This is a genomic window from Legionella bononiensis (genome assembly GCF_016786215.1).
Lineage (GTDB): Bacteria > Pseudomonadota > Gammaproteobacteria > Legionellales > Legionellaceae > Legionella > Legionella bononiensis.
Genome location: NZ_JADOBG010000002.1, coordinates 172,152 through 229,822, shown reverse-complemented (window position 1 = coordinate 229,822; position 57,671 = coordinate 172,152). Strand labels below are relative to the sequence as shown.

Below are 57,671 nucleotides of genomic sequence, written 5' to 3'. Positions count from 1 at the left end.
CATACGGTGTGGTGGTTACGACGTGTAGATTCAATTAAAGCATTAATCAAAAAATTGTGTAGCCATCCCTACTTTACAAATTTCATTTTAGTCGATGCCTCTGGTTCAGATGCAACTAAGCAAGAGTATGATCGAATCATTGCACGTGATAAAACCAAGGTCGAGGAAGCTATTATAAGTGTAAAAGAAGACCCCACGAAGTTGGGAACCATTACATTAACCTGCGGAAGATTTTTAACAGGAGTAACCATTAAAGAATGGGAAAGTATCCTAATTCTCAATGATACGCAATCCGCTGAATCTTACTTTCAAGCGATATTTAGAGTTCAGTCTAGATGGGTTGATGAAAAAAGAATGGAATCACTCAAGCCTACGGCATGGGTTTTTGATTTTGCTATTACGCGATGTCTTTCAGTTACTTATGATTGCGCTAATAATATTGCGGATCAATTGGATCAGCACGAAAGTAGTGAGGGCAAGATAAGCGTAAATAATCTGGATATGGTGGCACAAAAATTATGCGAAACATTGGATATCAAGCGATTTTACGAAGGTGATTTAGTCAGTAAGCCTACTACAGCTAAAGATATATTTGAGGCATTCAACCATGAGGGATCAAAAATTGCCTTGGCAAGGAGAATTACTTCCAATTTATTAGTGAATTTTGCTCAGTTAAAATTAGTAGATGAGAGATTAAAGGATATTCTGGGAAAAATAAAAGGATACCGGACACAGAATGTAGCTGACATTAGTACGGAAAAATTGATTCAAATTGGGATTGATGCTGAGATATTAAATAATCTTAAATCTGATCCTAGTCAAAGCGATGAAGAGAAAGAGGCTCTATTAGAAGAATTTTGCGAAAAAGAACAAGATAAAGAGCGCAAATCATATAAGCAATGGTATGCCACTCAAATAAAACGACTCGCCATCTGCATGGCAGATTTTATATATATGACTTATGAGCGTGAAATGAATATTGAAGATGTCATTGAAACCAAATCACCACATTTTTTTGAAGTGATGACGGGTATCACGAAAGAAGATTTTTCTGAGCTTTGTACAAAGGGTTTTATAAAAAAATCGCCTCTTAATAGAATAGTCAGAGAATTCAAAGATCAGGAAATGACTTCGCTTAATCCAGATGAGTATATTTTTTCCAATATTGTTCAGCAATGGCGATATATTAATTAAGGAATAGCGCAGCAAGTTATAAAAATACTAAAAAATTGCAATCTTTAATAAATTCTTTTGCTGAGTTTATTTAGACCTGTCATTAAATGTTATAAGCCTACTATCTATTCCAATAATCAAATGAATTAAATTGATTATTGGAATGCATACTGCTAAAGCTGGAATGATTATTAATATGATGATGCATGGAGTGATTGAAATTAAAACCAAATGGGCTCCCTCCCGCATCATACGAGCCAATCATGGGCAAACCAGTAACAGGATTTACTCTAAAAGTATTATGAGGATTATTATTAATTAACTGCTGGTGGTTAATAGAAAGATGCTCACTCTGATTTAATATACCATGTCCTTTAATCATATTAGGTAAAATATGTCGTTTAAAGAATTCATTTTCCATGTAATTAAAATTAGCATCTTTGGATGTAATGGCTTTTTGATATTCGAGATAGCCTGGCGGTGGTTCTAATACAAAATCCTTAATTCGAATAAGCAATTGTATTAGTTTTTTTATATGATCAATTAACGCATCCTTTTGAAAAAATAGTTTCATTTTTTTATTCCACTTTATAATTAATCCCTTCACAAATGCGCAAAGGTATGCGCTCTTTATTTATTCTCTAGTCCAATATTCTAACTATACTAATAGTAGTACTTCATAAGGATTGTGCCTAGTTGTATTTTCTGAATCTACACACACCACGCAATGTGATTGCTTTAAAAAGCTTGCACATAACCATATGATTTATATATAAATAATTCAATAACCTTAAAAAACGAGTAATTTAAAGTAAAACCCTCATGTATACAATTGTATACATAGACCCCTTGTAAATCAATGGATATCAACTTAAAAATACAGTTGTATACATAAATAATACTATTGTATACTTGTATTGATTCAATAAATGAGCCCTCTATGAAAGAAAATGATGTCATTACCCTGCGTATCTCAGAATATGAACGGGAGTACTTAAATAAAATTGCACATCAATTTGATTTACAAAAACGAGGCTCATCAGACACTTCACCAGCAAAAGCATTAAAATTTCTTTTAGAATTTTGCTTACATAATGAGATTTCACCGCAGAGAAAAAATGAAAATCCATTACAAGATATAAGAAAAATGATTGAACAAATTCATGCATCCATACCTCATTTGATGTATCACAATCATTATCAAAGTTTAGTCATTTCATCCAATATTAATGACGATTCTTTGAAAGAAATAAAACAAAAAACCATCGAATATTTAAACGATAATTTTTCAGGATTTCAGAATAATTCTTATAAAGAAGTTCGATTTAAAATAAACGGAATTGGCCTTAAAACAGTACCTATAGAAGAGGGTGAATCGTTATGGAAGTAACTATTGATATTGGCGCAGATACTCTTCATTCGTTGAATAAAATAGCAAAAATGAATAACAACGAATTAATTGTAACTGCAGCAGAGATGCTGTCATTTGGCGCACGTATTTATCTGCAATCTTTAGAAAAAAAAACAGATGAATCAACCCAGTTATTGCTCGAAAATAGTGTTCGCTCGATACAAATTATTACTGAAATTTTATACAGCGTATACAATAAAGACTTGTCTAAAATGGGTGCTTATGATGCGGAGACGGCATTAGCTATGATTGAACGAATGATTCCAAATATATTAAAAGGGGTTTCTTAAATCGCTCTCTTCATTTCATAATTCCATGGATATTTTTGGGTGGAAAAAGCGAATTTATTTCCCCTTTCAAAGAAATAACTGACCTGTTTTATGATTAAACCAAATCACTTTGAATGAACATCTTTGTAAGATAACATGTCGAATAATTGTTCTTCTTTTTCAGGAATAAAGCCACAGGTTTTGCTCCATTCCTTGGGGTTTTCGTAGGTACCAAATAACATATCCCACCATACAATATCCCCATAATTATTTTTATGCCGATTGAATTGATGGTGAATTCTGTGCATCTCTGGACGCTGAAATACATACCCTATCCACTGAGGTGTTTTAACATTGGTATGGTAGAAAAACTCACCTATCGCGGTACAAGCGGTATAAACCATACCCGCCTCAATTGATAGACCAAGAACTGTATATACAAGTAGGCTGCCGATGATAGAGTTCACAATCATTTCGCCAGGATGTTTGTAAAACGACGTGATGACCTCGAGCCTTTGTGGACTATGATGGATCTGATGAAACCCAACCCATAAAAAATCAAATTCATGACGTGCTCTATGCCACCAATAGAACACAAAAGTTGCGATAAAATAGGCAATAAAACCACCAGCGTAAGGAGGTAAATAATGTGACAGATGAAAAATAGACCAAGCAGAAAACCATAATTCCCATGTATAACCTGCCAATGTAACAACTCCAATTTGCACTAGATTAAGCAATACCACCCTAATAGGCCATGTTTTAACATGAGGTAACTTCCAACCAGGAACTAATCGCTCGATCACAAAGCAGATTAAAAACAGTGCGAATACAATTTTTAGCATAATAAACTCCGTTAAGCATAAATAGGTTGCATAGAAATACCCTAATGAAAAAATAGTGCAGAACATGTATGATTCAATTCTTACTATTTATTTTTAAAGCTCACGCTCCATTTCTCGATTAGGCTGTGATTTATTAAAAGTACGATTACGTTCTACAAGTTCTCTGTGATGCACACGTTCTTTAATTCCATTAATTAACCCTTGATTGAGCCGTATAAACTCATTGTCATTTTGTGTATTCAGTTTGCGATCTTGCTTTATCAACGATTGAATTTGTTTATCTTGATTTATTTTTTTGAGCTCCGGTTCCTTGTTTTCTAAGGCACATTGTTTTTTAAATTCCTCTAAACTCATGAGCCGGTTTAATTGTTTTTTTAGCTCGTCCTTTCCTTCCTTAACAAGCACATCATTTAAATCGGTATTTTCTTTTTTAGGGATCATAATGGATATGTGAATACCAGAATCGTGTAATTTCTGAGCGGCTTTTATAATCGTATTGGTTTGTTCATTTTTTGCATATTTATAGGTGTCTTTTCCATCATTGTCCAAGCAAATAACCACTTGTTTGGGTATATCTTTTGGATCAATATTTGAAAAATTTGCTTTTCCCAATACAGCATACACACGCGCATGTTCATTGGCTTGAAGTATACTTAATCCTGTCTCAACCCCTTCGGTAAAATAAACCAGATTGCCTTTACCCTTCTGATTTAAGTTGACAAAATAATTGCTGATTGAACCAAACGTTTGTTTCACCGGAACACACGACTTATCTTTATTAGCCGAGTGAGGGTCTAGTTTGGTAACCTGAACATGGTGTATGTTACCTTGTTCATCTTTACTAAAAGCCAATAGTGCGGGAACATGCTTTTGCCCATCTTGGGTCTTGGTGTATACCGAACTACAATACCGTAGATCAGCATGCTCATAATGAGCCAATCCGCGATGAATGATTAAGTATTTTTCAGCGATGGTACCTTTAATAGGCTGTGATTTTTGAAATAATGTTTGGGCCAATTGTCGCTTCCCTTCATTCATTGGTTTTTCTTTTCGTTCACTCGATTTTTGTGGTTCCTTACGATCGTGCTCAGGGATGTAATGGATAAATCGCGCAGCATATTCCAAGGTTTCTTTAAAGTCGGACAGTACTTGTTCTCTTTCAATTAAATGGAACAGATTGCCAGATTCTTCCGTTTCGAAGTTATGCCATAAACCCGAATTAAGCTCTATTTTAAGACTTCCTAGAGATCCATACCGATATACATTTTTAGTAGAGAGTTTAGGATTTGGTTCTCCTAAAAGGCTTTTAACTAAAGAATCAGATACGTTCAACAAGCCATTATATAGCTCTTCTGCATTAATGGACGGATTTTGAGCAGACTCATATTTTTTTGTGGGTCGAGAATCGTTTCTCTGTTCCTTAGATTCTTCCCGAATGTGTTCTTGAGCTCGATCCATTAACTGAGTACTGATTCTTTGCTGTTTCTGTTGCTTCAAGCGATAAGCCTCTTCGGTCAATACAGCAGAGGTTTTATCCGCATCGCGTTGTTCCAAGGAATCTTCAAGTCTTTTGACTAACCCCTCAAAATTATCGGTATAAAATGTTGCTTGATGGCTGGCGCGAGTTGCATCAATTTCATGAGATCTATGGGTGGTTACAACAAGACGGTCCTCCAATTCCAAGGCAATCATGAACTTAGATGTAGCACCCTGACTGGAATAAGCCGTATTCGTATAGGAATAGTCCCAATGAAGATCTGATTGTTTTTTTAAGTTAAGTGTGACCTGATTTTTATTGTTGCTTAAGCCTACTGTTTCACCAAAAACCTGTGTGACCGTATATTCTTCATTGGCAATAATGCCCCGAGCGTCATCATTTCGTTTTAATCGAATCCGATCCCCTGAGGCTAAAGGCCGTTCATGCAATTTATAGAAGGAAGGCATTGTTTTGGGTAAAATAGAAGCGCTGATTGTAAAAGCAACCTGTGACTCATCAACACAGAACAATTTATTTGATTCACTATTAATGGATTTGATGGTGAAATAGTCGTCCTTTTTAGCCACCGAATAGTTTTTACCAAACCGAATAACATCACCTGGTTCAAAAGAATGTGCTTGTACTTGATCCGCTTGATCCAAGCTGACTGGAAATAAGCGCTTACAAAGTACATCTTGACCGTGTAGTTGATGTTGTTGGTGCAACCCTTCACGTATTAACACTTCAATGGGTGTTCTGTCCTCATGAGCATGAGCAACTATTAGCGTATTTTTTTGACTCTCATGAGTCCGGCTGAGAAAGTCTTCAGCGATTGCACGATAAATGGATTTATAGTCCTTCTTTCCTTCCTCATCAATACAATTAATTTCAACCAGTGATGAATGATTCAACCCCTGTACCGGTGTCTTTCGCTGCACGTACTCTTCTGGATTAATGTTTTTTATGAGTTCAAAAGCCTTCCCAATTTCTCTACGTGATGCAAACTCCGCTGCTTTTTTTAATTCAGGATTCGGGTTCTGGCGCACAATCTCCGTCATAAACGCTGTTTTTTGCGATTGGCTTTTGATGGTAAGCTCATGAGGAATCCCTGAGGCCAGCGATTGCAACTGTGTAATATCCCCTGTAAACACCATTCGTGATTGGGTGTCAATACACTTTTGCTGTAAAGCATGGTACTTCTCATTATCAATCATGGAGCTCTCATCCACAATGACTAAGTGACTAGCACCTAACCCACTATCATTGCGTAAAAAACTATCCACGGTTTGCGCCTGGATGCCATTCGCGTTGAGCTCTTCTACGGCTTTATGCGTTGGAGCAAGTCCTAATACTTGAAATTGATTGTTTTGCGCAATATCTTTCACATGCCGCATCATCGTGGTCTTGCCCACACCAGCAAGCCCTTGAATGGATACAAACCGGTCGGAAGTGCTCACCACCAACGTGATGGCATCTTTTTGCCCCTGCGTTAAAGTTTCAGGTAAAGACAATAACTTTTGTGCAGACGGCTCAATGGGTTGTACCGTATTTTGCTCTTGGTAATTCGCCTTAAGTATTGCCTCTTCAATGTGTAACGCCTCTTTGGTCGTCCAATAGGTATCCAAATACACCAGAGAATCGGCCATTCGCGCTTTCAGTAATGGAGCGATGTCTTCGAAATCTGCTTCTCCTAATGCATGCATTAACGCATGGGTCATTAAATCACTGTGTTTAAAGGCTGCATTACGTTCGGTGCATTTAGCAAGCGCATACGTGAGCGCTGTAGCTGCAATGCCCTCTTTGTCTTCTGATTTAAGCTCAAGATGGTGAATTAACGAGTTGATTTCTCGCGACAAAGCCTTATTGGCATAGGCTATATCACGGTAGACTAAATCGGGCTTTTTTTGTTGCACCTCATAGGCAGTCCATTTCAATTGCTCACGCTCTAAAAAACGCTGCGCCTTTGGTTCGTCATCCGTAAATAAGAGCACCTGTTGCGCGTTTTCACCAATTTCTCCGATGAGGTTACGGTTGAGCTGGTACGGTTTTGCCGCCACAAGCACTTGAGTGGTTTCTGGTTTTATCTCATGCGGTTTTTTACAATAATCATAATTAAAATGGTGTTCGGATAGCACTGTATTAGTCAAAAATATGATGTTGGACTCATGGCGTACATAAATGCCCTCTTCAGTAATTTTTGACACAACAAACGAACTTTTGGGCGCATATTTAACGCGCTGATGGTATAAAGACTGTTCATTGATTAACCGTTCACCAACAGCGACTTCCAATACATTTTCTCGTGATACACGATAGTCTTCTTTGGTGTCATAAGCAAAGAAGCTTGTCTTGCCTTGGGCATTTTCTAACTGCAGCCCATTGGCACCAACACCACACACCTTATAATGTTTCGGTGTTCGCCCTTCGTTATAAAACGTAATGTTATCGCCCGCTTTATAAGAGTGGGCGTATCCTTTTTCCGTTTGAGTTAAGGAAACTGTCGCAAGAACCGCTACCTTTTTCATTTGCCTGGATAACTGCCCTTGTTGCACCAGCCCTTCTCGTATCTGGCGCGTTATGGTCTCTTTTTGTTTGCTATTCAAAACAACCAACGCACTTTTTTGTTGCTGTTCTGGCGACAATTGAAGCCAAGCGGCACTCATAGATTCATTGATTTGTTTTCCAACTGAGAGCTTCAGTTCTCCTTTGATAGGGGTTGATAACGATTGATACGAATGAATGCCCTGCTCTTTTAAAACCTTAATCGGATTTCCTGCACTAAAACCCAAGGTTCCTGCCGCGTTATTCAATAAAATGAGTTTACTTTGACTTGCTTGAGTCATATCGCTTAACGCAGATAAATCATCAAAAGAAAGTTTTTGTGCATCATGAACAATCACTAAATCTTGCTTTATTTTCGTAAACGGTGACGCTTTGATGCGTTTTCCATAATGATATTGAAACCCAGATACCGTGTGCACAATATCGTCTTTAAACAAATTTTTAATCCTGGAAATGAATCCTGTATCTAAATGTTTGATGTCTGCTCGAAGTTGCTGTGTTTTTAGGCTACCAGGATGCAACACATAGGAATTGAGTTGGTTGGCTTCTGCAAGATGCACCATGTCTTGAATCAGCTCTTTCTCGCACCGAAAACCGGCTACATCAATGATTTGAATGCGCTCGTTATTTTTAAATACCGAAGAGCTGAGCCCTTGATTGGGCACTGTAATCGAAAAACTTGCTTTTAATTCGTTGGTGGTTTTTGTAATAAAATTCTTTTCGCGAGCAAGAAGAGACGCCGTTGTATAATACTCCAAGGATTTCCCCTGGATAGTCTCTGTAGACAGCAGAGATTCAATTTCCTGTTCAATGTCCTCATGCCCCACAAGACCTGCTGAAAAAGTCATAGCCTGGCGCACCAAAGCCCCATGCTGGATTTGAGTGGAATATTCGGACAAATGAGCCAATGCGTCATTCACGGCTTTTTGTGCATCAGGGCTTAAAGGAGTAATGTGCGTGTTTTTAACCGCTCCTCGTCCAGTATTTAATTTGGAGTCCTGGATTATCCCCCTCAAATCAATACCAAGTTCTTTAATCTCGTCTACCCACTGTTGATGCAGCGCTTGGCTATCTATTTCAGTTTTGGGGTTACGGGTTGATAAATTGGATTTTTCAGCAGCCTTCGCACTTCTTGTGCCGCGTTCCTTCATATCATCAAGGATCTGTACGCGCCTTTTGGATGTAGCAGTAATAGCCTCTTCACTAATGCCTACCACCTCAAAGTTACCGTACCGGTCTTTAATGCGGATATCGTAGCCCAACTCCTTAACTTTTTTCGCTAAAGAGGACATGTACACCAATCCCAAATAATGCTGATTGGAATAAATTAATTCACGAAAACCATGATCCAGATGTTCTTTATCATTTTTTGCTCGCGAGGATAAAGAACGCCATAATCCATCCGAACGTTCGGTCATGTTGAGTATGGGTACATGCGTGTGCAAATCAGGATCTAATTCACGTGACGTTGTATGGACAAACATAGCTGCTACTAAATTACGGGTTTTTTCAAAGGTGGTTTCACCATTAAATGTAATGCGTGCTTCTGCGGCGAGTTGTTCAATGCGACCAAAGGTAATGTTCACAGATTCTTGATGGGCTTGAAGCAAGCGCTCGTCCTGTCCCACCAAGGCTAAAATGGATACGGACTTAGGTGCAGATAAAGTCACATCGGTCCCAGGACGATGCTGACGCTCGCCCTTATCGATAATACCCAGTAATTGCCCACTGGGTAATTGTCCGTCGAGTAATTCCAAAAATTGCGACGGCTCAATTTGACCGGACAACTGTAACTTTTGTGCGCCATTGCCAATCCATCGTGACAGACTATTAAGCGAATCTCGATCGCTTAAATAATAATTATCTTGTGTGGTGTAATAATGCACCGCGTCTTTGGCCGCACTTATTTTATTTAAGGTCAGCATCATACCTCCCTGGATGACTTAAAAAATTTCTTTTATAACAATGGATGCCTCACGCAACTCAATCGCATCGGTGTCGTTTTTATTCGCTGCAGATTGATCTTTGGGTTCCGCATACGGTGATTCAGGAGGCACTAAATCCTTATCCGATACCTCATGCGCCAGTGTTTCAAATTGATGAATTTTTTTAACGTCATCATTTCGTTGAGGATTATTTTGAACCATCAATGCACGGTGATTTACTTTTTCCAATGCATCAAAATTGATAGTTCGCTCAATAAGAGGTACGCAAATTTCTTTACGCTCAATGTATTGGTTTTTCAAACGTGTAATGGGATGATTGCCTACCAAACGAACATAGCACTCCATGTCATCAAGAGTCATAATATCGCCCTCTTCGACCGTATTTCGCTTGGTACGTTGCGAGCCCACCGTATTCCCATCACGAACAGAATCAGGACCATAAGACTGACTTTCTTTCATCTCGTTAATCACTTGTGGGCCTAAGTCTTCGGAAACCCACTTAGCGACTTTCGATTTTGGACTCCTAAAATAAATGGAAGTATTGAGTAGATCCGCAATGGCTCCGGCTTCATGGGCTCCATAGATAAAATCTAATTGCGCAATGGATTGAATGCCAATGGCAACACACCCACCAAATTTACGAATGTCTGCCAGAGTGTCTGAAATGGTTTCTAAACGATGCAAGCTCGCTAATTCATCCATGACCAGCCATATACGCCCCTTATTATTAGCCACCAAGGATTGCACTCCTTGCATAGCGAGTCCTAACCATAAAGAAATCAAAGGCTTTATTTCTTTATGATATTTGGAACGTGACGTAATAAATAACCACCCTTTATTGTATTTTTTAGGATCAGCTGTATTTTCAATCCACTCTTTAATCGAAAAGTCTTCTTTACCCGATTTCTCAAGTCCCTCAAGAAAACGCAGCGCCTTAGTATAGGTTGCCAACACGGACTTAATGGAAATGGCTGTTTTTTCAATTTCCTTACTCACCAGATTTTCAGATTCAGTCCCTTTGAGAATATTCCTGATTTCCTCCAAGGAAGTAGTAAGTAATAACTGCAGAAGAAACACGGGATCTTTTTCTGCATAATCCCTGATTTTCCATGCCATCGAGGTGAAAATGGTTCTTGCTGAGTCCACCCAAAACGGATCGCTGCCTTGAACTGATTTAGGAATTAAATACGTGGCAAAGGAGCCAAACTCCAACGGGTTGGCACATTCTCGCCACATTTTCCAATTGGCACATAAATTTGAAACGGGATTAAGCTCCACATCAATACGCTCATCAAAAAAATACGGTTTGATGGTGCATTCTTTATCATAAATGATTGCAGGCTCGCCCAGCGCCCTAATTTGCTCCAAAAGCATCATCATGGCTTGGGTTTTTCCAGCACCCGTTGTGCCATGAAACAACATCCCTTGCTTTTCAGAATACTTAGGCATAGGTAAGCGATTCAACAGTTTAATTTCTGAAGCACCACGTTGTGATTCGTTGACTGATTTGATGGTTTCTTTAGGCGAGTCAGCCAAGCGCGTACCGGAAACAAACTGATCTTTGGTGTATTTTTCACCTAATTTAATAAAGAAGCGAGAAAACAACAGCGTAATCAACAGATACACCGCCCCACCAAAAATTAAAGAAATTTGCGCTTTTCGCCAAAGAGCCTCTTGAGCCAGATGTACGGATGCTTGAATAAGAGGGCTTTTTTGATAAAAAAGCGCTGTAATTTTACTCCCATTGAGGTTAGTCCATAACACATACTCCCCATTATGGAATTTCACGAGAAACCTTGAAATGTGGTGAAGCGCCACCAGTTTTAATTCAGACGAGGCATAAAACACCATAATCAGCGAAAAAAGCACGACAAAACCTAAGACAGCCCAGTGAAAAATACGGTTACTCACCTGAATCATCATTTTGGTTTTATAGTCAAAAATCTGACCGCCACTCATAAATTGCCACATATTTTGCAAGGAACTTTGTTTCATGATTCTAAATCCGCCCTTCCTTAAACCCGCGATCATTGTCCACATAATCCTTTTTTTGTTGTGCTTGCCGATGTGCTAAATCCGCTTCAGATGCCTTAATCTCCTGTTGTGTACTGCTCTCTTGGTGTTGGTAGGCTTTTGATAAATCTTCTCTATTATCCATACGCAGATCGTGCGCTTGCTGGATGGTGTTATCTTGCACCTGGCTTAAATGCCGCTCTTGCGATTTATTTAAAACGCCTCCAGAACCCTCCTGATGAGCCTGGTTGATGAGTGTTTTTTGATGGGTATTCATCGAAGCACGTTGCGCTTCAAATTGGTTTTTCACGTGCTCAGGTGATGAGTGCATCATACGGCTTACTTGCTCTTTGACTGCCGATTGTCCTTGGGAAGAGCTCATAAATTGATCGGCCAATTGTTGTTGTGCGCTTAAGCTCGAAGCATCGGTCCCCATCAATGCTTTTTCTACCTGGACCCCATGATGCTGCACCGCCCAATCATGAAACGCCTGATCCAAGACTCTATCCATACCGTCGGAGTGCTCTTTCACACGGTTAGCCATATGTTGATAATGTTCACCCTTACTGTATTCAGTTGAGGCCATATCCGATAAAGCATGTCCTTGCGATAAGTTGGCTGCGATTTGTTCGGATTTTGACAAATTAAACGAATCATTGGCATCCAAGTGGTGCGTCTTGGCTGTAGACTCCATGTGGCTCAATGCGCTAGAGAATGATTGACCTTCACTGGAGTTAAAAAAGGCTTGAACCGAGTTAGAAGCAGACAAACCTGTTTTCAAACTCGTGCTCGCTTCTCCAGAAATACCCGTGACTGCATGGGCGAACGATCCAAATACCCCTTTGCGTGTATCAATTCTGGCCGAAACCGCCGCATCCCAAGACACTTGCCCTGATTTATCATGATGCTGATTGTATTGGTTAACCGCATCTTGCATTTGACGAATATCTTGATTTAGCGCATTACTGAGCGTTCTATTAATGCCCGTTCCTTCCCGTACCTCACTGGCATCGCTTTCATTAAATTGAGAAAGGCCACTCAACGCTTGTTGGTAATGAGAATCAGCACTGGTTCGATGCGACTGGGCATTTTGGAACGATTGGCTGGCACTGTCTTGTAATGAAGAGCTGATTCTTTCGGATGCGTGTAATCGCGTGGCCATCTGACTCATCGCAGACTGTGCGTTAATCACGCGTGACCCATCCATTCCTTGCGAAAGCAAGGCACCGTTATCCGCTTGAACAGTAGCCCGCCCTTCCATATGCTGATAATTGGTATCCCATTTATTCGCATGCGTATTGTTGTAGTTCATGTTCCAACCACTGTATGAGGCCATGGAAATATTGCCTTGGGTGGCTGATTGCGCTTCTCCTGTCGATAAGGATTGCGCCATGCCTCCCAGATGTTGAGACGCAGCACTTAATAAATTAGGTAATCCTTTGGCAATAAAAAGGGAAATCACAGGCACACTAATGGCCAAGCCCCCTGCCGTGTATGCAAAGCTGCTTTGAATACTGGCGATGGAATCAATGGTTGAAAAAGTAACCCCTCCATTTTTAGAACCAAATAAAGTCAGTGTGGTAGAAGACGCCAACGACACAAAGAAATGAATAATGATAAACATCGGAGGCCAAGACCATAAAAACACCTGAGTTTGCATGTAGATTAGGTATACCCCGTGCATAGCCGGCACCAGTGCTAATAACATCACTAAAGGGAAAATACACAGCGTCAGCATCCAAAAGACGGTCATATAATAAGGAAGCCGATAGCCTGCAAGCCAAAAACTATTCGCTTCAGCCACGTGCATTTTTTGCAGACTGGAGCTGTTGGTGTAATTCATCAGCTCCGCATCAGCGCCAGCAAAAGCAAAGGCATCAAGGGCGGATTCACGAGTGGCATTAATTAAAATATTTTGCGTAAGTACATTGGCTGCATCTTTGGACACATTCATAAAATAGGAATGCGCTGCCGCCAAACCATCACTAAACTTCTCTTTATCGCCCTTGGTCATAATATTCGACAAATGAACGAGTTGTTTTTCTATTCCCGTATTCAATTCTGGTTTTAAACGTGCTGCTGCATCAATACAGCTCAAATTGGATCCATCATGAAATAAGACACGATAAATAGGAGAAGGATGCTCAAAATACAGGCGAATTAAATCCGAGCTGTGCTTCATTTCATTGGGTGAAATTTGCTGACTTCCCAATAGTTTGGCTGCAAAAATGCATTGCCTGATGTAAGTGGACAAATCACGAGAGAGCTCAGGCGACAAAGACAAATTAGAACTGGTAGAGGCTAAGAACGTGCGTGAACCAAACAACATACCAGTTCGGGTGTAATCTAAATCCTGTGGCATATGAAACACATCACTAAACACTTGAGTAATCCCATACCCAATGCCACTAATAAGTGCTGCAGGTAGCCCTACTCCTAATGGCACATTATCTACAGTAAGTGCAGGCCCCGCTGAATCAGCCGTTTGCATATCAATAATGGCAACCGGGGTTTTGATGCCTAAAATACAAAACAAAAAGACAAACGTACACAGAACATAACGACTAATGGCTTGAATCCTTTTACCACTGACATATTGAAACCCAACCACCCCTACAGCAAGAATACTCACGATGTCCTGAGCCGATTGGTAGGTTGAGGTGCCAAGCAGCGTAACCATGGCATCCAGAACTGTTTTGAGATACTCTCCATTTTGTGGCGTATAAATGGTTAAAAGACTCATTGCGCGTCTCCATAATAGGCTGTTCTTAAAGTGGGTGTTAATGCACTTAATGCTTGTTTGACGTTGTTGCGAATTAATTCATTGGTTTGTAACGCTGCATTAAACCGCTCACGACTCTCCGTACTAAAACGTGCTACAAACTGTTGTGCTAGTTGCAGGTTTTTGTATAAACGCTCTTCATTGTGAGCGCCAAGCTCACGCCCTGAGAGCGAAGCGCGAATAATATCGAGGGAATTAGAAAGGTATTGTGCTAAAAGGTCCGTTGCCACACTTTGAGCCAGCTCATAACTGCCTTGAATACCCGTGTTTTGTTGTGCATTGGCAGAAATAAGATTAAAAACGGCAGGTTGTGTTAACTCAATCAGTCCCTTTTGCTTATCAGATAACTCTTTGCCCATTTTAATGTTGTCATAAATTCCCTGCAGTAATTCTTGTACCTGAGCTACTAAGGCTTTTTTAGCACTGATTTCTTGTGTGCTTGTGGCATCAATGGATAAACAATGTGACTGTGGCCCTGTGTCAGTGCAGTGGTAACTGGGTAACTTTCCTCCGTACAACAAGGCTTTAATAAAATCTTGATTGGTTGCAAGTGAGGGGTAAGTCATTAGCGCCCCTTTCGCGTTAAAGACAATGGTTCCCGAAATGGACATGTACACTTCTGCTAATTTGGGATCTTGAGCAATAAACTGATTAATTTGTAAGGAGTCCCAAACAATATTGGTATTGATTAACACGCGGTCCTTGTATTCAGGATTATTTTTAGCTTGAGCCAATATGGAATCGGCGTCACCACCTGTGGAACATTTTTGGCGTGCCATGGCCCAATCCGTAAAGGTTCCTTGGTGACGACCTAAATCTTCGCAAAGACGCTGTTGTGCTGCCCTATTTCGTGGCCACACCGCAGCACTTAAATTTTCACCCATTTCACAGGAGTTAAAATTAGTGCCATTAATTTCATTCGCCAGTTTTTGCATAAACTGCATCGCATGCGCAATTTCAGGAAGTTCCGTTTCTAAAGCCAGATTTAATGCATATCCTGCTCCTCCCGATAAGATATTTTGCATGAACTTCACAATCTGATCCGACTTGATGAAGGAAAAACCGCCTGCAAAGAGATCAATGCCGCCACAACCAGAGCGCATTCCAGGCACATCCACATGCGCAAGGCGGATGGTACGTACTTGATTACGGGCATACACCGAACCAAGAGCGGCATAACCCGCTGCTTGTGTTTGATAGGCATGCGAGCCCGTCACATTGGCATCAAACCCCAAATTATTAAAAAAATGGGATAAATCGGATTCTGCATTCGCAAAGAGCTGACTGGTCCCTAACAACAATAAGGCGGCAACAGTTTTTTTAAACAGTGTCTCTCGCAAGATAGTGAATCTATTCATCATGAAATTTTTCCTCCAAATGCGTCATAAGTTCATCCACGCGGTTTGCAAGTTGTGCAGGCTCTGCCTCACCAAACAACACGGCATACGCTTGATTCGTAGGACGATTCACAAGATACAGGGCAGGCACTACAGGCTTGTATTCGCCAGACACATATAAGGTTTGAAACAACTCAGGCGTTAAATTGGCTGAATCAAATCCATCTAAAGACTCGCCATCCAAACTATACGCCTCTACAGGGATATGAAAACTGGATGCAAAATCACGAAGTATTGGCGCAAATTGATGACAATGAGGGCAGGTGGAGCGGTATATAAAAATAAAGTAATGTTGCTCCGACAGCGCGCTAATTCTTTTGTTCTTGGTGCGCGCCAGTTCTTCTTGCTTTAAGAGTTGGGTTAATTCATCCAATGCCACATTAGCAAACGAATGCGTACTAAGAAGGAATAGTACAATTAAAAAGAATCTTTTTTTCATTCATTCACTCCTTCATAACTGAATCGTTTAAACTGAGTCATCACATCAAAAATGCGCTGTTTCAACTCTTCTAAAGATAAAAACCCATAAGACACAGGCGACATCTTATTGCTCTTTAAGTCCACGAAATAAAGCGCTGGCATGTACTTCGCCTCAAGTGCTACTTGTTTTTGAACCGTTTCCAGAGGGATTGATTTAGGATTAGGAAGCCCATCAATGAGTTGGCCATCCGTACTGACTGAAATCATGGAAAAACCATATTCTTTAATGAAGGGCAATAAATGCATGACCATTTTTTGTGAAATGGAGCTCGTGCCACGATAAAATAAGATAAAGCCATAGCGTGCACTGCTTTCATGAATCACTTTATTGATTAATACTTTTTGTGCATCATTACGTACCGCAATCGCTGAGTTGTCGGTTGGAAAATTCAGCGTGCTATCCAACTCAGGATGGACCAATAAGACTTGTTGCCAATAGCGCACAAATTGCTGATTATTTTTTGAATAATCCATTTGCGCTTTCATATACTCGTGCGTTGCACTAAAGGATGGCGCAATCAAAGCCTCTGCCAATTTATTCAGAGTCTCCTTACGCTTATCCATTAGGCGCTCATAGGGGGATTTCAGCACGGGCGCGGGTCGTGGCTGTGGGATTTTTTTTATCGGCTTGGGTTGCTCTTCAACGCTATACCAATGAAATCCTTTTGCATGCTCCTGCACAATATCCGCATGAAGCGACGTCACGACCAATCCCCATACCAACAGCATTAACAGGCGGCTCATAATTCACCTGCCTTTTTCTGCATTCTTCGTGTCACTTCATCAATGGACTTTTTAGGATCTTGAGATTTGATCTTTAGATCACCTGCAATCCCTGCCGATTTATTAGGTGTCCCATGACCAAAGGGATAGATAGGCGTTACAAAATCAACCCGCCCCAAATCCATTTTCTGCAGTTCTGCCACACTCATTCCTGCACAGGTTGGATGCTCTGCATCACCCAAACCACGGCCATTCACTTGTGTAAGACGGGCCTCTTGTATAATTCGGGCCATTTTGCTTGGAAAGACACAATAAGAGCGTTTATGTTCTAAACAAACCCCAGCCACTTTTTCACTACAATATTCGCCTAGATAATGAGCCACATAATTTAATTTAGCGCGCCCCAGCGCTTTGTCTTCCTCACGACAATGAAGCAAATCAATGTCTTTTCCCCATCCTTTATCATGGCAACAATCAATAAGATCCAAGGGCCATATTTTGCATTGCACGGCTTGTCCCCCAAAAAGAGACGCATTCGGTTGTTGGCTTAATTCATGCCCCGCTTCTCCTACAACTGCTAAAGAAGAAACGCTTTGCCCAAAATCACTGTTTTGAGTTTGGGAATGCTCCGTGCACTCACCATCAGCGCAAAATAAGTCTTTAATGCATTCGATAGGGGCTTCACACACATTTTCCTGGCAACTGTACGTCTGCTTATACAAAGCACAAGTTTGCTCATCAAAACGCGCACACTCTGATGCTGTTTGGAAACACCCTTTGTTTTTCTGTGCCAGGCATTCATCAGCGGCAGCACTGGAACAAGAATACGTCAATTCTTTTGCCCAACACGCACGAGATATGGGAAGACCATCAATTACTTTAGGGGACTGAGTATCCGTGCATTTTTCTTTTTTGATTCGACACAGCGACCCCTTATTTTCAAAGCTCGTACAATGATTATCCCAATACTCTTGGCTGATGTAGGGTTTGGAGTGTGCTGTGACCGTCAAGGCGACTTGAATGGGATAAACTCGTCCCCATCCTTTATTAATATAAAAGGTCAATAACCCATTATTCGCACACGTTGGAGTGCCAATTACCTGAACCCAATAAGCATTCGCACCATTATTTCGTATCGAATGAATGGTGGCACTCATGCCATCACAAGGATGCTTCATCCTAATGGGATAAGGAACTGAGCCGCCCACAGCATTAGTGATTGCGCCAGTCACCAAATTTACGGTAATCACTCCGGTCCATTTTTTAGCAACATAAAATGAAAAATCAGCGCGTTGCACTACTTTTTCAGAATCCACCAGGACCTTAAGGTTCTGGGAGCAGGTTTGATCGGGCAATGAACGAGAGCTGAAACATTGTTCTTCATGCGTCTTCATCGTGCAGATAGGCTTTTGATTCGAGCATTGAACGCGATCATTGGATTGTCCATGCGTAATCGCATAACTTTCAGCCTGAATCAATTGGGATTGAGCCAATACGGAATTGGCTTGATTGAGTTCAAATTTGTTTGTTCCAAAATGATCAATAATGGTTTGAGCACCAGGATCATTTTTAATCGCCGCATTAGCCTGACTTGATAAATCCGTTTGTTCCTTTTGAACCCCTTGATAATATCCTTCTTGTGCGGGATGCTCTGAATACTTTTCAAAAATCGCTTGAGGTTCAAACCCACGCATAGCCTCTTTGGGTTGGGCATTTAACGATTTAGCATACTTTTTAAAGCCATTAAAATCGGTCCCTGTTTGATTCGCAAAACAGCCCATAGAAAGTAGTGCCATCAACACACCCCACTTAAGCATTAGCATTCTCCAAAAGAGCCTGCGCCACCTCATTGGCACTATCCCCTTTCTGCGCTATAAGTTGTAAACTGTTTTTTATAGACGCATTGCCATACACCACATCATAAGTCTGTTCAGGACAAAGTAATTGCTGCCCACAAGAGCTAGGCCTTTTACTTACTACCAATGCAGGTACTGCAGTAATATGAAATTGTTCAAACCATAAAGGATCAACCGACACCCCATTAAATGCCCATTTGGATTCTTTTGCCTTAGCATGAAGCTTAGAAAAAGCCGTAATGGTTTTTTTAAAATCCCCCTCAATCAAACCATTAATCACTACTGGAATTTTATAAGAAGCTGCCTCATCGCTCAGTGAAAACAACAAGGATTCGGGCATGGAAAAAGACACAAATAATACGGCTCCATCAACGGTTTGGCCTTTTTGAGCAACAGGGGTGCTTTGGCGTGATTGCTCAATAATTTGATCAACCAAGGTCTTATTTTGGGCAATGGATTGATTGGATGCTACATTCCAATGCGCCAAAGTATCTTGGCTTACGGATTCGTGTGCTGTCTTCCCTATTGCCGATGCCTCATTAAGAAAATCATTCACATTGGCATGACTTGAGGTGACTAAAAACAGGCTACTTAAAAAAATTCCAAATGCATTCATGATTCATCCCCATCATTTAAAGAAAACAACAGTTTCTTTTCTTCCAAATCAAAAACCCAAAATTGTCTCCGTCACCTGGATAGGTGTGCCCTGCTTCCCAGCTAATCACCGATCGTCCAAAGGGATGGCATTGACGCGCTTCTGGTAAAGTGTTCACCAACTGATAGCGATAACGATCTTTAGGCATAATGCTTGATGCATAGGTATGACACACAGCAGGCCAATCTTGGCCTATTGAATCGCGAATCGCAGGGGTTGGAGGTCGATGCAATTTAAAATCAACGCGTTCGGCAAGTAAGGCTGCGGTACTTATGGGACTTGCCTGGTGTGCAACAAAACCCGTTAATGGATACGTAGAGCCTTGTGCACCCTGACACCAAAAAAGGCTGTTCACGGCGGTGCCTGCAAGTGCTTTACTCGCATCAAAGGCACAAGAAGCTCGTGCAGGAGGCGAGGTAAATAAAACAGCTTCAGGATTTAGAACAAAAGCCAGTTCGGAGTCATTCCAGGTAGGGTCTAACTCTGATGGATATAGGATGTCAAAATCTTCCGTTTCCATACACCCTAAGGACGTTAACACCTGCAGCCAATACACCAGAGGGTATTTGTACCAATGAACGTAATAGAATGCACCGCGCCCATCCACCTCTGGCATCTGGGAGCCGCCTAGCCCTTTTTTTGTAACATTCAGCTGCACACCTAAATTGACCATGCACCAGGGCTTGGGCGTCACATCAACCAAAGCAGCAGGCTCCCAATAACCAATAGTGACGCCTAAGCGCTCGCCAACGGGTGTGGGGCATAAACATAAAGGATTGCCTGGATTGTTTGTATCAGGATAACTGCTTTTAACCACATCACTGCTGCCAATGGTGAGTGGAAACAAACAATTCCAGCAGACATCCGTAATTGGATTAACAAAGTGTCCTTTGCACTGAGAGGCATAAACGAAGTTCAGCGAACTCAATAAAAAAAGCACTATAAATCGGGTAATCAACGTTTTTTTATTCATAGTACTTACTCCTATTTACGTAACTCGTGTTGTCCAATTTCTTGAATACGCCAAACCAAACCCTCTTGGCTGACCACAGAAGGCACGTACTTTAAGTGAAAATAACGACTCAAGCGCCCTTCCAAATCAAAATAAACTGAACCCAAAACTTCGGAAGCCGCCTTAACATCCCCTCCGGTTAAAATAAATTTCACCTGGTCAAAATGCGTGTAATGCGTTTTGACCCAAGCAAGTTGCTTCCGATCATCCGCATCGAAAAAAAACAGCGTTTTAGAAAAGGACACCCGCTCAAACGGATTAAGATGCGCCCCTTTCCTCGCAATCAACGTCCCATCATGAGCATAAAGCGTTTGATTCACGACAATACTTGGATCTAACTCATGCGTTTTAGGAGTCGTTGTCGTGGGTAAATGAAGAGGCTTAGGCCTTCTTACGTGATCTTCCACTCGCGCCACTATTTTTTGTTGATGCTGTTTCAAGGCGCCTGATTGTTCTAAGCGATGCAGCTTCGTCATGATGACCTCGCGGATGTCTTTCTCAACCACAGGAAAAAGTTGTCCGTAATTGCCTAAGTTTTTGGCATACACCGGAGCAACGTTCATTAAAATTGCCACAACCAACCCCGCTACGTTCTTCATAATGCACCCAGCTGGTCCAAGGTTGCGGCAATCACCTCATCCGTCACATCAAACCGTCCACTGGAAATCACTGTTGCAGTGATTAGGGTTACATGATGAGAAGCCCCATACTGTGATAAGACCTGAGGCAACAACGACGAATACTGCTTTAATATCTTTTTTTGTTCTTGTTCTGATAAGTTACTTTGACTCAATAAAACTGCAGGCTGATTGAGTAAGCGCTGCATATCCACGACAGCAATCAGTGTAGGCTTGTGCAAGCCCCATAACACCATGCCAGACAAGATTAGAACCGCTAGAATTAAGAGTTGAGCCTTATAATTACGCAGCATCGGCAAGCCCTCCTTCTACCAACACGTTTTTGGATAAATCATAATGTTTGTTAGCTACCAGCATCGCGGCATGAATGTATGAATACCCTTGCTCGATGTAATTCATTACTGCTTGATAATCACGTCCATCAGAAGACAATAAGACCTTCGTAAACGGATCAACAAAAAGCCGATGAAAGGAAGAAATGCCGTCTGCACGAACCAGAACTTGCGAAAATCCAGCATCCTTCGCTTTAGGAAAACCAGAAAGTAATTTAAATTCAAAATCAGAAAACGTGTTATGCTTCTGTTGGTGCTTGACGAGGGAGTCTCCATCTTGAAGAAAAATGAGTTTGATTGCCGAGTTTTCCCAAGCAGCACGTGCTTCAGGAAATGCGTAGTAATCATCAATACCTTGCGTGATTGTTACAAAGGACGCATTATGCCGCCGTCCAGTACGAAACCCTCGATTAATGAAATTCACTGCAATTTGATCACCAGAGAATAAAGACCAGGCCTCATCAATAATGCACATTTTTTGACGGCTGCGATCGGAATTAAACATCCGGCCTTGAAACTGAGACAAAATAGACAGCAATACCGGTGCACGAATGTGTTCATCGTCCTCAATTTCTTTTAAATCCACGACAATAATGCGGGCATCAGGCGCTAATTTAGAGGGTGCATTAAAAACAGTACCGTGCTCTGAATGAGTGCAATAGGGATCAAGATTTTTCGCCAGAATTTTCCCTGTAGGGTATTTTTCTCGGTCGTTTTGATGCAATTCCAAAAGCTTACTTTGAACGTTGTCAATTAACGTGGTTTGTTGATGTTCAGAAAACGCCTGCAGTATGGCCTCACGTAACGTCCCGCGATCATCATCACTGGCTCCATCCTTAGCACACGCTAATAATTGAAACAAGGAAAGAATATGCTGTATTTCTTTGCCAATATTCGTGACATGAGTAAAGGGATTCATTGCCAAATTGGAGTATTCCAAATACACGCCACCTAAAGCATGGCATAACTTCTTATAACTTCCTCCAACATCGACAATAAAGAGATCCCCTCCGTTGAACAGCACGTTGAGCATCAGCATTTGTATAAAAAAACTCTTTCCCCCGCCTGAGGTGCCGGTCACAGAAATGTTGTAGTTTGTGCCTAGCTTCCCTGAGAACGGATCAATACAAGAAAATTGATTACGTAATGTCGGCAATAAAATACCCGATCCCGTCCCTGACCAATCTGACAAAAGTGGCATGTATTGAGTCGCATTCCATGAGGAAATGGGCCACATCATCGTGGGTAGTTGAAATCCTTTTTGGAGATGGTTCGTAAATAAAAAAGGCAATGTTGCCAAAAAATAAGGGGTTTGCATCCTGCGGCTTAACGCAAGCTTAATACCGTTATAAGAAAAACAAGTACGGGCTGCCTCCACATCTCGGGCATATTCAGCACGTCTGGAAAACAACACGACGTTATAGAGCATCTTACAAGAACGCGTCTTTCCTGAAGCCAAATCATCGCGAAAATGACGCCATTCACGTGCTTTTTTTTCTGTCCCTGCCACATGCAACGCATAATCGCCCTTCGCTTTTTTATCCAAATCACTCGTTTTGCGATTCGCACGCCCTTGAGCTTTATTTTGTTCGTCAACCAGGTAGGTCACAGAAATAATGTGATTACAGGGAATGCTTTGCTCTGGATTAAAAATATTGGCGCTGTTATTAATATTATCCCAAAGATGGTATTCACCTGGTAAACCATCGATGGTCATCACGGAAGCCACCGTTTCAAAGGCCATTCCTTGATTATTAACCCCTTTAAAAAGTAAGCCTTCTTTGGCCACCTCTACATCAAAATCACGGCCAACCACCTGATGTTGAATGAGTGTTTTTGGATCATAAGAGGATATTTTTGGGTAAATATTATCGGGTTCATGAGCCAGATAAAAATGAAGTAAACGTAATAACTCTTCAGCATTACAGGTTCTAAAACCAATTTTGGCTGACATGAGCGAGGCTTCAAAGGCGATACGAAATTGAGCAAAGCAGGCTTTAACCTCTTCCTCATTTTTTCCCTTGATTTTATCGACAACGACATAACATTCGGTTTGTGTAATTCGAGGATTGACATTGGTATTGGTTTTAAATCCATGAACTGCCGCCTCACCATAAAACGAGCGCAGACTTTTACCCATCACACTTAATTGCTCAAAATCTGGATTCATGAACTGCTTTGAAAAAGCATCCAGCTCATGCCCCACTTGATTGTGTTTGACTAAGATGAGCTGCAAGGTAAATTCATCAGAAACCTTGGTTCTTAAAATTGAATCCAACTGCTCTGCAATTTTTTCATTCGCACCGGTTAACGGGGTAATGCGGTACAATAAGCCTGTATTCCAGCGATTAATAAATAAATGCGATTCCTCATCATAATACTGATAAGGAAGCTCCTTACAAAAAAGAGGATATTGGTGATCGCCTACATTTAAGGTATTTTGAGAAGACGATTCCTCTTCTCCATCCACCAAATAATCATCAATTGAATTCCTAAAACCCTGAACGTATTTTTTTAGTGTTGCGAACATAGTTAATCCTAAAAAAGTTTCCGTTTCATTTATTTTGAATAGGCGCTGCAGCCTACACATTGCTCTTGTTGCACGTATTGCCCATCCGGTGTAAATCGCCGCGCATCCACCATCCGATTGACCTGCTCCATGCTTTGGCACCCACCACGCTCGACAAAGGGACAGCGAACATCTTGATGATCAAAAATGGATCGAGAACATCCCGTAAGTGCCACTGCCGAACAACAGAACAAAATAAGCCATGCCTTAACCATGTACGTCTCCTGTAGGATTAACTGTTGAAAAGAGGGGTTGATTAGACATCCCATTCTGATTTAAAAATTGCTGCGCGGTTTGCGTATCGGATTGGAAGGTGGACTGTGGGGCTGAAGGCTCACCACTGCCACTCTCTCCTGCTTCACCGCCTGCTCGGCTAATGTTTGTGGTAATTGCAGCCTCATTTTGAGCCGATTGATTATCAATGGATTTACCCGATTCAAACGATTGGTGCGCCCTATCAATCCAAAAGCCTTTGGTAAACATGATGGATACACGCCGCCCTGCACGCGCCACCACCAAAGGATGATAAATATCAGCGATTTTCATGATGTAGTCGGAGATTTTATTGGCCGGATTACTCACCGCCCCTCCTGCTGCGGATTGCATCAACGTGGAAGCCTGACCATAAGTCGTAATGGTGCCTGCGCCTGGATTAATGGTCTGAGCCGTATTGAGGTTTTTAAGTCCATCCCCAAAACCTGCTAAAATCCCAGCAGCCGCACTGTATTCTAAAAGAGGTTTGGTTTTTAAAATGGACGTACCGCGTAAGTCTTGCATCGCATCCAAATCATACACAGCCCCATACACCTTTTGCTCAAAACTTAAATTAGGTTTTGCACACGAAAGGGTTTCAAGGTGCATCACTACGGCATCATCGGACAAATCTCCATAAGTAGAGACAATAGCCAGACAACCATTAAGACGTGAATGGCGGTTATTGGGCATAATGCCATTAGAATCCAGGCGAATGAGTGCCGTTCCCATATTTTTAGCACCATTAATCCCAGCATCCCCTTTAGCTCCGCTCAGTAAAATCCCTTCAGCATGGGTTCCTGCCCAAACGTAATTATCCGGTGTACGCTCCTCTTTTTGTTGACGGCGGTAATTAAAATGAACCGTTTCAAGACCCGCTTTGCCATAATAGGCTTTTTCATCCTGTATGCGTTGTTTATGACGCGCCTCGATTTCTTCACGTGTAGGGGGTCTTGCAGCCACTGCCGCTAAACTGGTTTGTGAGTTTTTAAGAAGGGCTACTTGTAGTTTTCCGTTGATTTCTTTATTTTCAAGCGCAAGCTTCTCTAATTGTTTTTGCATAGCGCTTAATAAGGCTTGGTTCTCCGAAACCAAATTGTCTGATTTATTAGGTGTGCTCTTTTTATTTTTTTCTACCACCGCTTTAAGTGCATCAATTTGGCGTTGTTGTTTTTCAAGTACCGCTTCATCACTTAATTTGCTAAAGGCACTGTCTAACACCCCATCAAACACCGGTTTTTTATTGGTAGGAAGTGTAGGTTGTGGCTTTGACGAATACAGATAGAATCCATAACACAATCCACCCAACAGCAAAAAAGCCACTCCATTACGAAGCTGCTCTATTTTGGCACTTTGATTCGGATTGGCTTTTTTATTTTTATTCATTAACTTTTTAAACGATTTCATCATGACACGCCTCCTTATTACCCCATGTTGGATTGTTCACGGTAAATGCCATAAAAATAGGCGGTTTGACTGGGCTGCAGCATTTTTTCGGACAACTCCATCGTCATTAATTTGGGGTGTTCGAATAATGTTGGTGTTAATTCCATGGGTTTATTGGATTGATTTTCAATGCGATACACATAGCCAGAAGACTCTTTGCCTCGGACTTGTTTCACCAGGGTTACTTTTAACTGCTTATGCAGCCGAAAGGTTGTGGGTTTTATGCCCACTTCTTGAAAACCGGAAGGTATAGTTCCCTCCATAAGCGCCGTCATTAAATCACTTTGTTGGTATTGGATCTGCTCTTGCGCCTTTGCATAATCAAACCCTTTTAATTTTTTAGATACTAATTTAATGGTTTTACCTAAATCATCAGTCGGAGAAACGGTGGCTGAAAAATGATGATTTAGATTGGTTGTGAAATAGACGGTTAACGGAATATGTGCTAAGGGCTTTAAAACCACAGCACCATCCAAATCATCCTCAGATTCTTTGCTTTGTTCTATGATAAAGGAGTGCTCAGGGAAGCTGACTTTAACAATGCGCTCCCCTTCTACATCAATGCGATTAAAATTAAGCGAAGACAAAGACAGCGTAAATCGCTCCCCTTCCTCAAATTTAAGTGTGTCTACTGTATTGCCAGCATGCAATGAGGTAGTAAACACGCTACTTAACACGAAGAGTCGAAGTGCGTTCATTGACGGATCTCCTTAATCGCTTTAGGCCACATCATCCCGTTTGAATGAGCAAACTGGACTAAATAAATTTTCTTTTGTGGTTTCACTTCAAGACCATGACTGGTTCGATTTAACGTTCCGTCTACCTTGGCTTGTAGGGTGGATTCATCAATGTGAATGTTCTTTTCATAAAATACGGAACTAATGTTTTTTTCTTTCACAACGGCTGACTCTGAGTCCAGAATGGTTTTGAATGCCTCTTGATGCGACGCAGGAATTAAATGGATTAGTGATGCAAATCGCGCAGCAACCGTGTCTGGGTTGTAGGTTAATCGTAATTGAATGACCTTCTTAGTCATGTCTTTAATGTAAGAAGGAGAAAAGGAAGAATTACTTAAGAAGTACCCGTCCTCGGTACAAATGGGCAACCAATGCGTTTCTTGATTATTAACGACATGAACACAAAGCCCGCCTAAAATGAATACAGCAAGGGTCGCAGTAACTGCCCAACCCAAGGTCAGATGAAGCAACACTTTATTTTTTGAAAGCACATTGTCACGAAATACACTGTTCATAAACTTACCCCACGTAGATTCGATGCGCAGAATTAGGGAAGGACCTAAAAATAAGCGTCGTCATGACATGAGGTAAGGACCAATAAATAATTCCTAACAAAACCCGTAAAGGCAGTCCCCCAAATTGAAAATGCATGATTAAACTTAAAGTGGCCCCAATCACAAAAAGCTGTGGTGCTAAACCTACGAGCAATCCAATACCTGTGAGCAAATAAACAGGTAATCCAGTAGTCAAAGGAATCCCTATAATGCGTGGTTCCTCTGACAACATAAATGTGGAATAGTTATGCGACATAACTTAAACCCCAATTGGTGAACATCATGAGTATCGGTAATCCTATAAATACCCAAGGACTCTTTTTTTGCCACCAGAGAACCCCAGCCCCCAAGGTTTCACCTAGATATATATAACCTGGCAAATCCGAATTCTTACCAAAGGTGGCACTGACACTCCCTTTTATCGGGCTTAAATAATTTTGACCTTCTGCATGACCTGTGCTGGTAAGGCATAAAACAACGACCCAGCTTAAGACCAACAAAGGCACTGACCACTGTATAAATTCATAAAGCTTGATACTGCTTTTTCTGATTACTACTCTGACATTCATAATGCTCCCCTTTAGTTTGATGAACGCTGATTGAGTGAATCCAATTCGTGAATTAAATGATTTATTTTTTTGTGCAAAAGACCGTGTCTTTTTTAATGAATCTCCGTTTTTTGGGTAAAAAAATCCCCTGAACCCCAATTTGTGCTCATTTTTTATTCTTTTTATTTAATAAATCGCAGTTTTAAAAAGAGTGCTTAAACATAAATATTTTAATTGCGTTCATTAAGAACTCCTCTTTATCGGCTTATTTTTATCTGTCAATGCACTGTTTCATTCTCGATCGGATACATTAAAAACAACTGCTGCCTTCTTAATAATGAATAAGCATATATTGCTGCTTGTGCATGTTTATCAAAATCAAAACCACCTATGTTTAGAGCTGCCTGCTGCAAACAGGAAATACAATTTTCCAAAATATCAAATACTTCTTGTTCTACATTCATAATGGATTATTTTGATAAGTGATAAGGTTATTGAACCATCATTTAAATGAAGGTGCATTCACCTAGGTGCAAGGATAAGAAAAAAGTGGAATTTTTTTCTTAGAATGAATAGGCTAATTAAAATAACTATTGAAATCGTAGGTAATTATCAAATATTTCATCAATTTTACATAGTCGGTAAAGAGTTGTTCTAGGTTAGACTCATGCAATCCCATGTCCTTTAACCAGTTAAAAAAATCCTCTCCCTTTAACAAGTTATGCTCCTCTCTAAATTGTTCGACTTGATATATAAGCTCGTATTCTGTAATTGTGTACGTTTGTTGATCAAGAAGAGACAGTAAGTATTGATAATTGAGCCTATTTTTTTTTGTTTCAGGAATGGATAATAATTTAAGAATATTTTCCGTCCTCTGTAGAGAAGGCGAACCCTCTGTCTGCTCGTACCTCGGAGCATGCAACCAAACAGGAGACAAAGTAGACTCAATTAATTTTTTTTCAAAAAGAGTAAACTCTCTTTTTTTTCTATTTAAATCAGAAACCGTAGAAAGAATGTGTTGTTGGTTTAAAGAAAGCAATAAGGACTTTGCATCCTCTTTTTTTGCGTCTATATAATTTGCTTTAATCAAATGATAGTGATCTTCTGACACGTGTTGGGCAATTTTCTCCCAAGTTCTTTCAGCATAAAAAATGGATCGGATTGAATTTAAAACAGTTCCGTTATTAATACTATTTAGTCGTTCAAGCGTTAGGCGGATATTGATTAAAGGAATAGTTTGCACGTTATTGAATTTAGAATAAGCAATTGCCACTTCATCGTCACCATCTACCTCTTCATTCTTGTACATCTCATATATACGCCCATGTCCCCGCATGCCAAAAGAATCCAGCTCGGCTGCTCTCAAAGCCCCCATTGAAGCTGCACCCCAAACCTCAATACCGTAGTCTAATGCTGTTAATATTTCTTTATGCCACACAGAAGGAACCCAGGAAAAATTTCCATCGATGATAACTATCCGTTTATACCCTGATTTTATTGCTTTAAGTACATCTCCTTTTTTGATTGAAGGTAAATAAGCTGCATGAGGAAGTAGATGCATCGCCTCTTGGTGGGTTAACGAAGTTTCTAAGAAAACTACGGTTTCATACATGACTTATCAAATCCATAGAAATTAGTTTTACTTTTAAAATGCATATTTCTTTGTCATAGTATTTATATACTAAAATATCCTGATTGTTTCCTTTAATCTTTTTAAATAGAGCCGAAAGTGCATCTTCTATTGTCTTTACCGAATAATTAGGCAACTCACAAAAATCCTTCTTATCTTTGACGACAGGAAACTCACTAGTTTGAAAATCATACTTTGTATGAATCAAGTCATCACGGGAACCTGCTATTGTAGTTACTCGCGATTGAATAGCCTCAGTCAGTGCACGATTTAAAGCTATTTGTTTATCGAGATGGCATCCACCGCCTTTAAATAGAATTTGATTTTCAAAAAGATTTTTTGATTTAATCCATACCTCAAACGAAGGAATTTCATAAATATTTTCCTGAAAGTAAATATGACAATCAAATTTTTTTGTTATATTTTTGGCCATTTCGCTATTAACAAAAGCAGTATTGGATATCTTTAGAGCATTTTGTCGTTCTATTACCTCTAAAATTCCGTGTAAAAGGGCCTCTTTAAAGTTATTTCCTCCAGCAAGTCCAGTGGTATCAGGAGAGTAAATCAATACTTCTGGCAAATAAGAATTTAGTGAGAACTCAGCAAAAGGCACAAGAATGGATTTTTCTGCAAATACCAATTCCGCTTGTACCCAATTCATTGGCCGTGATGAATCACTAAAGTGTACAGACTTTGAAAGATCGTTTAGTGGTATAAAAATACTTTTGTCTTGAGCTAGCTCAAGCTCTGACTTATTAGTCACTTGTGGGATTAATTCTTCTGCAAAATATACTTCAATGGACTCCATCAATGCCGAGCACTGAGCCGCCTCTTTTGTTAATCCTTTCCCCTGACTCGTGGTTAACGATTTTGCTCTAGGCCTTATTGCAGTATAGACAGGTAGAGCGGTGTAATCTAAATGGGTTAAATCGGCTAACCGTGTAATTCCTGCCTGTTTCTTGAAAGAAGTCAATACGCCTAGTGTTTCGCAGTAATTACGAACTCTTAAAGACGTTTCTTGGTGCTCAAAAATCATTTAGAAAGCCTTTCATTAAGATAATAGGCATCAACACCTAAGTTTCTCAGTTCTGATACAAACAATTTACTTCGATATCCTGATGCACAATAAAATACCAACTTCTTATCTTTATAGGATAAGAAAAATGAATAATCAGTATTCTCTTTAATAGGAAAAAATAGATCATCTTCTAACTTAGTAACCTCTCGTTCTTCTTTTTGCCTTATATCAACTAGAAAATGTTTTGTTCTATCAAGTTGCCCCAGAGAAATTCCATAATCAGCGCCTTGATTCTGCAGATAACTTAAGCTGATTTTTCTTTGTTTACATGCAAAACAGTTATTATTTTGCTTTATAGGCATGGAAGAGATGTTGAAGTTTTTCGCATCTATTATTCGTATCTGTGGTACATTCTCATTCTCTATCTTGAGTAAATAATTTAATGCCAGATTAGCAGCCATGGTTCCTGCCATTCCTGTCACGGTTCCTAACACGCCCGCTTCCGAACAATTAGGTATTACACCTATAGGTGGTGGATTGGGGTATAGACAACGATAACAAAGGTGCTTTGTATCAAATAAAGCAAGCTGAATGATATTGACCAAAATACTACAGCTGATAAATACTTTATTCTTTAAAACACAAATATCGTTAATAAGGTATCTTGTTTCAAAATTATCTGTTCCGTCAATAATCAAGTCGATATCAGATACTAAGGAATATCCTAAATCCACATCAAACCTTTTAGTGTGAGCCTCTATAACAATATTTTTATTAATTTTACTTAAAACATCCCTTGCCTTTTCTGCTTTATAGAATCCTATATCGCATTCATTAAATAAGATCTGTCTATGCAAATTAGAAAGGTCTACTTTATCATCGTCGACAAGAATTAACTTTCCAACACCAGCTGCGGCAAGATATTTAGCTACTGGACTGCCTATCCCGCCGAGTCCAACGATCATAATTGTTGCGTTATTTATTATTTTTTGACCTTGCTCTCCAATAACGGAAATTTGACGTTTGTATCTATCCACTCTCCTACCCTCCTGAAATAGAAGTCACAATACACACTTCATCATTTGGGTTAAGAATAATGTCTTTAATGGATGATATCTGTTCTGAGTTAACAAATACGGAAATGTATCCCTTTGAACAACCACAGTCGTCAAACATCTTTTCAAAATTTTCTTTATAAAATTCTGCTAATACTTGGTGCAAATTTGATTTACTGGAAACCAATTGGATTTGTTTTCTATCTGAATTAAACTCTATTAATTGATATTCATGCATTCTTATAACCTGTAGATTTTTGTATAAACGACATATATAATTTACTTATATTTTTAACAATTGTGACGAAAATATGAACGAACAACTGTTTAAAGACCTTACTAAAAACTCATCAGCAGCCAAAATGAGGCTATAATCGATTTTTAGAATTAATATATTTCTACAATATCTTGCTCTGCAAGAAAGCTACCTGTTTGATTTATTTCAGTAATAGAGTCATCCCAACAAATCACCATCGCTGACTTAGACATATGTGCCATTTGCTCACTAGTATCATCAGGCCTAACAAAAAGTATCCACTCGTTTTGTACAGAAAGCTCTGGCTTATGAATTCTTTTTATAACACCGTTCTTTCTAGGAAAATAACCACAAATGTAATGGCTTTTATTCTTTACCAAGCGAGGAGGCTCAACCTCACAAACAATACAACATAAAATTGTTTCAAGGCTTAAAGAGTATTTCTTTTGGTATAACTTATTTAGACCAATACCCGGAGGTCTAGCATTAGTTTCAATAAACTGAATACAACCATCCTCACTCATGAAAAACTCGGTGTGAAGCACCCCATTATTGAATTCTAATAACTGGCAAACCTTAACTGAAGCATCCGAAATTAATTGTCGCTGATGCTCATCTAAAATATTCAGACTAAATATAGGCAAATTTTTACTGACCATTAAATGGTTAGGATGCGTATATTTTCTGGCTTCTACAAATAATATATCCCCATCATATACTGCCAATTCTGAATGATATAATTCATCTGCAACATAAGCTTGAACGATATATTTTTCCTCACTCTCTTTTTTACTGATCAAAAAATCACAAAAATCCTTCTCGTTTTTAATATGATATGTCTCATAAGAACCTGATGAATTAATAGGTTTAATAAATATTTCTTGAACACCTATCCTTTCTTTGATTAATTTTAGGTTTGAAGATTCAATCAATGTAGTTGTTTTAGGATATAAAAATAAACCATCCAATTTTTGATACATAAGATCTTTATGACTTAATAGCATCGATGTATTCAACCCCATGCCTGCAATATTTAGTTTTTCCCTGACTTTTGCTACATCAACAAACATATCTTCCGAAAAACAGACTATATAATCAGGGCGAATCGAATTACAAATAGCGAGCAGATCTTCAAATGAAAACGAGCTTATTAATACATTTTCTCTGTCTTTAACAAACTTAGATTCATCTTTAATCAAAAAAATGGGGGAAATTCCTAGCTGAACGAGTAGATCACAATCAATTAGTTCATAATCCTGGAGGGGATCAATGCATAACAGTGTCTTTATTTTCATTGTATTTAATACCAAAACATCCTACTAAAAATGTTGTTTTCGAAGGGAACTGATCCACTGAATAACCAAGTTTCTCTGTTACTTCTAAAAACCGAGAATCGTAAGAAAAAATTGTCTCTCTAGGCAATTTAAATAGATTATTAGTCACTTGATTATTCTTTTCATGAAAAAGTGTTAAATCCAGATTAGTAGCACTTTCAAAAAACGGGGTACTCTTGAAATGACCTAACTTCCTTATATGATCCGCATATTGCAAATAAGTATCGTATATTAGTTCACAGCGTTGTGGTTTATTTGAAAATGATGTTGGTTTAAAAGCCATCTCTTCTTTGAGTATTGAATAAAAAACAGGATTGTTTTTATTTTTATTAAAATGCACTGGTTCCATAACAAAGGGAGTGTATTTGGATTTATATATATCGCGATATACCTCAACAATAAAATCTAAAGGTAACAAATCATCACCAACAGCTAATCCGTACCCAGGAACTTGTCCTGTCCCTATAGTAATTAATTGGCTAATCGCATTATTAGTGAATTCATTTTGAGATATTTCGGGACTATTTGCCCGAACATAGGCCATTAGATAATTATAAAAAGGCAGATTTGCGTAATATCCTGTCTGATTAGAATCAAACTCCATCACCAAACTCAAAAGAGTAGGTAATTTATTCTCTTTTATTAAGGTTACAATTTCAGAGGGAAATACCAATAACCTTGAACGCCAGTTACAATTAGCTGCATCGCATAAGCTTTTGAAGGTTAAATAATGATTTCCAAGATCATCTGGAACAGGAATATCCGCCTTAAAATATTTTTCTAAACTAGCATGAGGCCTTGCATCCGCTACAGGACAAAGTAAGAATGTATTCCTTGCGCCGGACGATATTTGCAATATATCTGTTGGATGATGAGTATTTGAAGCATCATAAAGTGAACTAACGCTTAAAAAATCTCCCTCTCTATAAACCTGATGCGTACTTGACTTCCCTTTAAACTCAATAAACATTTCAAGATTTTTTTCTAAAACCATTGAAAACGGAACTGAAGAAAGTTTGCCGCCAGTATTTGGTAAATAAAAGTGGTGTTCATCTGCTATGATCTGCCCATACTGATATTCAAGTACAGTAAAAAGCATATTTTGAATGCCGTCTATCGTTTCCAATACTTGATAGAGGCGTTTGTTAACCCGAGCGATGTCCGTTTTTACCTTATCCCAAGATAGTTCACTCATATGATGTCAATATAAAAGTCCTATTAATTAGCAGCATCATACAAGAGAACACGGGTATATTCAATGAAACTGCATTTCATGTAATAAAATTTATCGGTAAAAATTAATATTTTTATTGCATTAATGCATTTCAAGTTATAAATTATGTCACATGGAATGCGTTTATATAAAAACGGAGTTTTAATGACAATCGACCATGTGGATAATCAAATCATAAAAATGATAGTTAACGGCTGCCATGTGAATGACATTGCTGAAGATACAAAGAAGTCAAAAAGGTACATTCTTTATCGACTTAGTGACCTAAAAACAAGTTTTAATTGTAAAACCACGCCTCAGTTAATTTATATGCTGACCACATCGGGGTTAATTAAGTAATTTTTTTCACATGGATGTATTATGAATAATTCAATTTATTATTTAGGCTTTAATAAGCTTCTTTCATTAACAAAATGCCCTAAAGAAGCACTTCTCTTAGATAAAATAATCTTTCATCATCAAGGCACCCTTTTAAAGCGTGACAATAGATTATGGTTCACAAAAAAAATCCCTGAGCTTGCAGCAGAGCTTGGGTTTAGTGAAAGCAGAATATATATCTACCTAAAGAACTTAGAAGAAGAAGGCTTCATTATCAGAAAGCGATTTAAATATTACGGCGTACCTCGATCGTTTATAACCATTACAGAAACGCTTCAACGAAAATTACAATTAATACCCAAAGAGCCCCAAAACACTATAGAGATAAAAGAAAAAGAGCTCGTTACCGAGCCGGATATAAACGAGAGAATGGATTATCTTGTTTCAACAGATATCATTAATAAAGATAAAAATAGAGTAATTAATAATATTACTATTTCTCATTCAGATACTAAATTACCACTTAACGAGCTCAATATCGCTAAAGGGATGTTGTTGAATGTTCAAAGGCAACACGGAATAAAACTATCTTCACCACAAAAGGTCTTGGATGAGGTTGTATTTTCATTAAGCAACCAAGAACAATTCCAAAACATTGGCACTTTTCAACACAAAATTAATATCATTTCTCAACTTCTTCGCTCAAATCGCTGGAGAACCCCCAAAGGATTTGATAAACATTCTCCAGAAGGTAAACGTTACAAGGAAAAGCACGATCTGGAAAATGCTGTTCGACTGCAATTGAAGAAGGAAGAATGCACTTATTCTGGATTAGATGAGATCACTACAAATAAACATTTATCCAATGTTTATGAATTGGTTTATCCCTCATGTACTAACATGGAATTACAAAAGTCACTTCAAATTCAACAAAGCCTTATTAATGGTATTAAAAAAGATATTAAAACGATAAAAAACCCTAATATATTGGACAATTTTCTAAAAATACTAGCTCAAGAAGAAACAAAGCTATCCAAATTACGGGCTGACTTATCGGTATAATAGATTATGCCATTCCTTCGATCGCTTTGACCGAAGTTTTTTGTATACTTTTCTCAATTGTTTTAGAACAAAACCAGAGAATGAGTGCACCAAAGATGGCATAAAGACCTAGTTGGGTAAATGCGCTCAAATAATGTTCATTGCTAACAAGCGGATTTAAAGATTCCGATTGAGTCATTAAATTAGAAAAATAATTGGATAATGTGGCTGCTATTCCTGAAGCCATCATCCATATCCCCATCATAAGCCCTTGCAGTTTTTCTGGTGCAAGACTTCCTATCATCGCGTAACCAACTGGACCAATTAGCAACTCCCCTATCGCTTGAAGAAGATAATGCGCGATAATCCAAACCATGCCAGTCAATCCCTCAGTGCCACAAGTCATTATGCCAACAGTCAATATCAAAAACGACAATGCAATAAACACTAAGGAACACATAAATTGTTTTGATATCGAAATGGTGATTTGTTGCTTTCTTAGTTTATCAAATAGAGTGATTGCTATAGGTGAGCCAATAATTACAAAAATTGAGTTTAAATTCATTAACCATTGTGGAGGAATATAATAAGAACCTATATAAATATTCACGTTATACTTCAAGAATTGAGTCACACCCATAGGTCCTACAAAATAAAGCATCCAAAATACAATTGAACTTATCGTTAAAAATACAAAAGAATAAATTTTTTTTCGTGCATTTTGTGTACTTAAACTTCGTCCAAGTAATGTTATATAGAATAAAGCCGCAGCTCCAATAAAGAGTATGAGGCCATTTGCTAACCAAGAATAATAAAAACCTGCTAGAAGAATAGGTATAATAAATATGATTAATATCAGTCCTAGTCGACCCCTCTTTATCTCCTCCCTGGTATTTACTTTATTTTTTTCGAAATATCTCCACGATTTAATAATGAAAAACACCGTAATTAGATTAATCAAATTACTTACTTCAAATAAACGATCGTATCTATCGTGAATATCAATAAATCCGCTCATAACATAACCAGAGAGGAATCCTATATTCATAGCACTGTAATTATGAAAAAATGCTTTTTCTCTTAATTCATTTTCGTTACTTGTAAATTGTTGGGTAATAAGGCAGTTAATACATGTAGATCCTAATCCACACCCTATTAGAAACAAGCTTAACCCTAGATACACAAAAGAATCAGAAAAATTAAGCACTATTAACCCTAAAGTTTGTATGAGCGTTGAAATGGCAAATAGCAATCGATTACTTAAAAATCTATCCCCAATGTACCCCGCTACAAAATGTAAAATAAAATTTGATGCCAGAAAAAATCCTACGATTCCATTGGATTGCATTTGAGTTAAGCCAATGTTCTTTGTTAAATAAAGGGATAATGATGAAAATAAAATAGCAAAACTGAATGTAGTTATTGCATTTAGCCAATGTAGATAAACTATCCCTTTTCGATCACCCCTTACAGCATGCATTTCATTTCCTTATTAAAAACTTTTACTGTTACATCACACAATCAATTCTTCAGATTTTGCTAGGACTAAATCACTCAACAATTTTTTAGGTTCAACTTGCACGGAGGGAATAGCTGTTTGCTCAGCTGTTATAAATCCACTTTTATTACAATGCTCCATAAAACTAAATAGTTTTATAAAGTAATCATCAACGTTAAGAAAACCTATTTTTTTGTCCAGCTCTCCAATTTTTATTGCATTCCATGTTTCGACCGCTTCTTCTAATGTTCCTAAACCACCAGGCATAACGATAAATGCGTCAGCCAGATGTTGAAGCATTTTTTTTCTTTCTTGCATGGTGGAGACTATATGAAGTTCATCTAGAATGTCTAACGGTTTTTCTTTATCTAAAAGATGTGTGGTTGTAACCCCGATCGCTTTACCGCCCAATTCTTTTACCGTTTTTGCTAATAAACCCATCATACCTAAACGTGACCCACCATAAACTAGTGTAAGTTCATGAACCACTATTTCATGAGCAAGCTTAATAACAGCTTCTTTGAATGCCAGATTATTTCCAGAACTAGCACCAAGGTATACACAAATTGTTTTCATTACTAATTCTCTTCATCAATTTCTTTGTATCATACAAACTACGCTAGATATGAAATAGGCATAATAATTATGGCACTATCATTTCCTGTAAACGTCCCACCCAGCAATAAAACAATAGATCCCCGTAAATGTCCCATCCTTAAAGTTTATAGCTATTCTTAATTGCTATTGAACTAACTCAATATAATCTTCCATTGATATGATAGTACCTATTTCACTATGTCTATTTTCTTTAATGAAGCTATGAAAAGAGGCTTTGGTTGCAGGGTGATCTAGACCATGCTTTTTATACCAATTTTTGAGAATACTACTTTGTACCTTTATGAATTTCTCAAACTCATTATTTAAATCGCTTTTTTGATGCTCTGTTAATTTCTCTAGGTATGTGTTTATCTTTTTGTTTACATACTGTTTGTAGCGATCTGATTGCTCTTCCAATTTTTCTTTCTTTTCTTTTTCTTTAGCTTCTGAGATCTTGCGACGTTCATTAATTACAGCTTTACTTGATCTGCTAAGCTTATAATCTTTTTTTAATGCTTCAATCAAATACCCAGCTAAGCCTCTAATTTTCCCAGCAACAAAACTTTCTGATTGAGTAATAATTTCTACTTTCTCTCGAATGTACTCACTATCATACTTTGCATATGTCTCATCAATCATTTGAGTTGAAAATCCAAATGTATTAATCAATACTTGTTTTAATCCTTCGTCAATCGATAAGTCATTAAGTGGGATTGGAGATTCATCAAACTGTTTTTCTAGCTTGAATCGAACTCTAGTTACTTTCTGATTAACTCGTTCTATTTCAGGTAAAATACGAATAGGTGATACGGCATTTACTTCATTAACCCCAACATCAAGTACTCTTTTCTTAAAATCCTTAAATACTTGATATTTTCCATCAAATACGCCCATTAACTTTCTAAAAATCTCTATTGGAAACCATGGTGTCTGTGCAAGGCCTTTGTATCGAATACAGTTCTCGTATAGTGCTAAGCCATACCCTGATTTAAACTTTGAAATCAGATCAATATTTATTTGGCCATAAATCTCGGGTTGATACATAAGGTCTTTCATTACCTGGCTGTATTCATAGATACAAACCCCATTAGAAAGCTCCGCAGACGCCAATATTGAGCTGGCTTTCCACCTTTTTTCTTGCCCAGTTGTACAGTCAATAACGTTCCATTCAATAGCTATTGTTATTAATCCAAGTAAAGCTTCTTTTAGCTTTGCAGTATCTTTGCTATTGTAGCCAATCAGCTGATATAGATCTTTTCCTCTGATTTCGAATTGCTGTTTGTAAGGCAAATCTGGATACGCATTAAATAGTAAAGCATTAAAAAGCTTTCGCTGAACTAATGACAAGTTATTAGAACAATGTATCGCGTTAACATGTTTTTTAAGTTCAAGACTTTTATTATTTATTGCTACGCTTCCCATACGTTTCTCCATGCTACCAAACAAGTAATCCGAGTACTCGGATTCACTCTCAATCCGAGTACTCGGATTCTGCTATAATTTGCTCTAAATAATTTGAAACGTGCTCACACATATCTTCCACATTAACAAAACTAGCAATCTCTTTATTAAGAACAATAGATGGAAGTCCTCGATAATCTGACTTGCAAGTAAATAATTTCTTCCCATTTACAGAGATATAAGACTTAGCATTACTTATAGTTTTAGTTTCATTTTTTTGTGGCAAGGCCTTCTCTTCAAAAATTTTTTCTAACTTAGCTTGTGAGGTGATTGTTTTACCTAACTGATTGGCAATAGAAAGCATTTTACTGTAGTTTTCTTTAGACTTATTAAGTAATTGAACAATCGTTACAGCAAGTTGTTTTGAAAGGGCATGTACATCAGGGATAGCACTCACTATATCGTCTGGAATTTTAGAATAAGCCATTAATTCGTTGAATGTAGAATAGGAGATGCGTAATTTTTCGGAAAGTTCCTTCTCGGTTTTAAATACATTATCTAATAACAGTCGTTTATAAAGCATCGCATTAGAATAATTACTAACATCATTCCGTAACTTATTCTCTGCATCTTGCGATGCAATAGCATCTTGTACGTTGGGAATATCTTTTCTAATTACAAGAAACGGGATTCCTAATCTCATACAGGCGATGTGTCTTCTTCGACCGAAAATAACCTCATACTTTATTTTCCCATGAGGATTAGGATGATTTCTTACTAAAGCTGGCTGCAACTGCTTATTTGATTTAATAGAATCAATTAGACCATCAATATCACCTAATTCACTTTCTTGGCGGTTAGCGTATTTCCATGGCTCGCATTCTTCTGGATTAACATAAATTAACTCCTGTTCAGCAAATTCAATTCCAGATTGAGTTTTAAAATAAGATGGAGCCTTGGGAGTAGCTGGTTTTAAGATAACTTCTTCAGTAGTCTCTATTTTTTTTACTTGACCACTTTTCATGAGCATGCCTAAGGGGCCAGAATTATGAACGTTACGTTTACTATTATCCATGTTATTCTCCACTTACAAAGGATGCTTTAGCTTGTTTATCCCAGATTTCTTTAAAGTTATTAATAATTTCAAGATTAACATCATCTAAATGTTGCAAGGCTCTGCGATAAGCTTCTCGACTGCCACGCGGCTTTGAAACATCATAGATGGTTCCAATCTCATTAGCTGCTTTTGCAACTTCTACTGTTTCACACATATGATTAGTGAGAATATATCTGCCAAACTGCTCTCGCATCATATTCTCCATCTGTAACGCTTCATTACTTCCGCTGTGCTTAGAAATGAGTATTCGTAAATATTCCAATTTTTTTGAAGGTAATTCTTTAAACATATTTCGTAGGGTAGCTGTGTACATAATGAAACTTGAATAATCATTCATACTAGGAGGGATAGGGATAATGATGCCATCACAGGCAATGATTGCATTAAGTGTTAGTAAACCTAGATTGGGTCCACAATCAATTAAAATTACATCGTATTGATTTTTTATAATTTTTAATGACTCTGATAATCGTATGAAGGGTGAACCTAGACGCTCATGATTATTTTCTTTTTCATTAGGTAAAATCAGATCACAATCTTGTATCGCTAAGTTAGCTGGGATGATATCAAGACCATCAAAATGGGTTTTTAATATTACATTTTTGATATTGTTAGGATTGGATATTAACACATTGGTTATTGTATCTTCATAACGCAATTCTAAATCAGGTATTAATCCAGAACTAATTAAAGTTGCTGTTCCTTGTGCATCAAAGTCTAAAAGTAGGACTTTTAAACCTTCTATAGCAATTTTTTTTCCTAAATCAACTGTGGTTTCAGTTTTTCCAACTCCACCTTTTAAGTTAGAAACCGCTATGGTTAAACCCTTTGAGCCCTTTGGTCTTTTATATCGGGTTTCTGCTTTATCTCTAAGCACATTAATAGCTGCCAAAGTATATTTTTTAACTTTTCTGCCATTTTCAGAGTCTTCAATTACAATTCCAGGGATATCATCTGAAGATTCTAGCAATTTTCTGAACGTAGGATCGGAAACTTTAACCATTTTTGCGGCCTCAATAGCTCCCCAAGTTCTAGGTTTTTTTCTTTTCTCAGGACTAATTACAAAATTTCTTAATGTTAGTAACATTTCGTTACCTGCTTGATAGAACTTATCCATTAACTGTTCTGGATTATCTGTACCATACGTAATGATTTGAGGATCAAGCATGATTTCCCTTTTATTAAATTAAGTAATTTTCACATTTTTTATAATTTATCTATGATTTATTGAAAATGCAACAGAAAAATGAAATTTCTATTTACTATAGAAACACAACGTGTTTTAATTTTTTTAAGATCTTTTTATTAGTTGTTTAGAAACTGAATGATTCAATGTTCTTAAGGATTGTAAGAGGACTAGAGGGACTTTTACGGGGATTGGTAGGGACGTTTGCAGGAATGGTTGAGACAGTTACGGGACAGGGTGAGACGTTTTCAGGAAGTAAAAATAAGAATAATAACAGAAGGTGCGACGTTTACAGGTAGGGTGGGACGTTTGCAGGGAAATTGAGGAGAGACACTCGTGTCAAATTTAGAATTGAAGGGATTGAAGTTGCTTCGAGCCTTAGACAATTCATTCCAGGATGGAGAATCTATACCCCGCGAATCTATTACACATTTAGCTGTTGAGTTATTAATTTCTGGCAAATACCAGCCTCGAAAACAATTTGACGAATCTATTTTAGATGAGCTCGCAAACTCCATTAAAGTTCAAGGGATTATCCAACCCCTTATTGTTAGAAAGATAGCAGAAGATCGTTATGAGATTATTGCTGGTGAAAGACGTTGGCGAGCAGCGAAAAAGGCTGGATTAACTTATGTACCTGTTATCGTCAGAAATATTGATGATAATGTTGCCCTTGCATTTTCACTGATTGAAAATATTCAACGTGAAAATCTAAATCCAATCGAAGAGGCATTAGCATTGAATCGGTTTCGTGAAGACTTTCAAATGACTCATGAGGACATGGCACAGATGATAGGGCGTTCTAGGGTTTCGATTACTAATTCGCTTCGCTTATTATCTTTAGAGCCTAGAGTAATAGAGATGTTGAGCGAGGGTAAGATTGATATGGGGCACGCTAGATCCCTTTTGAAACTTTCCCAAGAACAGCAATATCAGGTTGCATGCATCGTTATTGATAAACAACTTAATGTGCGTGATACCGAGGCCTTAGCCAATCGATTGAAGTCCTCCAGTGATGAGGGGCATAACAAAACTATTTCTTCGGCTATACCTCATGATAAATGTGAGGAGTGGAGTACTTATCTATCCCAACAATTTACCACTAATGTTTCTGTAAAAGTAAATGCTGAAGGTAAAGGAAAAGTGATTATTGAGGTGAATTCTGCTAGTGAGGTGGATTGGCTTATTAAGCTAATGAGCGAAAGAGGTTAGTTATCCACAATATCTGTTGATAACGTTGTGTAAAGTTCGTGGGTTATAACGTAATTATGCCTATTAATGGGAAAATATTTGCAAAACAAGCAACGGATCATGTTCTCTGGTCTTTATAGCAATGTTCTGGTTGCTTATAAACTTTTCTCTACTCATGCCACCAATTAGAATTATGAGCATTGAATCAGCATTTTAAAGACAATGATTTTTGACTAAAAAACTATCCATTTCTGCTCTCTATCCCTAACAATTGAAAAATCTAGTGTCCCCAAGTCATTTTCTTAGCCTAATACTCGATGGCTAACGTTGCGATTATTCCGACTATACTCATTCTATGCATCTTAAGAGGGTAAAGGCATGTGTGGTCGATTTGCTTATGTGGCTTCTTATGAGAAGTTAAAGTATGAATTTCATTTATCTAATTCTGTTGAAATTACTCCACGATTTAATATTGCTCCGGGTGCCGATGTGGTTTGCCTTGTCAAAACCAATACCGATGAATTGCAAAGTGTTGTATTGCGCTGGGGATTAATTCCTTCCTGGACAGCTGACAGGAAAAAAATTGGAAGCCTTATTAATGCACGCGCTGAAACTCTTTTTGAAAAACCAGCTTTTCGAAATGCCATGAAATCTAAACGATGTTTAATGCCGATGAGCGGATTTTATGAGTGGCATGTGGAAGGAAGTGTAAAGCAACCCTATTTCTTTCGCAAGATCAATCAGGAGTTGCTCGCTGTAGCAGCTCTTTGGGATACGTGGCAACTTAGGACTGAAGTGATTCATTCGTGTTGCTTAATCACCACCGATGCCAATCCACTGATGCAATCAGTTCATCATCGAATGCCTGTAATTTTAGATAGGGAGGCCCAATCTCTTTGGCTAGATAATTCACAATGCCCAAAAGAGGATCTATTGGCTTTGTTAAAACCATATTCTTATGACGATTTAGAAGGGTATCGCGTGTCGACTTTAGTCAATAAAGCCGATTTCGACCATCCTTTGGCTATGGAGCCCTTGCCCCAAATAAAAAGATAAAAATATTTTTCCTAATATTCCCGTTGACTTAAGTCATCTTCCCCCACTTTTGTACCTTTGGTGATCTTTACAGCATAATTTTCCCTGTCTATGATATTTGTAACAAAAATCAAAAAAGAGGGTATCATGTCACCACGAGGTGGAACAAGAGCAGGGGCAGGTCGTCCAAAAGGAGAACCTACTAAAGCGGTTCGGATACCTATGTCGCTATTGGCGGAGCTTGAGCGATTAAAAGAGAAGCCTAACTATCAGCTTCCGGTTTTTTCCAGTAAAGTCCAAGCCGGATTCCCATCACCTGCCGATGATTACATTGAAGGATATTTGGATTTAAATACCAAGTTCATTAGGCATCCTTCTGCGACTTTTGTGTTGCAAGCCACGGGAGACTCCATGGTGGATGCGGGAATCTTTTCAGGCGATTGGTTATTGGTGGATAGAAGTAGGGGTGTGACAATCATTGGAACGAAAAGGTACTCTAAGCATTTTGTTCATGGCATTTAAAATAGTTAGTACCTAATCTAGGTAAAAGCTGATCAGAAAAAAATGGTTCTTCTACGTTCCAAAATAGAATTGAAGCACCTAAGTATTCTTTCGAGAAAGAATAGAAATCAGAAAAACTGTAAAAATCACCGGTACTTGGGTTTTTATAAGTGTAATCAGGTTCTTGGATAGCTATAGCCGTCAATAGTTTACCTTTAAATTTATGAAAAAAAGGATAGCTATTTTTCATTTGAGAATCTTTATAAGGTACAACATCAGGGCCACCTAAACCAATGTGGTGATTCATGGCGAAATCAAATAGCCTACTCATATAATGATGGTCATTGTTCCATTCTCCTGGAAAAAAATTGACATACTGGATAACGCTACTTTTTTGAAAAGCATTTTTTAGGTAACTAATATTATCAATTACTGAATAAAAATACTTATCTGATGTGAAGTCTTTAGGCATATGGTCAGGGTCAAAATCAGCCGATGTTTCTGGTAGGTTTATACCGTAAATTTTCCCATCAAATTGAGATCCTAATTTTTTTATTAATAATTGAAAACGAGCTTTTACAGCAGGATCCCATGTTCGTGCTACCCATCCTGTTGTAATAGGTTTTCCTTCCCCAGGAAAATCATATTGCATTTCCACTCCACCATGATATATGTCTTCTTCGCGGATATAGTCAGGAACGTTAAATACATCGGGAGTAAATGATCGGTCTTGTATTTGGATAAAGAGTTTTTTATGGACTTTATTAAGAAATTCTAAGTCATTTTCAATTTTTGAAAAATCATAAACGCCTTTTTTAGGTTCTAATTGTTTCCAAGAGTAAACAATTTGCACTCCATTTATACAGTTATTCTTGAGGACATGTTCATATGAAATTGCCTCGTTTCCACCCAAAAACAAAAATAATTTTGGTAACCCACCTTCTGCGAAACTAGTGCTACTAAAAAATGATAGAAGCCCTAAAAGCAATATTTTTCTAATTTTCCGTTTTACATATTTCATCAATGAGGTATCTGGCCAGCATTTCTCACGGCATAAGTCTCTAGTTAGTGAAATAATCATTTAATATCTTAATTGTGATTGGTTTTAATAACTGGCTACCGAATGGTTTTAAACTACCATCCGATTTATCTATGGATGCTTGTACCTTTTTGTCAGTTAAATTACTTACAAAAATATATTGTTGATTACCATTTTGAATAAATCCGACAAACCAGCCATCACGCAATTTACTGGGATTAGTTAATCGCTCGTTACGACCATGTCGACCAGAGCCTGTTTTACCAAAATAATCAGCACCGTTATCTAGTTTTCCGAGATATAAATTTTCCTTTGTATTTAACACGACTTCAGTTGAAACGGGCAGCTCATTGCTGAACATTGATTTTAAGAAATTAAGTTGTTCCATAGCAGAAATTTTTAAGCTGCTACCTAACCAGGCATGAGTGATACCATTATTCTCGCCTTGATCGCCATTAAAATTTTGATTGCCATAATCAAAACCTGCTAAATAGTGTTTGATGCGAGCATAGCCCAATTGCGGAGTAATCTGTTGAGATACCCAAAGAACCGAATATTTCAGCCAACTATTAGGGGTTTGATCTTGTTCATGTTCAGGTATTACACCTTTTTTGCCATCCCATTTAAAGACTGTCTTCTGGTTTATGACTCCTTGATTAAAAGCCATTAATGATAAAGGAATTTTAAATGTTGAATCTGGAGAAATTCTCTGGTTACAATAATTATTCGGATTATACTCACTAACTATTTTATGCTCATTAAGGTTATAAAGAATAAAGCAGGCATCGTAGTTTTTAAACAATTCAGAATATTCTTGTGTGGTTTTTGCATTAACATTTATGGAAAGTGAGCTAGTAGCTAATAGAAGAAATAATAGTTTTTTCATTTTTTAAATACTTATAATGTTAGAGGGTTATGAATGTGCAATATTACTCCAAAGATATATACCGATAAAAGCTAGCCCGAGAAATTTTTAGGGTTTTGCAGATATCATCAACACTCATCCCATGATTTTTATGCATGCGCTTAGCTGTAAGCACTTTTGGATTGTCTGGTGCAATTTTCTTTCTTCCTCCGCTTCTGCCTCTGGCACGCGCTGCATCTAAACCGGCTTTGGTTCTTTCTTGGATTAATCTTCGTTCAAATTGAGCAAGAGAGGAAAAAATATTAAAAATTAACTCTCCTGAAGCTGTTGTTGTGTCAATAGCGCCGTCGCAGAGAGAACGAAATCCAATCCCTTTATTTCCCAAATCCTCAATTAATTTCACTAAATGAACCATTGAGCGACCCAATCGGTCTAATCGCCATACTAAAAGAGTATCACCAACTTCCAATTCTTCCATGCACTTATCTAATCCAGGTCTTTCAGTACGAATACCTGAAATTTTATCGATAAATATTTTATTTTTTGCACAGCCTGCTGACTCAAGTGCATTGAGTTGCAATTGAACATCCTGGTCATTTGTACTAACGCGGGCATACCCTACTAATTTTGGCATGTATTTTCTCATTATTGATTGATAAATTGGGAAAATAATACTTTGTTTATTAAGATGGATAGATGATACACTTATGACCGCTTTTATTCTATCAATTTTTTCTTCTTAACAAACGAACGTTTTATGAGACATTCATGCCTGTTGATTTTTTAACCGATGAGCAATATCAGTCCTATGCAAAATATCCTGAAACTCTGACACAAGATCAACTTGATAAATATTTTTACTTGGATGATAAGGACAAAGAATTAATCAAGGCATGTCGCCGTGATTACAATAAACTGGGATATGCAATACAATTAACTACGGTTAGATTCCTTGGTACTTTTCTTGCGAACCCAATTGATGTGCCCAATCAAGTTGTCCATTACATTGCAAAACAATTAGCGATTGAACTTCCAGTAGTACTCGCATCTTATATGGATCGTAAAGCAACGCGATTAGATCATTGTGGTGAAATAAAGACTGTATTTGATTATAAAGATCTTGGCGGCATCTGGGGCTATCGATTAACTCGCTGGCTGTATGATCAAGCATGGTATGGCAATGAAAGACCAAGCATTTTGTTTGAACGTTGCACGCTGTGGCTCATCAGTAGAAAAGTTCTATTACCAGGCATAAGTACATTGACCGTTTTAATAGCAAAAGTTCGAGACCGGGTTTCAAAACGGCTATGGCAGCGACTGACTTTGTTGGTAGATATCAACCAGAGGCAGCAACTCGAAAACTTATTGTTGGTACCTGACGGTAAACGTTATAGTAAACTTGATGAATTAAAAAATGGACCAACACATATCAGCAGTGCTGGATTAGTGCAGGCACTAAAACGTTATCAATACATACGTGACTTAGGCTTAGGTCAAACAAACATTGGCAATATACCCAAAGCAAAAATTAATCACTTGGCCAGATATGTCACTGTCTCATGGGCGCCATCGATTGCACGAATGCCTGATGATAGACGCATTGCAGTGCTGTTTTCATTTGCATATGTTTATGAAATCAATGCGCTTGATGATGCATTAGATCTGTTGGTCATGTTGATCACAGAAATTACTGCTGCAGCAAAACGATTAGGTGAGAGAAAACGTATTCGTAGCTTGGGTGATTTGGATAAAGCTGCATTAAAGCTGTCTGATTTTGGTGACTTGTTTTTACAATATGATGGGGAACAAAACTTGCCAGCTGTAATTTACAAAGCTATTTCTAAAGATACAATATCCAATGCGGTAGAGATCATTAGGCAAATTGCCAAACCCCATCATGACAAATACTACGATGAGCTGCTTGAGCAATATAAAACCGTACGTCGATTCCTGCCAACATTACTTAGCACGGTTAAATTCCAAACAACTAAAGAAGGCAAACCGGTACAAGCAGCAATAGAATTTTTAGCGTCTATAGAAGGGAAGAGAAAACCTTCATTTCAAAATGCGCCACTTGATATTATTAATACTGGTTGGCGAAATATTGTTATCAACCCTAAGACCAAGGAAATTGATAGACCAGGTTATACCTTATGTGTCATGGATCATCTACAAACTAATATGCGCAGCCGAGATATGCACGTAGTACTTAGTGAACGATGGTGTGACCCTCGCACTAAATTGTTAAGAGGTGCTGCCTGGGATGAACATAAAATTCCAGTATGCCGATCACTCAATTTAAGTATTGATTTTGATAAGGAGTTTGGTTACCTGTCTTCAATATTAGAAGATAAATACCAGAATGTGCTGCAAAGATTACCCCAAAATGATGCGATTGAGATTGTGAAAAACAGTAAGGGAAAAGATAGAATCAAATTATCCAGATTAGAAAAAATTGAGGAACCAGAAAGCCTAAAAATATTGAAAAGTAAAATCGACAAGCTGATGCCTCGCATTGATTTTCCAGAATTATTGCTCGAAGCCAACCGTATGTCTGATTTTACAGATGAGTGCACTCATATTAGCGATAATAATTCACGCATATCTGGAATTGAAGTCTCATTATGTGCAGTCATTATGGCGGAAGCATGCAACATTGGTATTGAACCATTGATTAATGAAGACAGCCCAGAATTGACACGCAATCGATTAAGTTGGATTCAGCAAAATTGCATCCGTGCTGAAACAATTGCTAGATCTAATGCGAAATTGGTAGACCTGCACTTCCAACAACCACTTGCGAAAAAGATGGGTACTGGTAATATTGCTTCTGCTGATGGCGTAAGATTTACCTGCGCTGTAAAAACAGTAAATTCTGGGCCTAATAAAAAATACTATGGGCCAAAACGCGGGCTAACTTATTACAATTTTGTATCGGATCAAAATGCAGGATTTCATGGAATTGTAATTACTGGTACTCTTCGTGATTCTCTTTATTTATTGGATGGCATGCAGGATCAACAAACAAGTCTCGATATAAAAGAGATAATGACTGATACGGCTGGTGCTAGCGAAATAATCTTTGCGTTATTTTGGTTGTTGGGATACCAATTTAGTCCAAGGCTTGCTGATGTTGGTGGTGCACGTTTTTGGAGAGTTGATTCTAAAGCGGATTATGGGGTGCTTAATGATATTTCAAATCACAAAATTAACGAAGCATCAATACGCAAGCATTGGGAGGATATTCTACGAGTCGCTGTTTCCTTGAAATTAGGTCATGTCAGTGCTTCAGATTTAATACGTTCCTTATTTCGAAAGAATAGACCATCTGGCCTGGCCAAAGCCTTAATGAACTTAGGTCGTATTATTAAGACGTTATATCTGCTCAATTATATTGATAGCGAAGAGTACCGACGTCATATTTTGATACAACTCAATAAAGGTGAAAGTCGCCACAGCTTGGCACGCACCGTGTATCATGGAAAACGTGGTGAAATTCACGAAAAATATCGCGAGGGGCAGGAAGACCAACTCAATGCATTAGGATTGGCAACCAACGCTATTGTATTATGGAATACGGTTTACATGCAGGCTGCATTAGATTATTTGCGCGCACAGGGTGAAGTGATAAATGAAGAAGATGAAGCAAGGTTATCGCCATTAGGGCGGAAACATATTAATTTCTTGGGACACTTTTCATTTATGTTGCCTAAAGTTGTGGCAGAAGGTCAATTGAGACCATTAAATGTTGCTGAAAAGCTAGAGCTGGCTTAATGATTTTTGCTTAGAGTACCTTTTCGTTCCAATGATTGTCACACCCCAAGTATTGAAGCCAGCGACGGACGCATTGTGATTGCTGCGGTTAATGGGGAGCTAACTGTCAAGCGCCTTTCTAAAAAAAAGGGGAGGGTACAATTACTTCCAGCCAATTCCAAATTCAAACCCATTGATATTACACAAGATTGTGAAATGGTGATTTGGGGTGTCGTTACTTTAGTGCTTCATGAGCCGGCCTAACATGTTTGCCTTAATTGATTGCAATAATTTTTACGCCAGTTGTGAGCGGTTGTTTCGTCCTGATCTACGAGATGCTCCCATTGTAGTGTTATCTAATAATGATGGGTGTTGTATTGCACGCTCGAATGAGGCCAAAGCATTAGGCATTGCTATGGGTGAGCCCTATTTTAAAATCAAGAGCCTATGTGCCAAACATGGAGTTAAAGCCTTTTCTTCTAATTACACTTTATATGGCAACATCAGCCATCGCGTAATGTGTACGATTGAAGAATCTTGGCCCCATGCAGAAGTGTATTCAATTGATGAGGCTTTTTTGGATTTAAGTAGTATGCCTGTTGAGTCGCATGCTTCCTTTTGTGCGATGTTACAAAAGAAAATCCTAAAACATACCGGGATTCCAACTTCTATTGGTATTGGTCAGACTAAGACCCTGGCAAAACTAGCCAATTATTGTTGTAAGAAGGTGTTTAAAATTCCTGTGTTTAATATCACTGCCAATCGCGAGCAATTACTAAAGCAGATATCCGTAGGTGATGTTTGGGGAGTAGGTCGGCAATGGGAAAAGAAATTAATAGCGCGTGGTATTTACACAGCTTATGACTTAGCAAATACCAATCCGCATCATTTGAAAAAGGGGTTTAATGTAGTGCTTATGCGCACTGCGATGGAGCTTCAAGGCATTGCTTGCGGTGGGTTGGAGGAGGAAGCGCCCAAGCAAAACATTATGTCATCTAAAAGTTTTGGGAAGATGCAAACTGATTTTGAGTGTGTGGCACAATCGGTCAGTAGTCATTGTGCGCGTGCGGTGGAAAAAATGCGCGGGCAAGGTTTGGTAGCCCAACGCCTGTACGTGTTTGTGCATACGAATCGATTTCGTGAGGATTTAGCACAGCATTTTCAAGCTATGGAGTTTCGCTTGGTCAATGCAACGGATGATTTGCGCTTAATTACCAAAATCGCCAAACGCTGTTTGCGACGTATTTTTAGATCAGGATATTATTATAAGAAAGCAGGGGTGTGCCTTGAGGATTTAATTCCTAAAGACCCCCGCCAGTTGGATATGTTTCATCAGCCAACGGATGAACAACTACAACATACCGAACAACTGATGAGTGTGTTGGATAAGGTTAATCAGAAATACGGACGAAGTACGATTCGATTGGCTGCTGAGGGCTATTCCAAACCGTGGGATATGAGAGCGCAACTTAAATCACCTGCTTACACAACTCGCTGGAGCGATGTACCTCAAGTGAGTTTTTATTAAAATGAATGTTTTGCTCGAGGACGAAGCGGAGCTGGAAGCTGTGCGAAAAATTATCCATATTGATATGGATTGTTTTTATGCGGCGATTGAGATGCGCGATTTCCCAGAGCTTGCCAACAAGCCCCTGGCAGTAGGTGGGCTTGCAACTCAGCGTGGCGTTATTTCAACCAGTAATTATGCGGCAAGAAAATATGGTGTCCGCTCTGCGATGTCCACCGCAAAAGCCTTGAAACTTTGTCCTCATCTCATAGTGCGACCTGGGCGAATGGATGTATATAAACAAGAAAGCCAATACATTCGAAAAGTATTTGCAGACTACACTGATTTGATTGAGCCGTTATCTTTAGACGAAGCTTATCTTGATGTTACTCATTCCCCCAACTGCAAAGGCAGTGCGACCTGGATGGCTCAAGAGATACGAGAGCGAATTTTTCAAACACGACGACTCACGGCAAGTGCTGGCATTGCACCGAATAAAAGTTTGGCGAAAATTGCCAGTGATTGGCATAAGCCCAATGGGCAAATGGTTATTAGACCAAGTGAAATATCAGCCTTTATGAATAATTTACCCGTGCGTAAATTATTTGGAGTGGGACCAAAAATGGAAGAAAAATTAAGTGCATACAATATTAAAACATGTGCTGATGCGCAGCAGTACTCAGCTGAATATTTATTTCATGAGTTTGGCATTATGGGACAAAGACTTTATGAATTAGCTCGGGGTATCGATAATCGCCCGGTTAATCCGGAGCGTATTCGCAAATCAATTAGTGTCGAGGAAACTTATTTAAATGATTTACCCAATGTTGAGGCATGTCTTGCCGCTTTGCCTGAGCTTGTCACGCGTCTTGAAGCACGCATTCGACGTGCAGGAGAGATTTCAGGAATTCATACGCTTTTTGTTAAATTGAAATTCAATGATTTTCAACAAACCGCGGTCGAGCAAGTATTTCAACAAATTGACCTCCCTATTTTATGTCGATTAATCCAAGAAGGTTATTTACGAAAACGGCTTCCTGTAAGACTTTTAGGGGTGGGGATTAAATTAAAACAAGAAAAAGTCTATGAGCTGAGGCAGCTGCCTTTATTTGATTTGTAAATGACGAAAAATACTTGTTGGATTGAAGAGGTGATAGAAAATAATTAGCGACTTTGCGGTCATTGTATGAAAAAAGAGTATAACGCATGGATCTTATCGAACAAATAAATGGGCAATTGCATAATCTACTACCTTATGAAGGTACAGTGCATTATTATTACCCTGGCGTCTAAAAGTTGATTAATCCCATGCAGCATATTTAGTCTCATTTTTCTTAAAAAAATTCATAATTTTAAACGCATTAAATTGTATTTTAGTCAGGTAAAGTCTGATGTTGATGAGTAAATCCGCGACATTTCTGACTGGTTTAAATAAGCAAGCGCTAGCCTTCACATCCTGATTAACTAATTCTTGGGGATTTAGCTCTGGGGAATAGGGAGGCAAAAAAAATTTCTATCTCTCTTTTAAATTTCTCAACATACTGCATTACTTTCTTGCTGTGATGCATACGATGATTATCTACAATCAAAAAAACTTTTTGTTTTACCTGACGGCGTAACCGCCCCAAAAACTCCATGAATTTCTTACTGTCGCAATTATTCTCAAAGACCATCCAGTTCATAAATCCCTGTGGGCTAATTGCTGCAAGCATATTGACTTTAAAACGACTGCCTGTTTTCTTTATCACAGGTGTTTGGTTCACAAGGCCGTAGGTTCTCCCACGATTGTCGCAAGATTGAAGCCCCATTTCATCTGCCCAGTAAATCCTGGCTCCTTCCTGCATCGCTCTTGCTTTGATTGCGGGATAAGTCTCAGTTAGCCATCGGTTCACTTTATCAGGATCACGTTGATATGCCTGTTTTATTGGCTTTTGTGATGAAAAGCCCAGACGCTTTAGAAAATCTCGCAACCCACGACCTGAATACCTGATTCCAAATGCCTTTTCAATGTAGACGCATATCGCTTTACTGTTCCACAAGGTGTAAGCAAGGCCAATTTCATCCGGAGTTTGATTCAGCAACGTTTTTAATAACGCCTCTATTTGCTCTCCAGATAAAAAGCACCGCTCAGACTCTTTTACACCGCGCTTTTTATAGTGAAAACTGGATTCGCCATTGAGTTTAAATTCACGTACGTATTTGCTTACTGAGGTCAGGCTAAAACCGAATAGCTTCGCTGCTTTCGTCTTTTTTATGCCTTGCTCTACAACTGCGTAAACCACTTTTTTCCGTAATTCTAATAATACTTCTACTGATAATTCCCTGTTACTCATCTTAGACAAATTCATTTAATCAAAAAACAGTAGAATATCACATAAAATCAATAACTTTTAGGCGCCAGGGTAATACGGCTCTATTATGTCATTAGAAATGGCCAATGATTTCTATAATTCACTAATAAGAACTATTCAATGGGAAAATGATGAAGCAATTATCTATGGAAAAAAGATAATTACTAAGAGAAAAGTAGCTTGGTATGCAAACCAACCTTTTTCATATACCTATTCAAAGATAACTAAAACAGCAAAGCCTTGGATTCCTATTCTTGATGAGTTAAAAGCAATTGTAGAAGGAGAAAGTGGCGAAATTATAACTCATGCCTTCTCAATTTATATCATGATGGGAATGAAGGTATGGCTTGGCATAGTGATGCTGAAAGAGATTTAAAGAAAAATGGAGCAATAGGTTCACTTAGTTTTGGGGCGGAACGAAAGTTTTCATTTAAACATAAAAAAACAAAGGAAACGATCTCAAGGGTTCTTCAACACGGTAGTCTGTTGATAATGAAAGGAACAACACAAAGTAATTGGCTTCACCGGCTCCCACCCACAAAAAAGGACTGCATTCCCAGAGTGAACTTAACTTTTCGAACTATTGTTGAAGTCTGAAAGAATTTAAACATTAGATGAAACCTTTAATAATATATAGGGGTAGCGACCCCATTCATGTCAGAATTTACGGTTTGCTATTCTCCATAATGAAGTTTGTTAATTTTACTCCCCTAATATCCACATTTTGCTGTTTTACAACTTTAAATCCTTTGGCTTCAAAAAATGGTTTTGCTGTGATGCTTACTTCAGCAAATACCCTCTTTATGTTCAAGTCATTTGCCTTCTTAAAGATTTCATTCATCAACGAAGTGCCAATACCAGCGCCTTGATATTCATGATGAACGTAGAAGCAATCGATGTGGCCATTCGGTTCAAACTCAGTAAATCCAACTATTTTATTATCCATTAAAGCAACCAATGGTGTAATTGTTTCCCATTTTTTCTTCCAGCCGGTTAATTCTAAAGAGGAAGATGGTGCCCAGGCCTTAACCTGCTCTTCAGAGTAATCTTGAACATTAATATTATGAATAGTGTAATAATAAATATTGACTAACTGTTGTGCATCGTCAGGTATATATTCTCGAATAATAATAGGGGTCATAATAATCTCTATATACTGTCAGCCTGAAGTGTACTCTATTCTAACGTCAGGATAAAACGAAATGTTTGTCAATTTAGAGTTGGTAATATCAAACTTAAGCGTCAAACCGTAAATTCTGACAAAGATGGGGTCGCTACCCCATATATGACGTTTTATCAAGGGGTCGTTTAGCAACTGAATAATCAACTTTTTATCAACGTCTTTCAATTTTCGTTTTTTAATAACTTCCTGGTGCGAATTTATAGTCAAACACCGCCAAGCAACTTTTTACGATCAACCGTTAAGGCTTCCCCTGCTCCTTCGGCTGTCTGCATGTCAATAATAGCCACAGGCACTTTAATGCCCAGCACGCAATACATGACTAAAAAGGTGGTCAGCATAAAGCGAGTTAATGATTCGAGCTTTTTCCCCATCACGTACTGATAACCGACCATACCAACGGATAGAATCATGATAATGTCACACGCCGTACTAAAGGTAGATTCAGTAAGCAAAGTGGCCATACCATCAAGCAGCTCTTTTAAATAAATCCCATTTTGTGGGGTATAGATTAATAATGGGCTCATTGTGCGCCTCCGGTATAGGATTGTCTTAAGATGGGATTAAGGGCATTAAGTGCCTGCTTCACGTTGTTTTGAACCAATTGATTGGTGGTCAGTGCCGCATTAAAACGTGCTCTTGATTCGCTATTAAAATTATCTACAAATTGTTGTGCCACCTGTAGATTTTTAAATAGTTTTTCTTCATGGGCATTTCCTATATCACGCCCTGCAAGGGATGCTCGAATCACTTCAAGTGAGTTTGCAAGATATTGGGCAAGCAAATCCGTTGCTACACTCTGGGCAAGCTCATAACTGCTTTGTATGCCAATATTCTGCTGTGCGCTGGCTGAAATAAGCTGAAATACGGACGGCTGGGTGAGTTCAATTAACCCTTTTTGTTGGGGCGTTAAGGCTGTCCCTGATTTGATATTCTCATAAACTCCCTGCAGGATGGCCTGTACTTGAGATACCAGAGCGTCTTTGCTGCTAATCTCCTGGCTTCCTTTCACATTGATGGCAACACATTTTATAGGCTTGTTCGAATCAGTGCACTTATAGCTGGGTAATTTGCCTCCATAAAGCAAGGCTTTTACAAAATCCTGATTAGTCGCTAAAGAGGGATACGTTTGCATCCCTCCTTTGGCATCAAATACCAGCGTTCCTGAAATTGACATATAGACTTCTGAAATTTCTGTATCTGATTTGATGAATTCATTCAGTTGTAATGCATCCCAAACTACGTTGGTATTCAAAAGAGCCCTGTCTTTATATTCTGAATCGTTTTTTGCCTGTTCTAATCGCTTTTCAATCTCCCCTCCTGTCGAACATTTATGTCGGGCTTCTGCCCAATCGGTGTATACATTACGGTTACGCCCGATGTCCTCACACAAACGCTGATGTGCCGCTCTATTTTTGGGATAAAGCGCTGCAGTCAGATTTTCTCCCATCTCACACGAATTAAAATTAGTTCCATTAATGTCATTTGCCAGCTTTTGCATGTACTGCATGGCATGAGCAATTTCAGGCAGCTCGGTCTCGAGTGCCAGGTTCATTGCATAGCCTGCCCCGTTACTTAAAATGTTCTGCATAAATGAAACAATCTGCTCTGATTTAATAAAGGAAAAACCACCTGCAAAAATATCAATTCCGCCACATCCTGAGCGAAAACCAGGTACATCAACGTGAGCTATCTGAATGGAGCGCACCTGATTTCTGGCATAGACTGAGCCTAATGATGCAAATCCTGCTGCCTGTGATTCATAGGAATGGCTACCTGTGACATTCGCAGAATAACCAAGATTATTAAAAAAATGATTTAAATCGGCACTGGCTGATGCATGAACACCATTTCCTGCAACACAAGTAAAAGACGCAACAACGGCTAGCACAAGAGCTCTAATCATTAAATTTCTCCTCAATGTGTTGCTTTAATTCATGAACTCTTTGTGCCAGCTGATAAGGTGAAGCTTGCCCAAACAAGACAGCGTAGGCTTCCAGGGTATGTCGATTGACTAAAAACAAGGCGGGAACCGTAGGCTTATACCCTCCTGATACATAGAACGTTTGAAAAAGTTCAGGTGTTAATGGTGTGGTATCGAGTCCATCCAGGGATTCTCCATCCAGGCTAAAAGCACGAACCTTAATATGGAATGTTTCTGAAAAATCCTTTAAAACAGGGGAGAATTTTTTACAATGTGGGCAGGTGCTTCGATAAATAAATGCAAAATAATAATTTTGGGATAAATCTTTAGCTTCAGCTGATTCCTTCTGTGCAAAAGCTTTAGGGGCTTGCTTTTTCAATAACAGTGCATTGAGTTCTTCAACTGCGACATTGGCGTGCAATGGATTAATTACAGAAAAAAGCAGTAAAAAAATGATGCGGACAATCATGCTTCAAACCCCTCATAGCTGTATCGTTTGTAATGAGTCGCCACATCCAGCAGACGTTCCTTTAGCTCGGTTGTGGAGACAAAACCGTAGGACAAGGGCGACATGTGTTGTGTTTTTAAATCAACAAGAAACAGTGCTGGCATGTAGCGTGACTGCAAATTCATTGTTTTTTGTATTTCATGAAGAGGTATGTTTTTAGGATTAGGCAGACCTTCAATAGGTTGCCCATCTGTCGTGACTGAAATCATGGAAAAATGGGTCAAATTGACGAATGGCACAAGATGAGTGATGAATTTTTGCGAAATGGAACTGTTCCCTTTGTAAAAAAGGATTAATCCATAACGTTTCGCCCCTTCTTGGACTACCCTCTCCATTAAAAGATTCATTGAATCATTGCGAATGGCCACAGCCGTATTGTCGGTTGGAAAATTTAAGGAATGATCCAGCTCAGGATGAGACAACAGCACCTGTTGCCAGTACTGGACAAATTTCTG

The 57,671-nt window shown here is 38.6% G+C and carries 51 protein-coding genes and 2 pseudogenes (2 of these 53 cut by a window edge); 13 read left to right on the top strand and 40 right to left on the bottom strand.

The genetic code is table 11. The annotated features are described in order from the left end of the window. Window positions 1-1,194, top strand: the 3' portion of a protein-coding gene (locus IZU94_RS02180; protein WP_203107565.1) for a DEAD/DEAH box helicase family protein. 1,251 nt of this gene lie to the left of the window's left edge; 1,194 of the gene's 2,445 nt are visible here — the last part of the coding sequence; its start codon lies beyond the left edge, outside the window; it ends in the stop codon at window positions 1,192-1,194. A 100-nt stretch (window positions 1,195-1,294) separates the two neighbouring features. On the opposite strand, the gene IZU94_RS02175 is transcribed toward IZU94_RS02180, so the two are convergent. Further along, entirely contained in the window at window positions 1,295-1,747 is a 453-nt protein-coding gene (locus IZU94_RS02175) for a hypothetical protein (RefSeq protein WP_203107563.1), read from the bottom strand. A gap of 366 nt (window positions 1,748-2,113) precedes the next feature. Between IZU94_RS02175 and IZU94_RS02170 the strand changes: the two genes are divergently transcribed. Together IZU94_RS02170 and IZU94_RS02165 are read left to right on the top strand one after the other, a co-directional pair. Next, a complete protein-coding gene (locus IZU94_RS02170) occupies window positions 2,114-2,563 on the top strand; it encodes a hypothetical protein (RefSeq protein ID WP_203107561.1) in 450 nt (149 codons plus the stop codon). After that, complete coding sequence (locus IZU94_RS02165; RefSeq protein ID WP_203107559.1) at window positions 2,554-2,874, top strand: hypothetical protein; 321 nt, start codon at window positions 2,554-2,556, stop codon at window positions 2,872-2,874. Before IZU94_RS02170 ends, IZU94_RS02165 begins: the two co-directional genes overlap by 10 nt. A 104-nt stretch (window positions 2,875-2,978) precedes the next feature. On the opposite strand, the gene IZU94_RS02160 is transcribed toward IZU94_RS02165, so the two are convergent. From IZU94_RS02160 to IZU94_RS02040, 25 genes are all read right to left on the bottom strand, one after another. Continuing rightward, on the bottom strand, window positions 2,979-3,698 hold the full coding sequence (locus IZU94_RS02160) for a sterol desaturase family protein (protein ID WP_203107557.1): 720 nt from the start codon (window positions 3,696-3,698) through the stop codon (window positions 2,979-2,981). 93 nt (window positions 3,699-3,791) lie between these two features. After that, window positions 3,792-9,665 (bottom strand): conjugative transfer relaxase/helicase TraI, encoded by a 5,874-nt coding sequence (gene traI, locus IZU94_RS02155; RefSeq protein WP_238400468.1) that lies wholly within the window; start codon window positions 9,663-9,665, stop codon window positions 3,792-3,794. 15 nt (window positions 9,666-9,680) lie between these two features. After that, complete coding sequence (gene traD / locus IZU94_RS02150; protein WP_203107555.1) at window positions 9,681-11,678, bottom strand: type IV conjugative transfer system coupling protein TraD; 1,998 nt, start codon at window positions 11,676-11,678, stop codon at window positions 9,681-9,683. A 4-nt stretch (window positions 11,679-11,682) separates the two neighbouring features. Further along, the gene (locus IZU94_RS02145) at window positions 11,683-14,439 is read right to left on the bottom strand and encodes a conjugal transfer protein TraG N-terminal domain-containing protein (RefSeq protein WP_203107553.1); all 2,757 of its coding nucleotides are present in this window, start codon (window positions 14,437-14,439) and stop codon (window positions 11,683-11,685) included. Then, window positions 14,436-15,839 carry a conjugal transfer protein TraH gene (locus IZU94_RS02140; protein WP_203107551.1) on the bottom strand — a complete coding sequence of 468 codons (1,404 nt, stop codon included), beginning with the start codon at window positions 15,837-15,839 and terminating at the stop codon, window positions 14,436-14,438. Before IZU94_RS02140 ends, IZU94_RS02145 begins: the two co-directional genes overlap by 4 nt. Then, window positions 15,829-16,314, bottom strand: coding sequence for a type-F conjugative transfer system pilin assembly thiol-disulfide isomerase TrbB (gene trbB, locus IZU94_RS02135; protein WP_203107549.1), 486 nt, complete (start codon window positions 16,312-16,314; stop codon window positions 15,829-15,831). Before trbB (IZU94_RS02135) ends, IZU94_RS02140 begins: the two co-directional genes overlap by 11 nt. Continuing rightward, entirely contained in the window at window positions 16,311-17,099 is a 789-nt protein-coding gene (traF, locus tag IZU94_RS02130; protein ID WP_203107547.1) for a type-F conjugative transfer system pilin assembly protein TraF, read from the bottom strand. The genes trbB (IZU94_RS02135) and traF (IZU94_RS02130) overlap by 4 nt, the downstream gene beginning before the upstream one ends. After that, entirely contained in the window at window positions 17,096-18,895 is a 1,800-nt protein-coding gene (gene traN, locus IZU94_RS02125; protein WP_203107545.1) for a type-F conjugative transfer system mating-pair stabilization protein TraN, read from the bottom strand. Before traN ends, traF (IZU94_RS02130) begins: the two co-directional genes overlap by 4 nt. Further along, window positions 18,888-19,550, bottom strand: a complete 663-nt coding sequence (gene trbC / locus IZU94_RS02120) for a type-F conjugative transfer system pilin assembly protein TrbC (protein WP_203107543.1) — start codon at window positions 19,548-19,550, stop codon at window positions 18,888-18,890. Before trbC ends, traN begins: the two co-directional genes overlap by 8 nt. A gap of 16 nt (window positions 19,551-19,566) precedes the next feature. Next, on the bottom strand, window positions 19,567-20,562 hold the full coding sequence (gene traU / locus IZU94_RS02115) for a conjugal transfer pilus assembly protein TraU (RefSeq protein ID WP_203107541.1): 996 nt from the start codon (window positions 20,560-20,562) through the stop codon (window positions 19,567-19,569). Window positions 20,563-20,573: 11 nt separating this feature from the next. Further along, the gene (traW, locus tag IZU94_RS02110; RefSeq protein WP_203107539.1) at window positions 20,574-21,200 is read right to left on the bottom strand and encodes a type-F conjugative transfer system protein TraW; all 627 of its coding nucleotides are present in this window, start codon (window positions 21,198-21,200) and stop codon (window positions 20,574-20,576) included. After that, complete coding sequence (gene trbI, locus IZU94_RS02105) at window positions 21,197-21,532, bottom strand: type-F conjugative transfer system protein TrbI (RefSeq protein ID WP_203107537.1); 336 nt, start codon at window positions 21,530-21,532, stop codon at window positions 21,197-21,199. Before trbI ends, traW begins: the two co-directional genes overlap by 4 nt. Beyond that, a complete protein-coding gene (gene traC, locus IZU94_RS02100) occupies window positions 21,522-24,242 on the bottom strand; it encodes a type IV secretion system protein TraC (RefSeq protein ID WP_369411308.1) in 2,721 nt (906 codons plus the stop codon). The genes trbI and traC overlap by 11 nt, the downstream gene beginning before the upstream one ends. Window positions 24,243-24,347: 105 nt before the next feature. Next, window positions 24,348-25,802 carry a TraB/VirB10 family protein gene (locus IZU94_RS02095; RefSeq protein ID WP_203107535.1) on the bottom strand — a complete coding sequence of 485 codons (1,455 nt, stop codon included), beginning with the start codon at window positions 25,800-25,802 and terminating at the stop codon, window positions 24,348-24,350. A gap of 14 nt (window positions 25,803-25,816) precedes the next feature. Further along, a complete protein-coding gene (gene traK / locus IZU94_RS02090) occupies window positions 25,817-26,536 on the bottom strand; it encodes a type-F conjugative transfer system secretin TraK (RefSeq protein ID WP_203107533.1) in 720 nt (239 codons plus the stop codon). Then, the gene (locus tag IZU94_RS02085) at window positions 26,533-27,090 is read right to left on the bottom strand and encodes a TraE/TraK family type IV conjugative transfer system protein (protein WP_203107531.1); all 558 of its coding nucleotides are present in this window, start codon (window positions 27,088-27,090) and stop codon (window positions 26,533-26,535) included. The genes traK and IZU94_RS02085 overlap by 4 nt, the downstream gene beginning before the upstream one ends. 4 nt (window positions 27,091-27,094) lie before the next feature. Beyond that, window positions 27,095-27,385, bottom strand: a complete 291-nt coding sequence (traL, locus tag IZU94_RS02080) for a type IV conjugative transfer system protein TraL (protein ID WP_203107529.1) — start codon at window positions 27,383-27,385, stop codon at window positions 27,095-27,097. Beyond that, the gene (locus IZU94_RS02075) at window positions 27,375-27,698 is read right to left on the bottom strand and encodes a pilus assembly protein (protein ID WP_203107527.1); all 324 of its coding nucleotides are present in this window, start codon (window positions 27,696-27,698) and stop codon (window positions 27,375-27,377) included. The genes traL and IZU94_RS02075 overlap by 11 nt, the downstream gene beginning before the upstream one ends. A 257-nt stretch (window positions 27,699-27,955) precedes the next feature. Continuing rightward, window positions 27,956-28,141 (bottom strand): hypothetical protein, encoded by a 186-nt coding sequence (locus IZU94_RS02070; protein WP_203107525.1) that lies wholly within the window; start codon window positions 28,139-28,141, stop codon window positions 27,956-27,958. A 113-nt stretch (window positions 28,142-28,254) separates the two neighbouring features. Next, entirely contained in the window at window positions 28,255-29,289 is a 1,035-nt protein-coding gene (locus tag IZU94_RS02065; RefSeq protein ID WP_203107523.1) for a TfuA-like protein, read from the bottom strand. After that, on the bottom strand, window positions 29,282-30,343 hold the full coding sequence (locus IZU94_RS02060) for a YcaO-like family protein (RefSeq protein ID WP_203107521.1): 1,062 nt from the start codon (window positions 30,341-30,343) through the stop codon (window positions 29,282-29,284). Before IZU94_RS02060 ends, IZU94_RS02065 begins: the two co-directional genes overlap by 8 nt. Beyond that, window positions 30,340-31,362 (bottom strand): ThiF family adenylyltransferase, encoded by a 1,023-nt coding sequence (locus IZU94_RS02055; protein ID WP_203107519.1) that lies wholly within the window; start codon window positions 31,360-31,362, stop codon window positions 30,340-30,342. The genes IZU94_RS02060 and IZU94_RS02055 overlap by 4 nt, the downstream gene beginning before the upstream one ends. 4 nt (window positions 31,363-31,366) lie before the next feature. Further along, window positions 31,367-31,618: a MoaD/ThiS family protein gene (locus IZU94_RS02050; protein WP_129915013.1), complete on the bottom strand. Its 252-nt coding sequence runs from the start codon at window positions 31,616-31,618 to the stop codon at window positions 31,367-31,369. 149 nt (window positions 31,619-31,767) lie between these two features. Continuing rightward, a complete protein-coding gene (locus IZU94_RS02045) occupies window positions 31,768-32,931 on the bottom strand; it encodes an ATP-grasp domain-containing protein (protein WP_203107517.1) in 1,164 nt (387 codons plus the stop codon). Next, window positions 32,903-34,165: a hypothetical protein gene (locus tag IZU94_RS02040; RefSeq protein WP_203107515.1), complete on the bottom strand. Its 1,263-nt coding sequence runs from the start codon at window positions 34,163-34,165 to the stop codon at window positions 32,903-32,905. The genes IZU94_RS02045 and IZU94_RS02040 overlap by 29 nt, the downstream gene beginning before the upstream one ends. Window positions 34,166-34,564: 399 nt before the next feature. Here IZU94_RS02040 and IZU94_RS02035 point away from each other — a divergent pair, with 399 nt between their 5' ends. Continuing rightward, window positions 34,565-35,584 carry a hypothetical protein gene (locus IZU94_RS02035; protein ID WP_203107513.1) on the top strand — a complete coding sequence of 340 codons (1,020 nt, stop codon included), beginning with the start codon at window positions 34,565-34,567 and terminating at the stop codon, window positions 35,582-35,584. A 4-nt stretch (window positions 35,585-35,588) separates the two neighbouring features. Here IZU94_RS02035 and IZU94_RS02030 read toward each other — a convergent pair whose 3' ends face one another. From IZU94_RS02030 to IZU94_RS02010, 5 genes are all read right to left on the bottom strand, one after another. Further along, window positions 35,589-37,043, bottom strand: coding sequence for a peptide MFS transporter (locus IZU94_RS02030; protein ID WP_203107511.1), 1,455 nt, complete (start codon window positions 37,041-37,043; stop codon window positions 35,589-35,591). A gap of 33 nt (window positions 37,044-37,076) precedes the next feature. After that, entirely contained in the window at window positions 37,077-37,637 is a 561-nt protein-coding gene (locus IZU94_RS02025; RefSeq protein WP_203107509.1) for an LOG family protein, read from the bottom strand. 165 nt (window positions 37,638-37,802) lie between these two features. Further along, complete coding sequence (locus IZU94_RS02020; RefSeq protein WP_238400467.1) at window positions 37,803-39,080, bottom strand: replication initiation protein; 1,278 nt, start codon at window positions 39,078-39,080, stop codon at window positions 37,803-37,805. 49 nt (window positions 39,081-39,129) lie between these two features. Next, window positions 39,130-40,134: a ParB/RepB/Spo0J family partition protein gene (locus IZU94_RS02015; protein ID WP_203107505.1), complete on the bottom strand. Its 1,005-nt coding sequence runs from the start codon at window positions 40,132-40,134 to the stop codon at window positions 39,130-39,132. Window position 40,135: 1 nt separating this feature from the next. Then, window positions 40,136-41,344 carry an AAA family ATPase gene (locus IZU94_RS02010; RefSeq protein ID WP_203107503.1) on the bottom strand — a complete coding sequence of 403 codons (1,209 nt, stop codon included), beginning with the start codon at window positions 41,342-41,344 and terminating at the stop codon, window positions 40,136-40,138. Window positions 41,345-41,698: 354 nt separating this feature from the next. Between IZU94_RS02010 and IZU94_RS02005 the strand changes: the two genes are divergently transcribed. The 3 genes and pseudogenes from IZU94_RS02005 to IZU94_RS01995 form a co-directional block, all read left to right on the top strand. Beyond that, window positions 41,699-42,574, top strand: a complete 876-nt coding sequence (locus IZU94_RS02005; protein WP_203107501.1) for a ParB/RepB/Spo0J family partition protein — start codon at window positions 41,699-41,701, stop codon at window positions 42,572-42,574. 357 nt (window positions 42,575-42,931) lie between these two features. After that, window positions 42,932-43,609, top strand: coding sequence for an SOS response-associated peptidase (locus IZU94_RS02000; RefSeq protein ID WP_203107499.1), 678 nt, complete (start codon window positions 42,932-42,934; stop codon window positions 43,607-43,609). A gap of 126 nt (window positions 43,610-43,735) precedes the next feature. Further along, window positions 43,736-44,050: pseudogene (locus tag IZU94_RS01995) on the top strand (LexA family protein); the annotation flags it as partial. Window positions 44,051-44,084: 34 nt separating this feature from the next. Here IZU94_RS01995 and IZU94_RS01990 read toward each other — a convergent pair. Genes IZU94_RS01990 through IZU94_RS01980 form a run of 3 tightly spaced genes read right to left on the bottom strand, consistent with a single transcriptional unit; the run spans window position 44,085 to window position 46,627 of the window. Continuing rightward, window positions 44,085-45,110: a hypothetical protein gene (locus IZU94_RS01990; RefSeq protein WP_203107497.1), complete on the bottom strand. Its 1,026-nt coding sequence runs from the start codon at window positions 45,108-45,110 to the stop codon at window positions 44,085-44,087. 40 nt (window positions 45,111-45,150) lie between these two features. Beyond that, window positions 45,151-46,014, bottom strand: coding sequence for a penicillin-binding transpeptidase domain-containing protein (locus IZU94_RS01985; RefSeq protein ID WP_203107495.1), 864 nt, complete (start codon window positions 46,012-46,014; stop codon window positions 45,151-45,153). A gap of 43 nt (window positions 46,015-46,057) precedes the next feature. Next, entirely contained in the window at window positions 46,058-46,627 is a 570-nt protein-coding gene (locus IZU94_RS01980; protein ID WP_203107493.1) for a recombinase family protein, read from the bottom strand. A gap of 134 nt (window positions 46,628-46,761) precedes the next feature. Between IZU94_RS01980 and IZU94_RS01975 the strand changes: the two genes are divergently transcribed. From IZU94_RS01975 to dinB, 4 genes and pseudogenes are all read left to right on the top strand, one after another. After that, on the top strand, window positions 46,762-49,767 hold the full coding sequence (locus IZU94_RS01975) for a Tn3 family transposase (protein WP_203107491.1): 3,006 nt from the start codon (window positions 46,762-46,764) through the stop codon (window positions 49,765-49,767). A gap of 48 nt (window positions 49,768-49,815) precedes the next feature. Then, a pseudogene (locus IZU94_RS01970) lies at window positions 49,816-50,010 on the top strand (LexA family protein); the annotation flags it as partial. Beyond that, entirely contained in the window at window positions 49,997-51,274 is a 1,278-nt protein-coding gene (locus IZU94_RS01965; RefSeq protein ID WP_203107489.1) for a Y-family DNA polymerase, read from the top strand. The pseudogene IZU94_RS01970 and the gene IZU94_RS01965, both read left to right, overlap by 14 nt. 31 nt (window positions 51,275-51,305) lie before the next feature. Next, on the top strand, window positions 51,306-52,373 hold the full coding sequence (dinB, locus tag IZU94_RS01960) for a DNA polymerase IV (protein ID WP_203107839.1): 1,068 nt from the start codon (window positions 51,306-51,308) through the stop codon (window positions 52,371-52,373). A 340-nt stretch (window positions 52,374-52,713) separates the two neighbouring features. Here the strand turns inward: dinB and IZU94_RS01955 are convergent, their stop codons facing one another. Further along, a complete protein-coding gene (locus IZU94_RS01955) occupies window positions 52,714-53,586 on the bottom strand; it encodes an IS630 family transposase (protein WP_203107487.1) in 873 nt (290 codons plus the stop codon). An 85-nt stretch (window positions 53,587-53,671) separates the two neighbouring features. Between IZU94_RS01955 and IZU94_RS01950 the strand changes: the two genes are divergently transcribed. Together IZU94_RS01950 and IZU94_RS18405 are read left to right on the top strand one after the other, a co-directional pair. Continuing rightward, a complete protein-coding gene (locus tag IZU94_RS01950; RefSeq protein ID WP_203107485.1) occupies window positions 53,672-53,980 on the top strand; it encodes an alpha-ketoglutarate-dependent dioxygenase AlkB family protein in 309 nt (102 codons plus the stop codon). Further along, window positions 53,947-54,201 carry an alpha-ketoglutarate-dependent dioxygenase AlkB gene (locus tag IZU94_RS18405; protein ID WP_369410900.1) on the top strand — a complete coding sequence of 85 codons (255 nt, stop codon included), beginning with the start codon at window positions 53,947-53,949 and terminating at the stop codon, window positions 54,199-54,201. Before IZU94_RS01950 ends, IZU94_RS18405 begins: the two co-directional genes overlap by 34 nt. Before the next feature lie 67 nt (window positions 54,202-54,268). Here IZU94_RS18405 and IZU94_RS01940 read toward each other — a convergent pair whose 3' ends face one another. The 5 genes from IZU94_RS01940 to traF (IZU94_RS01920) all read right to left on the bottom strand — a co-directional run. Beyond that, on the bottom strand, window positions 54,269-54,745 hold the full coding sequence (locus IZU94_RS01940; protein WP_203107483.1) for a GNAT family N-acetyltransferase: 477 nt from the start codon (window positions 54,743-54,745) through the stop codon (window positions 54,269-54,271). 245 nt (window positions 54,746-54,990) lie between these two features. Continuing rightward, entirely contained in the window at window positions 54,991-55,311 is a 321-nt protein-coding gene (locus IZU94_RS01935; protein ID WP_238400668.1) for a conjugal transfer protein TraG N-terminal domain-containing protein, read from the bottom strand. Then, window positions 55,308-56,690 carry a conjugal transfer protein TraH gene (locus IZU94_RS01930; protein ID WP_058468990.1) on the bottom strand — a complete coding sequence of 461 codons (1,383 nt, stop codon included), beginning with the start codon at window positions 56,688-56,690 and terminating at the stop codon, window positions 55,308-55,310. Before IZU94_RS01930 ends, IZU94_RS01935 begins: the two co-directional genes overlap by 4 nt. Then, the gene (trbB, locus tag IZU94_RS01925; protein ID WP_058468991.1) at window positions 56,683-57,177 is read right to left on the bottom strand and encodes a type-F conjugative transfer system pilin assembly thiol-disulfide isomerase TrbB; all 495 of its coding nucleotides are present in this window, start codon (window positions 57,175-57,177) and stop codon (window positions 56,683-56,685) included. The genes IZU94_RS01930 and trbB (IZU94_RS01925) overlap by 8 nt, the downstream gene beginning before the upstream one ends. Then, window positions 57,174-57,671, bottom strand: the 3' portion of a protein-coding gene (gene traF / locus IZU94_RS01920; RefSeq protein WP_058453002.1) for a type-F conjugative transfer system pilin assembly protein TraF. It continues 285 nt past the right edge of the window; only the last 498 of its 783 coding nucleotides appear in the window; its start codon lies off the right edge, out of view; the stop codon is at window positions 57,174-57,176. Before traF (IZU94_RS01920) ends, trbB (IZU94_RS01925) begins: the two co-directional genes overlap by 4 nt.

Excerpts from the sequence above, each read along its gene's own strand:
- IZU94_RS02175 (WP_203107563.1), bottom strand. The coding sequence starts at position 1,747 with ATGAAACTATTTTTTCAAAAGGATGCGTTAATTGATCATATAAAAAAA.
- IZU94_RS02170 (WP_203107561.1), top strand. The coding sequence starts at position 2,114 with ATGAAAGAAAATGATGTCATTACCCTGCGTATCTCAGAATATGAACGG.
- IZU94_RS02165 (WP_203107559.1), top strand. The coding sequence starts at position 2,554 with ATGGAAGTAACTATTGATATTGGCGCAGATACTCTTCATTCGTTGAAT.
- IZU94_RS02160 (WP_203107557.1), bottom strand. The coding sequence starts at position 3,698 with ATGCTAAAAATTGTATTCGCACTGTTTTTAATCTGCTTTGTGATCGAG.
- traI (WP_238400468.1), bottom strand. The coding sequence starts at position 9,665 with ATGATGCTGACCTTAAATAAAATAAGTGCGGCCAAAGACGCGGTGCAT.
- traD (WP_203107555.1), bottom strand. The coding sequence starts at position 11,678 with ATGAAACAAAGTTCCTTGCAAAATATGTGGCAATTTATGAGTGGCGGT.
- IZU94_RS02145 (WP_203107553.1), bottom strand. The coding sequence starts at position 14,439 with ATGAGTCTTTTAACCATTTATACGCCACAAAATGGAGAGTATCTCAAA.
- IZU94_RS02140 (WP_203107551.1), bottom strand. The coding sequence starts at position 15,839 with ATGATGAATAGATTCACTATCTTGCGAGAGACACTGTTTAAAAAAACT.
- trbB (WP_203107549.1), bottom strand. The coding sequence starts at position 16,314 with ATGAAAAAAAGATTCTTTTTAATTGTACTATTCCTTCTTAGTACGCAT.
- traF (WP_203107547.1), bottom strand. The coding sequence starts at position 17,099 with ATGAGCCGCCTGTTAATGCTGTTGGTATGGGGATTGGTCGTGACGTCG.
- traN (WP_203107545.1), bottom strand. The coding sequence starts at position 18,895 with ATGCTTAAGTGGGGTGTGTTGATGGCACTACTTTCTATGGGCTGTTTT.
- trbC (WP_203107543.1), bottom strand. The coding sequence starts at position 19,550 with ATGAATGCATTTGGAATTTTTTTAAGTAGCCTGTTTTTAGTCACCTCA.
- traU (WP_203107541.1), bottom strand. The coding sequence starts at position 20,562 with ATGAATAAAAAAACGTTGATTACCCGATTTATAGTGCTTTTTTTATTG.
- traW (WP_203107539.1), bottom strand. The coding sequence starts at position 21,200 with ATGAAGAACGTAGCGGGGTTGGTTGTGGCAATTTTAATGAACGTTGCT.
- trbI (WP_203107537.1), bottom strand. The coding sequence starts at position 21,532 with ATGCTGCGTAATTATAAGGCTCAACTCTTAATTCTAGCGGTTCTAATC.
- IZU94_RS02095 (WP_203107535.1), bottom strand. The coding sequence starts at position 25,802 with ATGATGAAATCGTTTAAAAAGTTAATGAATAAAAATAAAAAAGCCAAT.
- traK (WP_203107533.1), bottom strand. The coding sequence starts at position 26,536 with ATGAACGCACTTCGACTCTTCGTGTTAAGTAGCGTGTTTACTACCTCA.
- IZU94_RS02085 (WP_203107531.1), bottom strand. The coding sequence starts at position 27,090 with ATGAACAGTGTATTTCGTGACAATGTGCTTTCAAAAAATAAAGTGTTG.
- traL (WP_203107529.1), bottom strand. The coding sequence starts at position 27,385 with ATGTCGCATAACTATTCCACATTTATGTTGTCAGAGGAACCACGCATT.
- IZU94_RS02075 (WP_203107527.1), bottom strand. The coding sequence starts at position 27,698 with ATGAATGTCAGAGTAGTAATCAGAAAAAGCAGTATCAAGCTTTATGAA.
- IZU94_RS02070 (WP_203107525.1), bottom strand. The coding sequence starts at position 28,141 with ATGAATGTAGAACAAGAAGTATTTGATATTTTGGAAAATTGTATTTCC.
- IZU94_RS02065 (WP_203107523.1), bottom strand. The coding sequence starts at position 29,289 with ATGTATGAAACCGTAGTTTTCTTAGAAACTTCGTTAACCCACCAAGAG.
- IZU94_RS02060 (WP_203107521.1), bottom strand. The coding sequence starts at position 30,343 with ATGATTTTTGAGCACCAAGAAACGTCTTTAAGAGTTCGTAATTACTGC.
- IZU94_RS02050 (WP_129915013.1), bottom strand. The coding sequence starts at position 31,618 with ATGCATGAATATCAATTAATAGAGTTTAATTCAGATAGAAAACAAATC.
- IZU94_RS02045 (WP_203107517.1), bottom strand. The coding sequence starts at position 32,931 with ATGAAAATAAAGACACTGTTATGCATTGATCCCCTCCAGGATTATGAA.
- IZU94_RS02040 (WP_203107515.1), bottom strand. The coding sequence starts at position 34,165 with ATGAGTGAACTATCTTGGGATAAGGTAAAAACGGACATCGCTCGGGTT.
- IZU94_RS02035 (WP_203107513.1), top strand. The coding sequence starts at position 34,565 with ATGAATAATTCAATTTATTATTTAGGCTTTAATAAGCTTCTTTCATTA.
- IZU94_RS02030 (WP_203107511.1), bottom strand. The coding sequence starts at position 37,043 with ATGCATGCTGTAAGGGGTGATCGAAAAGGGATAGTTTATCTACATTGG.
- IZU94_RS02025 (WP_203107509.1), bottom strand. The coding sequence starts at position 37,637 with ATGAAAACAATTTGTGTATACCTTGGTGCTAGTTCTGGAAATAATCTG.
- IZU94_RS02020 (WP_238400467.1), bottom strand. The coding sequence starts at position 39,080 with ATGGGAAGCGTAGCAATAAATAATAAAAGTCTTGAACTTAAAAAACAT.
- IZU94_RS02015 (WP_203107505.1), bottom strand. The coding sequence starts at position 40,134 with ATGGATAATAGTAAACGTAACGTTCATAATTCTGGCCCCTTAGGCATG.
- IZU94_RS02010 (WP_203107503.1), bottom strand. The coding sequence starts at position 41,344 with ATGCTTGATCCTCAAATCATTACGTATGGTACAGATAATCCAGAACAG.
- IZU94_RS02000 (WP_203107499.1), top strand. The coding sequence starts at position 42,932 with ATGTGTGGTCGATTTGCTTATGTGGCTTCTTATGAGAAGTTAAAGTAT.
- IZU94_RS01990 (WP_203107497.1), bottom strand. The coding sequence starts at position 45,110 with ATGAAATATGTAAAACGGAAAATTAGAAAAATATTGCTTTTAGGGCTT.
- IZU94_RS01985 (WP_203107495.1), bottom strand. The coding sequence starts at position 46,014 with ATGAAAAAACTATTATTTCTTCTATTAGCTACTAGCTCACTTTCCATA.
- IZU94_RS01980 (WP_203107493.1), bottom strand. The coding sequence starts at position 46,627 with ATGCCAAAATTAGTAGGGTATGCCCGCGTTAGTACAAATGACCAGGAT.
- IZU94_RS01975 (WP_203107491.1), top strand. The coding sequence starts at position 46,762 with ATGCCTGTTGATTTTTTAACCGATGAGCAATATCAGTCCTATGCAAAA.
- IZU94_RS01965 (WP_203107489.1), top strand. The coding sequence starts at position 49,997 with ATGAGCCGGCCTAACATGTTTGCCTTAATTGATTGCAATAATTTTTAC.
- IZU94_RS01955 (WP_203107487.1), bottom strand. The coding sequence starts at position 53,586 with ATGAGTAACAGGGAATTATCAGTAGAAGTATTATTAGAATTACGGAAA.
- IZU94_RS01950 (WP_203107485.1), top strand. The coding sequence starts at position 53,672 with ATGTCATTAGAAATGGCCAATGATTTCTATAATTCACTAATAAGAACT.
- IZU94_RS18405 (WP_369410900.1), top strand. The coding sequence starts at position 53,947 with ATGGCTTGGCATAGTGATGCTGAAAGAGATTTAAAGAAAAATGGAGCA.
- IZU94_RS01940 (WP_203107483.1), bottom strand. The coding sequence starts at position 54,745 with ATGACCCCTATTATTATTCGAGAATATATACCTGACGATGCACAACAG.
- IZU94_RS01935 (WP_238400668.1), bottom strand. The coding sequence starts at position 55,311 with ATGAGCCCATTATTAATCTATACCCCACAAAATGGGATTTATTTAAAA.
- IZU94_RS01930 (WP_058468990.1), bottom strand. The coding sequence starts at position 56,690 with ATGATTAGAGCTCTTGTGCTAGCCGTTGTTGCGTCTTTTACTTGTGTT.
- trbB (WP_058468991.1), bottom strand. The coding sequence starts at position 57,177 with ATGATTGTCCGCATCATTTTTTTACTGCTTTTTTCTGTAATTAATCCA.